The organism is Streptomyces sp. NPDC058877 (assembly GCF_042742855.1).
Classification (GTDB): Bacteria; Actinomycetota; Actinomycetes; order Streptomycetales; family Streptomycetaceae; genus Streptomyces.
In genome coordinates this window covers 1-57,671 of sequence record NZ_JBHYMF010000013.1, presented here as the reverse complement: position 1 = coordinate 57,671, position 57,671 = coordinate 1, and the positions used below count along the sequence as shown (strand labels likewise).

Below are 57,671 nucleotides of genomic sequence, written 5' to 3'. Positions count from 1 at the left end.
CAGCCTGACGAACATGGACACGGTGCTGTCCTTCGGCGCCGAGAAGCGGGAGGCGGCCGAACACCGTTCCCGAGTCTCGGAGTTGCGGCGAATCATGCTGCGCTCCTGGGACTACGGAAACCTGCGGATCGACACGCTGGTCGCACCGATGTCCGTCCTGACGAACGTCCTCGGACTCGTGCTCGCCCTCACCCTCGGCGGGCGGGAGCACGGGGTGGAGGCCGTCGTCGTCGCCTTCACCTACTACACCAACGCCACCCGGATCATGTTCGAGTTCAACCAGGTCTACCGACGCCTGGAGCGCGCCATGACGGAGGCCGCCCAGTTCACCGAACTGCTCCTCGAACCGCCGACCGTCCTCGACCCCGAGGTCCCGGAGCCCCTCGGCCCGGAGAACGCCGAGGTGCGCTTCGAGCGGGTGACCTTCGCGCACGCGGGCGCGAAGCCGCTCTTCGAGGAACTCGACCTGGCCGTGCCCAGTGGCGCCAAGGTCGGATTCGTCGGTCGGTCCGGCGGAGGCAAGTCCACGCTCACCCGGTTGCTGCTCCGGATGACGGACGTCGGCGGCGGACGGATCACGATCGGAGGCCAGGACATCAGCCGGCTCCGGCAGGCCGAACTGCGGGGGATGATCGCCTACGTGCCGCAGGACCCCGCGATGTTCCACCGCACCCTGCGGGAGAACATCGCCTTCGCCCGTCCCGACGCCACCGGTGCCGAGATCCGCCGTGCCGCGGAAGCGGCACACGTCACCGAGTTCGCGGACGGGCTTCCCCACGGCTTCGACACGATGGTCGGCGAGCGCGGGGTGAAGCTTTCGGGCGGTCAACGACAGCGGGTCGCCCTCGCTCGGGCGATCCTGCGGGACGCGCCGATCCTGCTGCTCGACGAGGCGACCAGTGCCCTCGACTCCGAGAGCGAGATCCTCGTCCAGGACGCGCTGTGGCGGCTGATGGACGGGCGGACGGCCCTGGTGGTCGCCCACCGTCTGAGCACGGTGGCCACGATGGACCGGTTGGTCGTCCTCGATCGCGGGCGGGTCGTGGAACAGGGCACCCACCAGGAGCTGCTCGCCGTCGACGGTGCCTACGCGAAGCTGTGGCAGCACCAGTCGGGAGGCTTTCTGGACGGCGCCCCCCTGGGTGCCGACGTGCGACGGTGACCTCGGGCGGGGCGTGCGCCGCGCCCCGCCCGGAAGGGTTTTCCACAGCTTGTCCCGGGTGGGACCGGACTGTCTGCCCGGGCGGCTAGGCTGCACGAATGGTCCATTCCGACGCCCCTGTCGTCCCCGCCGTGCCCGACGCCCCCGCCGAGGTCTCCGACGCCGCTCGGGTGCTCCACCGTGTCTTCGGCTACGGCTCCTTCCGCGGCGAGCAGGAGGCGATCATCGAGCAGGTCGTCGGCGGCGGTGATGCGCTCGTCCTGATGCCGACCGGCGGCGGAAAATCGCTCTGCTATCAGATCCCGGCGCTCGTCAGGGCGGGCACGGGCGTCGTGATCTCGCCGCTCATCGCCCTCATGCAGGACCAGGTCGATGCGCTCAGGGCGCTTGGAGTGCGGGCCGGCTTCCTGAACTCCACGCAGGACCCGTACGAGCGGCAGAGCGTCGAGCAGGCCTTCCTCGCCGACGAGCTGGACCTCCTCTACCTGGCCCCCGAGCGGCTCCGGACCGAGGGCACCCAGCGGCTGCTCGACCGGGGCACGGTGTCCGTCTTCGCGATCGACGAGGCGCACTGCGTCGCCCAGTGGGGCCACGACTTCCGGCCGGATTACCTGGCCCTGTCCATGCTGCACGAGCGGTGGCCGAAGGTGCCCCGGATCGCGCTGACGGCCACGGCCACAGAGGGGACCCACGCCGAGATCGCGGCGCGACTCGGCTTGGAGGAGGCCCGGCACTTCGTCGCCGACTTCGACCGGCCGAACATCCAGTACCGCATCGTGCCGAAGAACAATCCGCTCAAACAGCTCCTTGAGCTGATCAGCACCGAGCACCGAGGAGACGCGGGAGTCGTCTACTGCCTCTCGCGCGCCTCGGTGGAGAAGACGGCGGCCTTCCTCCGCGAGCAGGGCGTCGACGCCCTGCCGTACCACGCGGGCATGGACGCCCGCACGCGCGCGGAGCACCAGGCCCGCTTCCTGCGCGAGGACGGGGTGGTCGTCGTGGCGACCATCGCCTTCGGCATGGGCATCGACAAGCCGGACGTCCGTTTCGTCGCCCATCTCGACCTGCCCAAATCGGTCGAGGGCTACTACCAGGAGACCGGTCGCGCCGGCCGCGACGGGGAGCCCGCCACGGCATGGCTGGCCTACGGCCTCCAGGACGTGGTCCAGCAGCGCAAGCTCATCGACGGCTCCGAGGGCGACGAGACGCACCGCCGTTCCCTCGCCCGACACCTCGATGCCATGCTCGCCCTCTGCGAGACGGTGGACTGCCGTCGCGTGCGGCTCCTGGAGTACTTCGGACAATCGGCCGGGCCGTGCGGCAACTGCGACGCCTGCCTGACGCCGGGCGAGTCCTGGGACGGCACCGTGCCCGCCCAGAAGCTGCTGTCCACGGTGTGGCGGCTGGCGAAGGAGCGGCGCCAGAAGTTCGGCGCCGGCCAGATCATCGACATCCTCCAGGGCAAGAGGACCGCCAAGGTCATCCAGTTCGACCACGACGCCCTCTCGGTGTTCGGCGTCGGGTCCGACCTCGGCACCGCCGAGTGGCGCGGGGTCGTCCGCCAGCTCCTCGCGCAACGGCTGCTCGCGGTGGAAGGCGACTACGGGACCCTCGTGCTCACGGAGGAGAGCGGCGAGGTCCTGGGAGGCCGCCGCCAGGTACCGATGCGGAAGGAGAAGGCCGCCACCCCCTCCCGCAAGGAGTCCGGGGCCCGCTCCGGCAAGGGCGCCCGCGTCCCCGTCGACCTGCCTGAGCAGGCCGTGCCGGTCTTCGAGGCGCTCCGCGCCTGGCGGGCCGCGACGGCGCGCGAGCAGGGCGTGCCGGCCTACGTCGTCTTCCACGACGCGACCCTGCGCGAGATCGCGACCCGGCTGCCCGGCACCGTGGAGGAGCTGGGCACCGTCGGCGGCGTCGGCGAGGCCAAACTGGCCAAGTACGCCGAAGGCGTCCTCGAAGCACTGTCCCGGGCCACCGGCGATCCGGGCGCCGAGGACGCCGGCCCCGCCGTTCCTGCCTCCGGCGCGCCGGGACCGGACGGCCCGCCGGCGCACGAGGAAGAGCCGCCGTACGACCCGTACGAGTTCGAACCGCCCTGGGACGAGGACCAGTAGGCCGTGACGGGCGCGACGGAGCGGTCGGGGCCGCGCCGCCGCACGGCCCGGGCGGGGGGAGGGGCGGTCACTCGGGCTGTGGGGTGAGGCGGCGCAGCCCCCTGCGGTCGTAGTAGTGGGTCATGGCGAATCCGAACACCAGGGCCAGCACCACACCGAGCGCGATCATGAACCAGCCGCGGGCGAGGCCGGCATCGGCACGGGCGTCGAAGTACAGGATGGACCTGACCCCCTCGCTGAGCTGGCGCATCGGCTCGAAGACGCCGAGGAAGCGGTAGAAGCCCGGGGTGGCCTGGAGCGGGACGGTCGCCCCGGAGGAGGGGAGCGCCAGTGCGATGAAGACGAACATCGAGACGAGCTGACCGATTCCGCCGAAGGCCGCGTTGATGGCCTGGACGCCCAGGCCGACGGCGACCGTCGCGCAGAAGGAGAAGAGCCACAGCATCGGTAGGTGGGCGGCGTCCATGCCGAGGACCGCGATCGTGGCGACCATGACGAGCATGGTGGTCAGGGCCGAGATGCCGGCGGTCATCGCCATCTTCAGGACGAGCGTCTGGGTGCGGCTGATGGGGACGGTCCGGTGGCGCGTGTGCCAGGGGCCGATCTCGCTGTCCGCGTATCCGAGGGCGGTGTCGACACCGCTGTGCACGATGTTCCCGCCGATGAAGCCGCTCAGGACGAGCAGCAGCGTGTAGTAGAAGGCGGTCAGGCCGAGGCCGCTGTGTCGGCCGATCGGATGGCCGACGCGGGTGGTGACCGCCACCGGATCGGTCAGCAGCAGGCGCGTGGTCGGCAGGGCGGCGGTGGGCGAGAGCTGCTCGCCGATCTCCAACGAGGCCCGGTGCGCCGCGTTCTGGTTGATCTGGGACGCCAAGGAGGAACCGAGGCTGCCGAGGCCGGGGTTGGTCAGCACGGTGAGCGTGGGACGGACCGTCGCCCCTTCGGTGGTGAGCGCCGCGACGGAAGCGGTGAAGTCCGCGGGCACCACCAGTGCGCCGAAGACCTTGCCGGAGGCGAGCGCGTCCTGGGCGCCGGCACGGTCGAGGCGCCGCCAGTCGACGGGGGTCCCGGCGGGGCCGCCCGCGGCGATCGAGTCGGTGATCTGCTTCCCCAGGTTCTCCTGCTGCCCCGGTAGCGGGCGGCCCCGGTCCTCGTTGACGAGGGCGATGGGCAGCCGGCTCAGCTGGTCGCTCGGATTGAGGATGCCACCCATGTAGAGGAGCGACAGGAACAGCGCGACCAGGGAGCTGAGGAGGCCGGGGGCGAGCCACAGTGCGGGACGCCGCAGGAGCGGGGCGGCACGAACCTGTGGGGCGTCCGTACGGCCCCGGGGTTCGGAAGCCGGGTCGTTCGGAGGGGGCGCGGAGGTCATGGAGCCATCGTCTGCGGTCGGGAACCGAACCGGGCGTTTCGGTCCGCCGTACGGGGGTCCGTGTGCCGACGCACCGCGGCGCCGCTCCGATTGCGGAGCCGCGGGCGCCGGGTTTGAGTGGGGAAGTCCCCTCCGTCGTGCTTTCAGGAGCAGCCATGTCGATGGCGTTCGGTTCGTCCTTCGGTTCGTCGGATCCGTTCAGCGACCTCTTCAACCGTTTCTTCGGGATGTCGCCGACGTCGTCGCCCCCGGCCGTGCAGCGCGTTCCCATCGGACGGCTGCTGACCGAGTCCTCCCACGAACTGCTGAACACCGCCGCCCGCAAGGCCGATGAGGACGGCAGTTCCGACCTCGACACCGAGCACCTCCTGTGGGCCGCCACCCAGGTCGAGCCCTCCCGCCGGCTGCTCTCCCAGGGCGGGGTGGACCCCGACGAACTGGCCGGACAGCTCGCCGAGGTGCTGCCCCGGGAGGCCACGGAGCCGTCCGCGGAGCCAGGGCTCACCCCGGCGGCCAAGCGGACCCTGGCCACCGCCCACGCCTACTCGCAGGCGGCGGGCGTCTCCTACATCGGCCCCGAGCACATCCTCGGCGCCCTCCTCGCCGACCCCGATTCCGGGGCCTCCCGCTTCCTGCGCGCGGAGGAAACGGACGTGAAGAGGCTCCGCGGCCTCGCCGACCAGACGGCCCGACCGGAGGCGGGCGGCGGCGCTGCGAAACAGCCGACCACCACCCTCGACGAGTACGGCCGGGACCTCACGGAGGAAGCGAAGGCGGGCAGGCTCGATCCCGTGGTCGGTCGGGCCGAGGAGATTGAGCAGACCATCGAGATCCTCTCCCGACGCTCCAAGAACAATCCGGTGCTCATCGGCGAGCCGGGCGTCGGCAAGACCGCCATCGTGGAGGGCCTCGCCCAACGCATCGTCGCGGACGAGGTCCCCGACGGCCTCAAGGGCAAGCGGGTCGTCTCCCTGGACCTGTCCGGCATGGTGGCCGGTGCACAGTACCGGGGGCAGTTCGAGGAGCGCCTCAAGAAGGTCATCGAGGACGTCCAGGAAGCCAGCGGGGAGATCATCCTCTTCGTCGACGAACTGCACACGGTCGTCGGCGCCGGTGCCACCGGCGAGGGCGCGATGGACGCGGGCAACATGCTCAAGCCCGCGCTCGCCCGCGGTGAACTGCACGTGGTGGGCGCCACCACCATCGACGAGTACCGCAAGCACATCGAGAAGGACGCCGCCCTCGAACGCCGCTTCCAACCCGTCCTCATCCCGGAGCCGACCGTCGAGGAGACCGTGCAGATCCTCGAAGGGCTCCGGGACGCCTACGAGGCCCACCACCGGGTCCGCTTCGCCGACGGAGCGCTCACGGCCGCGGCGGAACTCTCCGACCGGTACATCAGCGACCGGTTCCTCCCCGACAAGGCCATCGACCTGATGGACCAGGCCGGGGCGCGGGTCCGGCTGCGCAGCGGCGGTCGCTCCACCGAGGTCGTCAGCCGCGAGGACAAGCTCGCGAAGCTGCGCCGCGAGAAGGAGCAAGCGGTCGCGGGCGAGGACTTCGAGAAGGCCCAGGAACTCAAGCAGCGGATCGCCGAGGTGGAGGGCGAACTCGCCGGCATCGAGGAGCGCCGCGAGGGCGTCGTCTCGGTGACCGCCTCGGACATCGCCGACATCGTCTCCCGCCGCACCGGCATTCCCGTCTCCCAGCTCACCGCCAGCGAGAAGGAGAAGCTGCTCAAGCTGGAGGAGGAGATGCACGCCCGCATCGTCGGCCAGGACGAGGCGGTCACCGCGGTCTCCGAGGCCGTGCGTCGCAATCGAGCGGGCATGGGCGACCCGAACCGGCCCGTCGGCTCCTTCCTCTTCCTGGGGCCCACGGGCGTCGGCAAGACCGAACTCGCCAAGACCCTGGCCGAGCTGCTCTTCGGCGAGGAGGACCGGATGATCCGGTTCGACATGAGCGAGTTCCAGGAGAAACACACCGTCGCCCGACTCGTCGGTGCGCCCCCCGGGTACGTCGGTTACGAGGAGGCCGGACAGCTCACCGAGAAGGTCCGCCGCAACCCCTACAGCGTCGTCCTCTTCGACGAGGTCGAGAAGGGGCACCCCGACGTCTTCAACACGCTGCTCCAGATCCTCGACGACGGGCGGCTCACGGACGGGCAGGGCCGCACGGTCGACTTCCGCCACTGCGTCGTCATCATGACGTCCAACATCGGTGCCCACCGCATCCTCGCCCACGAGGGCGATGCCGCAGAGCTCAAGGACGAGCTGATGGAGGACCTGCGGGGGCGCTTCCTGCCCGAGTTCCTCAACCGCATCGACGACATCATCGTCTTCCACAGCCTCACCGAGGACGACCTGTCCGAGATCGTCGACCACCTCCTTGACCGGAGCAAGCACCGCGTCCACGCCCAGGGCATGACCCTGGAGGTGACCGAGGCGGCGAAGAAGCTTCTCGTCGCCCACGGCTACCAGCCGGCCTTCGGCGCCCGACCGTTGCGCCGCACGATCCAGACGGAGCTCGACAACCGCGTCGCCTCCCTGCTGCTCGGCGGGGAAGCCGACCCCGGGGACGTGCTCGTCGCCGACGTCGTGGACGACTCCCTCCACTGCACGGTCCGCAAGCCGGAGTCCGCAGCCGGCAGCGAGGCCGCCGCCGCGGCCTGACGGCCCGTCCGTCACGGGCGCCGGGAGCCGAGCCCGGTGCGCCGCCGCCGGGGAGGGCCGGTCGGAGGACAGCGGACGGCGGGTGACCGGTCCTCCCCGATCGAGGGCCACGGCCGGTTGCGACTCCCGGGCGACGGCCAGCAGCACGACCGGCACGGAGCGCGCCGGGTCGGTCGTCGTTCCGTCAGGATCCCCTCCTGACCCACCCGTCCCAAGCCCCCGCCGGCCCGCTCCCTCGCCCCGCGCTCCGCGTCGCCCCGCTTTTCCCCGATGTCCACGAGCAGGGCGCCGCGTGCTGACCGGTCCGTGGCGCCCGGCCGCCCGCTTGCGACGCGCACTCTCCCCGCGCGGGGCCCTCGCCCTGCACCGCGTGGACGGCGCGCTGTCCTTCGCGTTGCGCGCCGCGCTCGCCATGGCCCTGTCCGCACTGCCGATGGCCCTCACCGGCCGGGCCGACCAGGCCGTCTACGCGATGCTGGGATCCTTCACCACCTCCTTCGGCCGCAATCTGCCGTACGCCCGCCGCATCCGCGTGCTGGCCGTCGTCGCGCTCGCGATGACCGCCTGCGTCGGCGGTGGCGTTGCGCTCGCGGCCTGGGCCCGTCCCCGGGACGGGGAAGCGGGCGCCGTCCTGACGGTCGTGGCCACGGCCCTGGTGGCCGGTTCCGCCAAGTTCGCCTGCGACGCGGCCCGACTCGGTGGTCTCGGCGCCGTCCTGCTCCTCGTCTCCTTCGCGGTGGCCGCCAACGGCGCCGCCACCCCTGCGGACGTGCTCCCCCGGACCGCCCTGGCCGCGGGCGGCGCGGCGGTCGCCTGGGCACTCGCCGTCGCGGGCTGGTCGGTGTACCCGGACCGCCCCCAGCGGCTCGCGGTCGCCGCGGCCCTCCACGAACTCGCCGACCTGTGGGACGCGGAGGGGCCGAGCGGTTCCGGGGAGACGACGGACGGGGACGGCCCGCGGGACGTTCGGGGGCCGCGGGCGCCAGCACTCCGGCGGGTGCCGACGATCCGGGGAAGGAGGCCGTGCCGGCACGGCACCGGGCGACCGCCGCCGTGCTCCGGGCCTACCGGACGCTCGGCGTCCTACCGCCCTCCGGCGCCGAATGGCACGGCCGGGGCGACACCTGCGTACGTCTCACCGACCTCGCCTGGTCGCTGCTCGTCGGCTCCGCCCGCCGCCCGCCCGAAGCCCCCGTCGGCCTGGCCCGCACCCTGCGCCGTCAGGCCCGGGCCCTCGTCGGCCGCCGACGCAGGGCCCCGCAGATCCTGCCCGATCTCGCGCTCCCCGTCCTGATCGCCCAGACCGGCACCCTCGCCCGGCCCGATTCCGCCGTGGATCCGGCCCGCGCTTCCGGGCCCGCCCCGGGGGCGGTCGACCCGACCACCCTGCGCGCCACCGAGTCGCGGGCCGCCGAACTGGTGACGGGGCCGGCCCACGGCCGTACCGCCGTCCTCCTGGTGCCCGCCCTACGGATGGTGCTCGGCACCGGGGTCGCGGGCGGCAGCGCCCTCGCCCTGGGCCTCGGGCACGGCTACTGGGCCGCCCTCTCCGCCGCTGCCGTCCTCCACTCGATCAATGTGCGGACGGCGGCACAGCGGGCCGTCCAGCGCACCTTGGGCACGGTCGTGGGCCTGTTGCTCGCCCTGGGGGTGCTCGCCCTGGAACCCCGACCGATGGCCCTCGTCCTCGTCATCGTGCTCCTCGAGTTCTTCCTGGAGTACGTGGTGGCCCGCAACTACGGCCTCGGCGTCGTCTTCCTCACCCCGATGGCGCTCCTGCTGACCGATCTGGCCGCTCCCGCACCTGCCGGGACCCTCGTGCAGGACCGGGCCCTCAGCAGCGTGCTGGGCGTCGCCCTCGCGCTCGGCTGTGCACTGGCGGTGGTCCACGACCGGGCGGCCGTACGGGCCGAACGCGCCCTCGCCGCCTGCGCGGTGGCGTCGGAGCGGGCGGAAGGGGCCCTTGAGGACGGGAACGCCGCCGTGCTTCCCCTCGTCCAGGCGCGGCTCGCGGCGGCTGTGGTGGAGCTGCGGGAGGCCGACGACGCCGCGGCGGGCGAGCTCTGGCCCGCGGAGGTCGACCCCACCGAACTCGCCGCCGCCGAGCGGCGCGCCTACCTCCTGTTGGACCGGCTCGTCCGCCGGGGGTGAGCACCCCGTGCCGTTGGCGGCGCGTCCGTCGGAGCCGTTTTGCCGCGCCGCCCGTCGTCAGGCGGCGGGCTCGATCGTCACCTTCACGTGCTTCATGATCGGCTGGTCGCTCTGGGTGCTGTGGTCGCTCAGGGCGCACAGCACGTTCATCTCCGGCATGTAGCCGGCGGCGCAGCCGCGGGGGATGTCGTACGGGACGGCGAGGTAGCCGTTCAGGTGGCGTTGGCTGCCGTCCTTCGCGGTGCTGGTGATGTCGACCGGGCCGAGGTCGGCGATCCCGCGTTCGCGCATGTCCGCGCGGTTCATGAAGACCAGGGTGCGGAGGTTCTTGATGCCCCGGTAGCGGTCGTCGTCGGAGTAGATCGTGGTGTTCCACTGGTCGTGGGAGCGCATGGTGCCGAGCGCCAGGGTGCCGGGGGCGGGCACCACGTCGGGGAGGGGGGCGCTGGAGAACTCGGCGCGTCCCGACGGGGTGAGGAAGACCAGTTCGCGGGCGGGCTGCTTGATGCGGAAGTCCAGCGGCAGGCGCACCCGCCGGTTGAAGTCCTCGAAGCCGTCGAGCGCCCGGGCCATGGTGTCCCGGATGCGGTCGTAGTCCTCGACGTACCACTCCCAGGGTGTGGCGCTGTCGGGCAGCGCCGCACGCGCCATGCCGGCGATGATGGCAGGCTCGGAGAGCAGGTGCGGCGAGGCGGGACGCTTCATGCCGACCGACAGGTGCACCATGCTCATCGAGTCCTCGACCGAAGTGCTCTGGACGCCCTTGCGCTGGTGGTCCTTCTCGGTCCGCCCCAGGCAGGGCAGGATGAGCGCCCGTCGACCGTGCACGAGGTGACTGCGGTTCAGCTTGGTGCTGACCTGGACCGTGAGCTCGCAGGTGCGCAGCGCCGCATGGGTGTACGGGGTGTCGGGCGCCGCGAGCGCGAAGTTGCCCCCCATGCCGATGAAGACCTTGATCTCGCCGCTGTGCATGGCCCTGATGCTCGCGACGGTGTCCTTGCCGTGGGCGCGCGGGGGGTCGATCGCACAGGCCTCGGCGAGCCGGTCGAGGAACGCCTCGCTCGGACGGTGGTCGATGCCGCAGGTCCGGTTCCCCTGGACGTTGCTGTGCCCGCGTACGGGGGAGGGGCCCGCGCCCTCCCGACCGAGGTTGCCGCGGAGCAGCAGCAGGTTGACGATCTCCCGGACGGTGTCGACGCCGTGCTCGTGCTGGGTGACGCCGAGGCACCAGCTGACGATGGAGCGGTCCGCCTCGCCGTACACGCGCGCGGCCTTGAGGATGTCGGCACGGCTCAGCCCCGACTGGCGTTCGAGCTCTTCCCAGGGAGTGGCCCCGCACAGCGCCCGGTACTCCTCGAAGCCGCTGGTGTGCCGTTCGATGAACTCGCCGTCCAGGGCCTTCGGGTCGGTCGACGACTGCTCCAGGACCGCCTTGGCCATGCCGCGGACGAGGGCCATGTCGCCGCCGATGCGCGGCTGGAGGTTGAGGGTGCTGGTCTTCGTCGGCTTGAAGAGGGCCATGTCCGTGAAGTCGTGCGGGACGATGGTGCGGGTGGCCGCCGCTTCCACGAGCGGGTTGACGTGCACGATCTGGGCGCCGCGGTGGTGCGCTTCGGCGAGGGCGGTGAGCATGCGGGGCGCGTTCGACGCGGCGTTGACGCCGAAGATGAAGAGGGCGTCGGCGGTCTGCCAGTCCTGGAGGTCGACGGTGCCCTTGCCGGTCCCCAAGGAGGCCTGGAGGGCCCGACCGCTCGCCTCGTGGCACATGTTGGAGCAGTCGGGCAGGTTGTTGGTGCCCAGTTCACGGGCCATCAGCTGGTAGAGGAAGGTGGCTTCGTTGCCGAGCCGGCCGGAGGTGTAGTAGGTGGCCTGATGGGGATCGTCGAGGCTGCGCAGGGTGCGGCCGACGAGCTCGAAGGCGTCCTTCCACGCGATGGGGACGTAGTGGTCCGTCTCGGGGTCGTAGACCATCGGCTCGGTGAGCCGTCCCTCGTTCTCCAGGTCGTAGTCGCTCCACCCGGAGAGCTCGGTCACCGAGTGGGCGGCGAAGAACTCGCGGCCGACCCGCTTGTGGGTCATTTCCCAGGTGACGTGCTTGATGCCGTTCTCGCAGATGTCCAGGTGGAGGCCCTTGGTGTCATCGGGCCAAGCGCAGCCGGGGCAGTCGAAGCCGGTGTTCTCGTGGTTCATCCGCATGATGGCGCGCGGGCCGTCGACCAGTGCGCGTTCCTTCAGGAGGAAGCGCGTCACGCTCTTCGCGGCGCCCCAGCCGGCGGCCGGATGGTGGTACGGGCGGAACCCGGCAGGGCCGTCGGGGGCGGGGCCCACCCGGTGCTCCGGGGACGCTCCGTCGTCGCGGGCGGTGCTTTCGTCCTGGTCGCTGCTCAAGGATCTTCACCCTTTCACCCTGCGAACGCACGGGCACGGTGGGACGGCAGGCCCCCTCGGGCAGGCTAAGCCCGCCGGTCCGAGCCTGCCATCCGGTGGCGCCGGGAAGGCGGCCGGCATCGGGACGGTCGTGCCGGGCTGCGCACCGGATCGCGCCCACCTACGCTGACACCGTCCCTTTCGCCCCTTTCATAGGTTTCCGTGTGGGAGCGCCATGGCCGTACCCCAGCCCGTCCTCAGCCCGCCGTCGAGGGCGGCCGTCTTCCTGGTCGTCACGGTCGATCCGGGAGGGGAGACCGCGGTGCGGGAGGCGCTCCGGGAGCTGACCGGCCTGATCAGGTCCGTGGCGTTCCGTTCCCCCGAATCCGAACTCGGTTGTGTCGCCGGCATCGGTTCCGCGGCCTGGGACCGGATCGTCGGCGAGCCCCGCCCGCGTGCCCTGCACCCCTTCCGGTCCCTGCAGGGGCCCCGGCACCGAGCCCCGGCCACCCCCGGTGACCTGCTCTTCCATGTGCGCGCCCGGCGCATGGACCTCTGCTTCGAACTGGCCCGGCTCATCATGGCCGCCCTGGACGGTGTGGTGACGGTGGTCGACGAGGTGCACGGCTTCGCCTACTTCGACGAGCGCGATCTGCTCGGCTTCGTCGACGGCAGCGAGAACCCCTCGGGAGCGACCGCGGCCGAAGCGGTGCACATCGGTGACGAGGACCCCGCCTTCCGGGGCGGCAGCTACGTCGTGGTGCAGAAGTACGTGCACGACATGGAGGCATGGGACGCCCTCTCCGTCGAGCAACAGGAGCACGTCATCGGACGCGGCAAGGCGTCCAACATCGAGCTGCCCGACGAGGTCAAACCCGCGGACTCGCACGTCGCGCTCAACACCGTCACCGACGAGAACGGCGTCCCCCAACAGATCCTGCGCGCGAACATGCCGTTCGGGCGGGTCGGCAACGGGGAGTTCGGCACGTACTTCATCGGTTACGCGCGGACCCCCGAGGTGACCGAGCGGATGCTCCGCAACATGTTCCTCGGTGACCCGCCCGGAAACACGGACCGCGTGCTCGACTTCTCCCGGGCCGTCACCGGAGGCCTGTTCTTCGTCCCCAGCGCCGACCTCCTCGACGACCTTCCCGCAGCGCAGTCCGCCGCCGGTGCCGTGCAGTCCCTCGGCATCGGCAGCCTGAAAGGAACCCGAGCCCCATGACGTCCTCCCGGGCCACCAGCAACCTGCACCGCGAACTCGCTCCGATCACCGCAGCCGCCTGGGCCGAGATCGACGAGGAGGCGCGTCGCACCTTCCGCCGCAACGTCGCGGGGCGCCGGGTCGTGGACGTCCCGGACCCGGTCGGACCCGGGCTCTCCGCCGTGGGCACCGGCCACCTCACCGCCTTGGCGGCACCCGCGCCCGGAGTCACGGCACGACTGCGCGTGGCCCGCCCCCTCGTCGAGCTCAAGGTGCCCTTCACCGTCGACAGGGCCGCGGTGGACGCCGTCGAGCGCGGTTCGAAGGACTCCGACTGGCAACCCGTCAAGGACGCGGCCCGCACCTTGGCGTTCATCGAGGACCGCATCGTCTTCGACGGGTACGGGGAGGCGGACGTCGAGGGTCTGCGCGCCCGCAGCTCCAATCCGGCGCTGCGGCTGCCCGCCGAGCCACGTGACTACCCCGACGCGGTCAGCAGGGCCCTGACCTCGCTGCGGCTCGCCGGTGTCGACGGCCCGTACGCCCTGCTGCTCGGCGCCGACCAGTACCGGGCGGTCAGCGAGACGTCCGACCACGGTTACCCGATCGCGGCGCACCTCGCCCGGATGCTGGACGGCTCCCCGATCTGGGCCCCCGCCCTCGACGGCGGGTTCGTCCTCTCCACCCGTGGCGGCGACTTCGAACTGTGCCTCGGTCAGGACGTCGCCATCGGCTACACCGCGCACGACGCGACCAACGTCGAGCTCTATCTGTACGAGTCGCTGACCTCCTTCGCGTACACCGAGGAGGCCGTGGTGGTGCTGGAGCCCTGAAGGCCCTTCCCCCGGCCGCGGGGCCTGTGCCGCGGTGCTGTGTGGCCCGGGGCGCCCGCAGGAGGAGGGGCGTCAGCTCCGCCACCACGGCTCCCGCACATAGCGGCTCTCGTCGCTCGTGCAGCCGAGGCCGTTGGAGACCTGCTCGGTGTCCAGGTTCCAGCCGACGACGCCGTTGCCCTTGCGTCCCAGCTCGATCAGCCGGTCGCTCTCGGTCCGTGCGCCGTCCGTGACCTGGCACTCCACGATCGAGGTCCAGGACTGCCCGTCGAGCGCCGAGACGAAGGCCAGGGCCGGCAGGACGACGACCGTGAGGCCCAGCGCCACCCACTGCTCGACACCGGCGGCCCGACGCAGCCAGGCGGGCGGCCGGTAGCCGGGGTCGTGGTGTCCGGTGCGACCCTGATCGCGCCGGTGGTGCGGCCGACGCCGTCCCGTGCGGTACTCCACGACCACGCCCTGCCGCAGGACGAAGGCGGCGAGTCCGGTGGCGAGGCCCCACCACGGGCCGAAGAAGCAGGCGTCGATCACTCCCATGGCGATCGGGTTGACGACGGTGAGGGCGGCCCGCTGGGCGACCCGTGCCGCACCGCCCCCGAGGGGCACTGCCCCGCGTGCGGCGAAGAGGGCGAAGACCACGCGGGAGACGACGACGGCGAGGACGGATCCCAGGAGCGGGTCCGTGATCACCATGCCGACCAGGATGTCGGGCCAGTTCGTCGGCTCCATGCCGACGAGCACGTCACGGATCGCGTTGCCGCCGCCGACCGTGTAGGCGAGCTTCGTGACGGGCACGGCAATGGCGAGGGCCACCAGGACGGTGTGTCCGGGGCCGCCCTTGCGGTCCGTCTCCTTGAGCTGTTGCCGGCTGGTTCCGGAGCCGCCGCCACCCGATGCCGGCTCCGGGTGCTCGGCTTCCGTACGCGCTTCCCGCACGGTTGCGTCAACCGAGGGCGAGCACGACCGCGGTCGTCCGTCCCTCGGGCGTGTCGTAGCTGACGGTGTCTCCGGCGCGACGGCCGAGCAGGGCGCGGCCGAGTGGGCTGTCGGCGGTGACCAGGGTCGCGTCGAGGGCGCTCGCGAGCTCCCCGATCCGCACGGTCGATTCGGTGCCGTCCGCGAACCGTACGGTCACGTTGCTGCCCACCCCCACCGAACGGGTGGTCGGAGACCCTGCGGCGGAGCCCTCCCGGAGCCGCTCCTCGATCTCGGTGATGCGGGTGCCGAGGCGGTCGAGCTCGTCGGCGCGCTGCAACTCGTCGGCCTGGTCGGCCCGGTCGCCCACCTCGCCGTCCCCACCGCCCCGGAGGGTGGCGGCAACGGCCTCGCGCTCGGTGCGCAGATCGGTGAGCTCGCGTTCCAGTGCCTCGCGGGCGACGGCGCTGATGGGTTCGGGTCCACCGGACATTGCTGCTCCCGACTCTGGGGCGGCACACGGGCGTGCCGAGGGAAATAAGGGGCATTTTGCAGGTTATCAGGCAAATGCTGGCCAGGGAGGGAGACATGGCGCTCGGTCAGGGGCCTGCGGGCCGAGCCGATCCGGTCTGTTAGGTTGCGGATCTCCGAGCCCGGCTCGACGTCCACCGGGTCCGGCCGGCGGACCCTCCGGGCCCCGGCCGAGAGGGAGAACGCACCATGGCCGTCATCCACCACACCACGATGCACCCCACCAAGCTGGAGCTACTGAGCGAGTGGCTGCCCACCCGAGCCTGGTACACCGACGGAACCGACCGGCCGCGCCCGGCCAAAGCGGGAGGCTTCCGCCTCGATGACCCCGCGGGGGAGGTGGGCATCGAGTTCATGGCGGTCACCGAAGGCACCGGCCCGGACGCGGTCGCCCACTTGGTCCCGATGACCTACCGGGGCGCCCCGCTGGAAGGCGCGGAGCAGGCGCTCATCGGCACCTCCGAGCACGGTGTCCTCGGCACGCGCTGGATCTACGACGGCACCCACGACCCGGTGTTCGCCGCCCAGTTGTACGCCCTGCTCACCGGCCAGGTCGTGGCACAGCACCAGTCCCTGGACGACACGCCCGATGACGCCGTCACCGTCACGCCCGCCGCGCCCGGCACCGGCGCCGAAGTCGAACTGGTGCACGTCGTGGACGGCCCCGACCACACCGACGTGGTGGTGCGCGAGGCCGGCGCACCCGCACCGGTGACCCTGCGGGTGTGCCGGGTCCTGCGCCCCGGTTCGGACGCCGGGGCGGACCCCGGGCTCGTCGCGACCGAATGGCGACTTCCCGACGGGTCCACCGTCCGCGGCGCGTGCACCGTGCTCCTCGCCGACACCGACCGGTAGCGCACCCCGTCGGCAGGCGGGCGCCCGGGGAGGTACGGGTGCCCGGACCGTCCCTGCCCGTCGGTGTTCCCGGCGGGGGTGCCCCCACCGTTCGACCGCTGGAGCTGCCGGCTCGGAGGCGGATCCCGCGACGGCCTCGCCCTCGGGTCCGTCCCGCACCGATGGGCGCCCGTCAATTCGACTTGTGAACCCCCGGGTCAACCGCGGCAAGATGTTTCCATGAACAGGGAAGCGGATCGAGAAGACGAAGACGGCGTGGCCGAGGCCATCGAGCGGGAGTTGCAGCTGCTGAGCCCGGCCGTGCGGTCGTCCAGGGAGCTGGCGGACCGATTCTTCGATCCGGAATTCACGGAAGTGGGGGCCTCGGGGCGCAGATGGGACCGGGAGTCGATGCTCGCGGCGCTGCCGGCCATGCAGGGGGCGGTCGAGGGCGGCCCGCAGCACGTGACCACCGGGATGACCGGCACCCTCCTGGCGCCGGGCATCGTGCACCTGACGTTCGAGACGGTACTGGACGACAGACGGGTCCGGAGGAGTTCGATCTGGCGGAAGTCGGACGGCGCCTCCGAGTGGCGGATCTACTACCACCACGCCACGCCCGTGCCGGAGGCATGAGCGGGGATCCGTTTCGTCGCTCTTCCCCGGGGTCCGGAGGAGCGGGACCCCGGGCCGGAGGCACGGCCGCCCCGGCCGCACGGAGAAGTCCTCCCCGGCGGCAACGGGCCGTGGAAAACGGCCCGTTCGGATGTCGTTCCGCTCGACCGGCCGGCGCCGCGCGGGCGTGGTCGGCACCGCCGGTTCGGGGCGTCCGCCGTCAAGGGTGCAGCACCGCATCGGCGTACGACCCCAGGCGCCGCCAGCGCTCCTCCGGCGCCCGCGACGGCGGCATGACGTCCACGTCCGGCAGCGGTCCGAGCTCCAGCTCGGTGATCTCCGCGACGTCGGCGACCGGCACCTGGTACGTGCGGAACGGACCGAGCGGCGGTGGCGCACCGGCGATCGCCCCCGCCAGCGCGCGCTCCGCGTCCCGACTCAGATCGGGGCTCTGGTCGAGGACGTAAGCGGCGGAGGCGAGGGCTCCGTCCTGGAGGAACGCGGCCACCTTCCAGAAGCGCAGCGGCACCTGGAGGCCGCGGTAGGGCGGGTCGGAGTCCTGGAGCACCGGGCCGGCAAGGACCGCCAGCTTCCGGTCGGCCGCGGCGGCATGGTCGAGGAGGTGGTTCTCCAGGCCCTGCCAGAGCTGTCGCCCCTGGTTGAAGACGTCCGACCGGGGTGCGGCGTTGGTGAAGTGGAAGGTGTCGGCATCGGCCCGGTGCGCGACTGCGGGACCGCCCCAGACCGGGTCGAGCCGACGGACCAGATGGCCCCGCTCCAGAGCGTTGTTCCGGTAGACCTCGTGACCGGCCTGCTGCTCCTCCGGGATCCGGGGGTCGAAGACCCAGGTGCCGTCATGGGGCACCTCCTCCAGGAGCTCCCGGCCGTCGATGCAGACCGCGGTCGAGGCCGCGAGCCGCCGGTCGGGCCGGAAGACCACGGTGAAGTGGGTGTACGGCAGGACCACCGTTTCGACGGAGGCACGGGCCGGGAGTGCAAGGGGGACGGTGGGGCCGAGGAAGGCCTCGTCGTAGCCGGTGCGGTCGGCGAGCGCGCCGCGGTGGGCATCGACGGAGGGGAGCCCGGGAGGGAAGGGCCGATCGGAAGGACGCATGCGGTGTACCTACCGCGCGGAGGAGACGGGGTGCGGTGACGGACCGCGGGTCACCCGATCAGCCGTTCTCGGCGATCCGTCCGGAGCCGGGCCCCGATCGGTGGTCGGCCACGAGGTTTTCGGGCCGGGGCCCGGTGACCTGAGGGGTTCGGCTGGAAGGGCGGCGGAGCACGGAGGAAAGCCCTCTCCCCGCCGCTCTCAAGCTATAGCGCACCGGGGGGCTTGCGGCAAGGCCCCCGGTGCACCGCAGAATCTCTGCTCCGAGCCAGGAACCACGCGAACGGAACACAGGGATGACGGATGTGATCGTGGTCGGCGGTGGGCCGACCGGCCTGATGCTGGCGAGCGAACTGCGGCTGCACGGCGTACGGGTGGTCGTGGTCGAGCGGCTGACCGAGCCGACCGGGGAGTCCCGGGGGCAGGGCCTGCACGTGCGCAGCGTCGAGTTGCTGGACCAACGCGGCCTCCTGGAACGGTTCCGCGCGGTCAGCGAGCCGTTCCGGGTCGGCGGCCTCTTCGGCGGAGTGGTCAAGCCGTGGCCGGAGCGGCTCGACACGGCCCACCCGTACGGCCTCGCCACCCCCCAGCCGGTCACCGAGCGACTGCTCAACGAGCGCGCGCTCGAACTCGGCACCGAGATCCGGCGCGGTGGCGAACTCGTCGGACTCCAACAGGACGAGGAGGGCGTGACCGCCGTCCTCGCGGACGGCACCGAGCTGCGCGGGCGTTACCTCGTCGGCTGCGACGGCGGGCGCAGCACGGTGCGGAAACTGCTCGGCGTCGGCTTCCCCGGAGAACCCGCCACCGTCGAGACGCTCCTCGGGGTCATGGAGGTGACTGCCGACCCGGCGACCATCACCGCCGTGGTCGAGGAGGTCCGCACCACCCAACTGCGCTTCGGCATCACGCCCCTCGCGGAGGGAGGGCACCGGATCGTCGTCCCCGCCGAAGGGGTCGCCGAGGACCGTACGACGCCCCCGACCCTCGATGACTTCAAGACGCAGTTGCGGGCCTTCGCCGGCACCGATTTCGGCGTGCACTCGCCCCGCTGGCTGTCCCGCTTCGGTGACGCCACCCGGCAGGCCGAGCGGTACCGGGTCGACCGGGTGTTCCTCGCCGGTGACGCGGCGCACATCCACCCGCCCACCGGTGGCCAGGGCCTCAACCTCGGCATCCAGGACGCGTTCAACCTCGGCTGGAAGCTGGCCGCCGCCGTCCGGGGCTGGGCACCCGAAGGCCTGCTCGACACCTACGAGGCCGAACGCCATCCGGTCGGTGCCCGCGTCGTGCAGAACACCCGCGCCCAGATGGCGCTGCTCGGCACGGACCCGGGGGCGACGGCCCTCCGGGAACTCCTCTCGACGCTGATGGACTTCGAAGAGGTCAACCGGTACGTCACCGGAATGATCACCGCGGTCGACATCCGCTACGACCTCGGCACGGGCCACGAACTGCTCGGTCGACGGCTGCGGGACCTGAGGCTGGAGCACGGACGACTCTACGAGCTGATGCACCGGGGGCGCGGACTGCTCCTCGACCGGACCGGCCGGCTCTCGACGGAGGGCTGGGCGGACCGGGTCGACCACGTCGTCGGCGTCAGTGAGGAGTTGGACGCACCTGCCGTGCTGGTCCGCCCCGACGGCCACGTCGTCTGGGTCGGCGAACGGCGGGAGGAACTCCGGGACGCCCTCGCCGAGTGGTTCGGCGTCGCCACCGACTGATGCGCGTCCGGAGTCCCACGGGGCGCGACGGCACCCCGCCACGGGACCGGGGCACCGGCAGCGCTCCGCAGGGGGTGTCCCTCCCGGCGTGGAGCGAGGGGCGGCCACCGGCGGTGCGGGGCGGGGCCCGGTTGCCCGGCCGTTCACGGGCGGAGCGCCGTCGCCAGTTGCGAGCGGGAGCGGACGTCGAGCTTCTGATAGATGCGGGTGAGCCGTGCCTCCACGGTCTTCACGCTCAAGTACAGCTTTGCCGCGGCCTCCTGGTTGCTCGCGCCCTGACCCACCAAGCGGGCCAGGCGCAGCTCCGCCTCCGTCAGCGAGGAGAGCACCGAGACCGGTTCTTCGCCGCCCGGACCGGGGCCGGGGGCCTCACCCGTGGCGCCGGCCGGGGCCTCGCTCGCGAGGGCCAGCCACGGAACCGCACCGGCCCGCTCGAAGACCGAGGCCGCCTCGTGCAGGGCGGCCTGCGCCGCCGACCGGCGGCGACGCCTGCGTTCGACCCGGGCCAACGCGATCAGCGCCCGACCCCGTTCCAGCGGCAGCCCGGACCGCCCGAAGCTCTCGGCGGTCCGGGTGAGGAGCTCGGCCGCTTCGTCGGTCCGGCCCTCCGCCGCCAGGACCAGGGCATGGGCCCGGTCACAGCCCAGCAGGACCGTGGACCGCCCCAACCGCTCTGCGACCGGCCGCACCTCCGCCAGGAGCGCCAGGGCCTCGTCGCCCGCGTCGTGCGCGAGCAACGCCTCCGCCAGTTCCTCGTGCCAGCGCAGCATTGACGGATCCACCGTCGACTGGGCGCGCTCGTCGGCCTGGACCCGCCGCAGGGTCTCCAGGGCGGCGGCGACGTCACCGTTGATCAGCTGGATGCGGCCGAGCGCGTATCGGCTGCGGGAGAGGAAGACCCGGTCACCCTCCTCCTCGGACGCCTGCACGCTGCGCCGGGCGTAGCTCGCGGCCCGTGCGAAACTGCCGCCGGCCGTCTCCGCGAGCGCCAGCGTGTACCAGGCGGGACCGGGGGAGAGCCCTGCCTCCAGGGTGAGCGCGAGGGCCTGCCCCGCATGCGCGAGCGCGGCGGCGCAGGCCCCTCGGCGGGACTCGATCGCGGCCAGGGTGGAGAACAGTTCGATCGTGTCCTCGACCGAGCCGCGTCGCTGGACCAGTGGCAGGAGTGCGTTCAGCTCGTCCCGGGCGTCCGTCAGCCGGTCGTCGAAGAGCGCATGGCGGATCGTCAGGATCTGTGCGGCGTTGCGAATTCCCAGCGGCCGTTCGGCCAGTTCCAGGGCCCGCGCCTGAGCGAGCACCGCCTCCGCGTCGGGTGAGCCCAGGGCCCGTTCCATCCGCGCCTGCACCGTCAACGCCTGGGCCGCGAGCCGTGGATCGCCCATCGAGGCGGCCAGCGCCGCCGACTCGACCGCCGCTGCTCGGGAGCGCTCCGGGTCGCCGTCCGCCAACACGTACTTGACGGCCAGTCGTAGCTGGACGGCTGCCCGCAGCGCGGTGTTCCCCTCGGAGTCCTCCATGGCGTGGACGTACATCTCGTCGAGCCCGGTGAGCCCCTGGCCCGCCGTGTCGAGCACGGCGAGCCGCGCCCTGACCCGGTCGTACGGTGCCGCGTCCCGGGCGAGCAGATCGGTGGCGGCCCGCATCGCGAGGTCGGCGCGGGCCGCGCGGGCGGCTTCCTCGGCGGCGTCGACGAGCCGCGCGATCCGCCGCTTCCCGTGCCGGCCGGGCGTCGACTCGGCGGCGAGCAGGGCGAGTTCGGCGGCGAGCGCACTGTTCCCGCGCCGGCGCGCCAGTTCGACGGCAGCAGCGACCTCGGCGGCCAGCTCCTCGTCCGGTTGCTCGGTGGCGAGGGCCCGGTGCCGTACTGCTTCGACGGGGTCGTCCACGACCTCCGCGAGCGCCGCGTGTCCGGCGCTCCGCTCGGCCCAACCGGCGTCGTGCACCAAGGTGGAGGGCAGCAGCCCCGCGGTGAAGGCGACCGAGCCGTCCTCGGAGAGCGACACCAGGTCGGCCCGCTCGGCCGCCGCGAGGTCGGCCTCCGCGGTCGGCCGCCCGGCCCTTCGGACCAGGGTCGCCGAGGGGCGCAGTGCGAGCGCGGCGAGCAGCAGGGTTTCCCGCACGGCGGGCGGTGCGGCACCGAGGAGCTGTCGGGCGAGGTCGCGGGCGCGTCCGGAGAGCGTCAGCGCTTCCGCGTGGTGCACGGGGGTGCGCGCGTCGGCGAGGGAACGGCCCACGGCGAGCGCGAGCCGCGGATTGCCGCCGCTCGCGCGGTGGATGCGGCCGGCCATCCGGGAGGGCAGCCGGTGGTGGATGAGGAGTTCTGCGATCTCGTCCGCCTGCAGGGGCGGGACGCGGAGCACGTCCGCCTCCGACGGGACCCAGAGGTGTGCGGCGTGCGGGTCCTCGGCACGGTGGACCTCGCGGTACGACTCGTGGACCTCGGCGTAGGGCTCGGGGGTCTCCACGGCCACGACCCGCAGCATCGGCGGCGCCAGGTGGAGGGCGAACCGCAGCAGGTCCGCGCTGTCCGCGTCGATGTGCTGCACGCCGTCCACGACGAGCAGGACGGGGCCGCGGCAGGTCAGGGCGCGCAGGATCCGCGCGATGCCGAGGCGCAGCGCGATCGGGTCCCAGCCTCCCGCGTCGAGCGGAGCCTCACGGCAGAGCATGGCGACGGCGGTCCGCTGCGGCCCGGGCAACTGGTCGAAGACCCCGGAGGAGAGCACGCCCGGGTCGAGCGCACCGGAGTCGAGCGATTCGGTCGGGGGTGCGCCGGTGCCGGACGGGTCGGAGGGGAGTCCCCCGGCCGTGAACGGCTCGGACGGAGGGCGGCCGGTGCCCAGGCCGGGCCAGGTCACCGTGGCCGCGACCGAGGCCACCAGCGCTGCGGCGGCGGCCCCGGGGATCTCGCGGTCGGAGGGCAGGGTGGCGAGCCAGAGCACGGTCTCGCCGCGCGCCTCGGCGCGGGCGGCTTCGGCGAGGGCGACCTCGGTCTTGCCGACGCCGGCCGGCCCGGTGAGCAGTGCCCGGCCCCGGGTGTGCAGGGCGCGTTCGAGTCGAGTCAGGAGCTCTTCCCGGCCCACCGGGGCAGGGCTCTGCGGAGCTGTCGTCACTGTCCATCACCTCCGGCCCCTGGGGGCCCGGCCCATGGACCCCGTGCGCAGAGGATACGGAGCCCGCCGGTGGAGTCCAGGCCCCGTGTCCGACATACGGACAGCGGGCTCTGGACGGATGCGCTCCCACAACGACAGGACGCGCCAGTGGTGTAGACCACTGACGCGTCGCTGACCAGCAATGATGCTGATGTGGGGGGTGGTTCAGAGGGGAAGCGGTGGTGCCTTAGAAGGTGAGGCTCCACGAGTCGATGTAGCCGGTGTCACCCGAGGCCACATCGCGGACCCGAAGCTGCCAGGTGCCGTTGGCGACCTCGCTGGACGCGTCGACCGTGTACGTGGTGATCACGTTGTCGGCGCTGTCCCGGGAAGAGGACGTCTTCAGGTTGCGCACCGTGCCGTCGGGGGCGATCAGGTCGATGACCAGGTCCCCGCGCCAGGTGTGCTTGATGTCCACGCCGACCTTGAGGTCGGAGGGGGCGTTGCCGGCGAGGCCGGTGACGGCGATCGAGGAGTACGAGGTGCTGTTGTCCCAGATCGACACGTTCGTCGAGTTCGTGAAGACGCTGCCCGCCGGCGGGGCGGAGGTGACGGCCTCGACGGTCTTCGCCGCATCGGCGATGCCGGCGCCGCAGCCGCCGGAGCAGGTGCCGGGCAGCGGGCGGGCGTTGGCCTTGATCGCGGACTCGATCTCGGCCGGGGTGAGGCTGCTCTTGGCCGACTTCAGCAGCGCGGCGAGGCCGGCGATGTGCGGCGCGGCCATCGAGGTGCCCTGGTAGGGCTTGTAGTTCTCGGTCGACTGGGTCGTCGCACCCGAGTTCAGCGTGGAGTAGATGCCGTTCTCGGGGGTGGTGACGGTTCCCGGGGTGTCGGTCGAGCGGCGGGTCTCGCCACCGGGCGCGGACACGTCCACGAGGGAGCCGTAGTTGGAGTAGAAGGACCGGTTGCCCTCACGGCTGGTCGACGCCACGGTGATGACGTTGGAGCAGTTCGCGGGGGTGAAGCCGGAGGTGTTCGCGTTGCTGTTGCCCGCGGCGACGACGACCGTGGTGCCGCGCGAGACGGCGCCGTTGATCGCGTTCTGGTAGATGCTCGGGCAGCTGGAGCTGGCGCCGCCCAGGCTGAGGTTGATGACCTTCGCCGGGGTCGGGTTGGCCGGGACGCCCGGGACGCTGCCGCCGGAGGCCCAGGTGATGGCGTCGGCGATGTCGGAGGACGAGCCGCCGCACTTGCCGAGCACGCGCACGGGCTGGATCTTCGCGTTGTACGCGATGCCCGCGATGCCCTTGGTGTTGTTCGTGGTCGCGGCGATGGTGCCGGCCACGTGGGTGCCGTGCCAGGACGAGTTGGAGGCCTTGGAGCCGGTGCCGCACTCGCCGTCGGTGGCGTTCCAGTCGCCCTCGTCCTTCGGGTCCGCGTCGCGGCCGTTGCCGTCGCGGGCGTCGGCGGACGTGGAGATGAAGTCGTAACCGGCGACGATGTTGGACGCCAGGTCCGAGTGGGCGGCGTAGCCGGTGTCGATCACGGCGACGGTGACGCCGGAGCCGGTCGTCTTGTCCCAAGCCGAAGGAACGTTCATGCCACCCGTGGCCTCGAACAGGTCCCACTGCTTGGCGTAGTCGGTGTCGTTCGGGGTGACCGCCATCGCGTAAGCGCGGATGTCGGGCTCCACCGAGGCGACGGACGGGTCGGCGCGGAACGCGTCCATGACCTTCGTCACGTCCTGCTTGGTCGCCTTGTCGCCGAGGTCGACCAGGGCGCCGCCGCCGGCGAGACGGCGCTCGAAGGAGAGCTTCTCGCCCGTCTTCGCGGCCTTCTCGGCGGTGTCGCTCTTGGCCGCGGCGTTCGAACCGGCCTCGGCGGCCTGGTTCTTGTAGGTGACGATCACCTTCTCGACGGGGGCGCTCGGGAGCGTCCGCATCGTCTGTGAAGCCGGAGCCGGCTTCGGGGTGGCAGCGCCCGGGGCGGCGGCGAACGCCCCGGAGGTCGTGGCAGCGGCACCGAGGATCGCGGCGCTCGCGACCACGGATATGACTCTCCGCCTGGAACCGTTCAAGGTGTGGCCCTTTCGAGTACGACGTAACTGCGGAGCAGTGGCGACGGCGCGGGACGTACGGGGCGAAGTGGGGTCGCGGTCCGTCGGTCCCTGGGCTTGGGGGGCCCGTGCGCCGCCACCGGCGCGACGGCCCGGGTCAAGGCCGCCACTGGCGGACGCCACCCTCCACATGCACCTGTCAGAGTGCGGTCGGGGGATGATATCTGCCGGTGCGGAGGACAGTAGGGAACGGGGGGGTGAACCCGATACGGGGAAAACCCTTGTCACCCCTCACCGGGCGGCGGGGGTTCGGGGAGGGGGAGTGAGCGGCGTGCTGCGGAGGGGAACGTTCGACGGCCCTCCGGCCTTGCCCCGGCCTGGACTTGAGCGGGTGGCGCACGAGTGGCCCACGGCTGCACGCGGCCCCTTCCCCGGGCATCGCGACGGTCCGGGAGGGCTTTCGGTCGGCGCGACCGCACCCGAAGGGCGAGGGGTGATTCAAGCGCACATCGTGCTAGTTGTCATGAAAATGGGGTGAATGGTCGATCTGATCGTGCGGAGTTCGCCCGGAGCGTTGCGGCGGACAAGGCGCGTTCGGCTGCGGAAGCCCCTCCGGGCGGGACTCGGGGGCGCCGGGTGCCGTTGTTCCGGGAAGGCGGCGGGGGCGCCGGTCGTGCCGCCGGCCCCGTGGACGGACGTGAACGGCCGGGGAGCGGCGCGGGGCGCCGGGGCCCGGTCCCGTCAACCGAGTTCGAGCGTGGTGACGCCGAAGACGCGCTCCTGCGCGATCGGGCGGACCGGACCCGTGTACATCCTGGCCGTCTCGAACGTCGGCTCCAGGCCGCGTTCCCGCGCCAGCAGGGCCGCGGCCGGATTCGCCTCGGGCATGTCGACCGCGATCCGGGCCGCGCCGAAGTCCCTTGCCGCGGCGGCGAGCCCGTCGAGGAGGGCGCCCGCGTCCGCCGGGGTGTCCGCGAAGAGGGGGCCGATCCTGGCCTCGGCCTCCGCGGGACGCACCACTCCGTACCCGGTCATGCGCCCGTCGACCACCCGCGCCAGTGCGCGGTGTCCCGGAGTGGCGAGCCAGGCGGAGAGGAACCGCGGCCGATCGGCATGGTGGCAGTCGGCGTCGTACGCGGCGAGGGCGGCCGGATCCACCGAACCGGCCGCCATCAGACCGGCCGCCGGCCGCTCGGGCGGGGGCGCCTCGCCCACGTACCGTGCGGTGCGGTACGCCGTGGCGAAGCCGGAGCGCCGGTAGTTGTCCTGCTGTTCCGGCACCCCGTCGAGCCCGACGGTCCGACCGCCCGCGCGGGAGAGTGCGGTCCGCCAGGTCGTCAGCCCGTGTCCGAGGCCGCGGAGTTCGGGGCGGACGAGATAGAAGCCGAGGAACGCGTAGGAGTCGTCGTAGGTGACGACGGAGACGGCGGAGACCGGTTCCCCGTCGATGCGCCCGAGGAAGAAGCCCTGGGGGTCCTGGGCGAAGAACGCGGGAATGTCCGCACGCCCGGGATTCCACCCCTCTGCTGCGGCCCAGGAACGCACGAGCGCCCATTCCCGGGGCGTGGCGGGCGAGACGGACAGCGGGCCGGAGGAGGGGGGCACGGGGGGACGTCCTTTGGTGACGCGGAGGGGAGACGGGCGGTCGAAACCGGTCAAATCGCCCCGAGCATAGCGCTCTGGTGGAGCGGGTCACCCCGCACCGATCGATTCCGACCGCATGCCGAGCGATCGTCCCCGTCGAGGACGCCTTCGGTGCGGCCGGACGCGCACGGGGTGCGGGCACCGACGGAGCGGGTCCCGGGATCCGTTCAGTGGACCAGGTGCAGGCGGCTCGCCGCCGCGGACAGCCGGATGGTCTGGCCCCACGTCAGTTCCAGCGCGTCCGACTCGATGCCGTCGCCGAACGCGACCAGACGGTCCGACTCGACCGTGAGGCGCAGTCCCCGCCCCGCATCCAGGAGGCCCTCGACCCGGGTGGTGCCGGTCGTCGGCGACGGCCAGGCCTCCCGGACGAACCAGGCGAGCCGGGCGTCCGACGGAGCGGGCAGGGCCGGCCTGCCGGAACGCTGCTCCCACAGCGAGCGGAGCCATCCCGTGGCCCCCGTACCGGTGCCGACCAGCACGCCGGAGGAGGCCTGGGCCTCGGCCGGCGCGTCCGTGCCGTCGAGGTCGAGCGTGTAGCGGGCGGTCTGGTGACCGGGCGTGCCGACGTAGATCTCGTTCAGCGCGAGCAGCCGTTGCGCGTCGTCGGTGACGGCCTCGACCATCGTCAGCTCGTCGATCCCCGCCCGGGCGCCCGCGGCGTGCGGTAGCAGCAGTCGCGCCCGGTCCGGACGGTGCCGCACCAGGACGCCCGGGTTGCGGCCGGGGTCCGCATCGATGCCGACGACGGGTTGTCCGGTCAGGTACTTCGCCGTGTTGGCGACCAGGCCGTCCTGTCCGACCACCACGACGACGTCCTCGGGGCCGAACAGGAACCGGTCCAGATCCGCCCGCTCGACCCGGGTGTGACGCCAGGTCAGTGGAACCGCCCCGGCGACTTCCGCGAGCGCCTGCCGGGTCCGCTCGTGCCTCTCGCGCACGGCGTCGATCGAGCGGCCGCGCGCGGAGAGGAAGAACGCGGCCTGCCCGTGCGTCCCGTGCCGGGCGAGCAGTTCTTCGTACTCCGTGGTGCGGTGCACGAGCACCGCGCGCGGGGCGAGGCTCACGGCCGGTCCCCGCCCTCGCCGAGCTTGGCCAGCAGACCGGTCAGCACGTCGGGGGAGAGCGTGAGGTGCTCGATCCGGGGCAGGTTCTCCGCGGCCCGGGTCGCGGCGAGGGCGTGCAGGGTGGCGGGCGCGGCCTCCGCGTGCGCCCGCAGCCATGCGGACTGGGCCCCGGCGCGTGCCTCGCCGACCTCCCGTGCGGCCTCCGCCTCCGCCCGGGCGAGCCTGACCTTCCGCACGGCCTCGGCCTCGGCCCGCACGGCGTCGGCGGCTGCGTTCTCCTCGGCCTCCCGGCGCGCGTTGGTGCCGCGCTGCTCGACGAGCCGCTCCTCCTGTCGCGCCAGCTCGATCTTGCTGGCGAGCTCGTTCTCGGCGATGGCCCGTTCCCGTTCGACGGCGACCGCGCGGCGCTCGTACGTGGCCCGATCGGCCTCCTGCTGGATCTGTTCGCGGGCGGGGGTGCGCAGGGCCCGCTCCACCTCCGGCTCGGGCCGGATCGCGACCACCCGGACCGCGACCACCTCGATGCCGGTGTCCGGGAGCCGGGGTTCGGCGGCGAGTCCGGCGGCGATGCGTTCCCGCACCGCCGCGACGCCGTCGACGAGCGCGGCGGCGAGCGCGGTGCGGGCGAGGACGTCGAGCGCGTGCTGCTGGGCGGTCTCGGTGAGCAGGGTGGCGATCTGCTCCAGCGGGGTGCCGCGCCAGGCGCCGGTGTCGGGGTCGACGGAGAAGTCGAGGCGGGTGGCCGCCGCGCCCGGATCGCCGATCCGGTACGTGACGGTGGACTGCACGCTCACGTCCTGGAAGTCCGCGGTGCGGGCGTGGAAGGCCATGGCCAACTCGCGGTCGTTCACCGGGACCTCCGAGAGGGCCGCGGCGAGCGGACGGAACCAGAAGCTCAGCCCCGTGCCGTCGTGGACGAGCCGGCCGCGGCGTTGGTGGCGGATGTGTGCGGTGGGTGCGGAACGCAGGTGCCGCCAGCCGGCCCGCCGGGTGATGTCAGCCATGAGAACCCCCTTGTCGTCAGAATGACGATAGTCGGGTTCCCTATTTCTCGTCAAGATGACGAATTTGGGGTTCCGGGGTGCCGTCAGCCCGGGATCGGTGCGGGTGCGGCTTCCCCCTCCCTGGTTGCGAGGTCGGCGCCCCGGGGAGCCGGCACCGACGGCGTCCGCCAGGCCCCTTGAGCGGCTGCCGGGGGCGCGCCCTCCGGTGTCGGGGGCGGTTGTGGCGCTTCCCCCCTCGTCAGCAGGATCACGCCCCGCGCCGCGATCAGCGAGGCGGAGGCGGCGACCGCCCAGCCCCAGGCACCCGCCCGGAACGTCTCGCCGAGCAGGGCCACGCCGATCACGGCGGCAGCCGCCGGGTTGGAGAGGTTCACGACGGCGAGCGGCGCCGCGAGCCCGCCCCGATAGGCGGCCTGCGACAGCAGGAGGCCGCCGCTGGCGAAGGCGGAGATCAGCACCGCGAGCAGCGCGGTCTGCCACCAGGTCGGCCGGCTGCCCGGCAGTTCGAGCGCGAGGGCTGCCGTCAGCGTCTGGGTGAGTGCCGAGGCGACCCCCGAAGCGATCCCGGAAGCGGTGGCGTGCCTGAGTCCGCTGGTGGCCGGCCCGCCGGGCTCCCGCCCGCGCAGTCGCCCCGAGGCCAGGGCGGCGATCAGGAATGCCGTCACGGCCGTGACGGCCAGGGACTCGCGCAGGCTGAGCGCCTCCCCGGGCGCTGCGGGCCCGGTCACGGCGACCAGGGCGATGAGCCCGCCCAGCGTCCAGAGCGCGCCGCGCCATTCGGTGCGGGTCACCCGTCGCCGTGCGCAGTACGCGCCGAGCGGCAGGGCCACCACGAGGGTCAGCGCGCCGAGCGGCTGCACCAGCGTCAGTGGTCCGTAGTGCAGGGCGGCCACATGGGCGAGGGCTCCGGCCGCATTGAGGCCGACGGCCGACCACCACCGGCCGCGGGTGAGCAGCGTGCGCAGCGCTCCCCGCCCGTTCGGGGCGGTCGGAGCGGCGGCGAGCCGGGACTGGGCAACGGCGGCGAGTGCGTATCCCGCGGCGGACACCAGGGAGAGGAGCACCGCGAGCACGATGCCGGCGGCGGGGCTCATCGCAGGGCTCCGACCGGGACGGGCGTCGTGGCGGGGGTGCGGGGGGCCGGGGGCGACGCGGTTCGGCGGTCGGGGGCGCGGACGGCGAACAGGGCGAGGCCGAGGAGGACGGCGGCGGCGATCGCGTCGAGCCAGTAGTGGTTGGCGGTTCCGACGATGACGAAGAGGGTGAGCAGCGGGTGCAGGAGCCAGAGCGCCCGCCAGCGGGATCGGGTGGTGGCGATCAGGCCGATCGCCACCATGAGGGCCCAGCCGAAGTGCAGTGAGGGCATGGCGGCGAACTGGTTCGCCATCGAGTCCGCCTCCGGCGTCGCCCCGTACACGGAGGGGCCGTAGACGCGGGCGGTGTCCATCAGGCCGGAGGCGGTGAGCATTCGGGGTGGGGCGAGCGGCACCAGCAGGTGCAGGGCGAGGGCGGCGGCGGTGACGAGGGCCAGGATCCGGCGGGACCAGAGGTAGTGCGCGGGGCGGCGCCAGTACAGCCAGCCGAGGAAGGCGATCGTGGCCGGGAAGTGCACGGCCGCGTAGTAGGCGTTGGCCGCTCGGATCAACGGCTCGCCGTGCAGGAGCAGCTGCTGGATCGTTCCTTCGCCGGGGAGGTGGATCGCCCGCTCGGCGTCCCAGACCCGGTCGGCGTTCCGGAAGGCGCGGGTCTCGTGACCGTTGGCGAAGAGCCGCCCGAGTTTGTAGACGAGGAAGAGCGTGCCGACGAGCAGTAGCTCGCGCAGGAGCGGGGGTCTGGCCGCCTCGGCTTCCGGGTCCGCTTCCCCGTCGGCCCCGTCGGCCCCGTCGGCCCCGTCGGCCCCGTCGCGGTCGGCGGGAAGGGGGGTGACCCGTCCCGCAGCGCGTCGTCCGCGTATCGCGCGTGTCCCGGCAGCCATCGTGCGGCCCTCTAATCCGTCAAATCGCCAACAAACGGAGCGAGCCTAGATCCGATTCAATCGAGACGCAAGCGTCTCGATACGTTTGCGTCTCGATTGTGCACCCCCTACCCTCGTATGTGCAGAGACAGAGGTGTCCGGGAGGGATCGATGTCCACACAGGCCGCGACCGCCGCAGCCCGTCGCAGCAAGATCACGCCGGAGCGCGAGACCGAGCTCTACGACGCCGTGCTCTGCCTCCTCCGCGAAGGCGGCTACGACTCGGTGACCATGGAAGGCGTCGCCGCCCGCACCAAATGCGGCAAGGCCACCCTCTACCGGCAGTGGGGCACCAAACCCCGACTCGTGACCGCCGCGCTCGCCCGGCGCCGCTGTACGGTCTTCACCGGCATCGACACCGGCACCCTCGCCGGCGACCTGCGCGAAGCCGCTCGGATCGCCGCCTCCCACAGCGAACGGGACACCGAGCTCATGGAGGCCGTGGCCCAGGCCTACGTCCAGCACCCCGACCTGCGGGCCGCGCTCCGCGAGACCGTCATCGCCCCCGAGGTCGCGGCCATCGACGCCGTCGTGGCGCGCGCGGTCGAGCGGGGGGAAGTCGCCCCCGAGAACCCGGCGATCGGGTTCGTCGCCCCCTCCTTCATGGGCATGCTCCGCATCGAGCGGCTCTTCGAGGAACGGTTCGCCGACGCCTCCACCCTGCGCACCTTCGTCGACGCCGTCCTCCTGCCGGCCCTGCGCGTCGAGGGGTGAAGGCCCGCGCGGTCCGGCACCCTGGAGCCATGGCCACGCACACCCCCGACGTCCGCGTCCGCCGCGTCTACGAAGACCCGTCACCGGATGACGGAGTGCGCGTCCTGGTCGACCGGCTCTGGCCGCGCGGCCTCAAGAAGGCGGACGCACACGTCGACGAGTGGCCCAAGGCGCTCACGCCGTCCACCGAGCTCCGCCGCTGGTACCACGGACCCGGGAGCACCCACGAGGAGTTCAAACACCGTTACGAGGCCGAACTCGCCGCCCCCGAGGCGGCTGCGGCGCTCGACCGGCTCAAGGAACTCGCGACCCGCGGGACCGTCACCCTGCTGACGGCCGCGAAGGACCCCTCCACGAGCCACACGTCCGTACTGCTGAGCGCGCTAGCGGGAACCGAGGCGTAGCCGAGGAGCCTCCTCCGCGGCCTCCACGCCCTTGCCCCCGCCCGGTGCCGGGCCGTTCGCCGCCGTGCCGCCAGCCGGCCCTGCTGCGCCCGGGCGCGGATCGCGGCCCTCGGGCGGGGCACCGTTCGGCCGCCGTCCCCCGTGTTCCACCCGCTCGGCCAACTCCCCGGCCCACGAAACGAGTCCGTCGACGTCCACCCCGTACGCCTCGGCGAAGGGCCCGCCGCGCACCAGCCGTTCGGCACCCCGGCGCAGCAGCCGCGCCCCACCGGCCGCGTTGCCGCGGGCCGCGTGCGTCAGCCCGACGGCGAGCTGGGCGAGCCCCTGCCACAAGTCCCGCTCCACCTCCGGCCCGGACTTCCAGGCGTCCTCGAAGACCTCGTGCGCATGGAAGGGCATTCCCGCGTCGAGCAGGCGCTGAGCCTCCCGCAGGGTCTCGACCGGCTCGCGGACGACCCCCTCGGCTTGTCGGGGTACCCCCTCCGCCCCGTACGGCAGCGGCCGGCCGAGCCCGTCGCGCGGCCGGGCGCTCCGGGCACGCCCCTCCGGGTCGCGATCCCTGTCGTGCGCGCCCCCGTGCTCACCGACACGCTCGCCGTCGTCGTCACCCGTTGTCCGGTTCACCCGACCATTGTCCCCCGTCGAACGATCACGACCGCTAGGCTCGACGGTCCGGCGCCGTTCCGGTCCGCGCGGGTGGTGCCGGACGCGCCATGTCGACCAGTACGTGTGGGGAGTGAGTCACCGGTGCCGACGGATCCCGAACAGTCGCCGTCCGCAACGCCGTTCGTGTCAGGCGTCCCCGATGCGGTGCCCGGAGACCTGCTCGAACGCGGCCCGGAGATCGCAGCGGCGGCCCACGCCGTCGACGAACTCGTCTCCGGAGCCGTGTCCGGCGGCCCGCCGCGCGGCGGAATCCTCGTCTACAGCGGTGAGCCGGGCATAGGGAAGACCGCGCTCCTCGCCGAGATACACCGCACCGCCCGCGACCGGTGCACCGTCCTCAGCGCCCGTGGCGGCGAGACCCTCACCTCGGTCCCCTTCCACCTCACCCGGCAGCTGCTCCAACCGGCCCTGGACGGCTTCGACGCCGAGGAGGTGCGGCGCCTCTTCGGTGACCACTTCGACCTCCTGGCGCCGGCCCTGGGAATCGCCCCGCCGTCCTCGGACGCGCCGGCCGATCCGCAGGGCGTGCGGCTCGGTCTCGCCAAGCTCCTCGACCGCCTGGCGAACCGGCTGCGGGACCGGCCCCTGGTGCTGCTGGTGGACGACGCCCATTGGGCCGATGCCGAATCCCTGGCCTGGCTCGACGCCTTCACCCGGCCCCGGGGCGAGCACCGCCTGCCCGCCCTCGTCGTCCTCGCCCACCGCCCGCTCATCCGCGAACCGCAGGGCCCCGGTGTCCCCGCGATGCTCACGGCGCTCGCCGACCGCGCCGTGCTCACGCTGGGCCTGGAAGCCCTCACCTCGGGCGCCACCGCCGCCCTCGCCAGGGACGTGCTCGGCGGACACGCGGACGAACCGTTCTGCCGGGAACTGTGGGCGGTGACCTCCGGCAACCCGTACGAAACCGTCGAGCTGCTGGCCAAGGCCCGCGACCGGATGCTCGAACCCGTCGCGGGCTCCGCCGCCGCCCTCCGGGACCTGGGCGCCGGCGCCCGCGGCGGCGGTCTCGTCGCCCGCCTGGAGGAACTCGGCAGCGGCCCGACCCGTCTCGCGTGGGCCACGGCCGTCCTCGGTACGGACAGCACGCCCGACCTCCTGGTGACCCTCACCGGCATGGGCGCGAAGGAGGTCGCCGAGCACACCGAACGGCTCCGCACCGCCCGCATCATGGCGACCCCGACCGCGGGCCGCAGCAGGCTCGCCCCGGTTCCCGTACCGCCCCTGGAGTTCGCGCACCCGCTCATCGCCTCCGCGGTGTACGGCTCGGTGCCCCCGGGCGTGCGCACCGCCTTCCACGGTCGCGCCGCCTGGGCACTCACCCAGGCGGGCCACGGACCGGCCGCCGTCTCCCGCCACCTCCTCGAAGTGCACCCGGACGACGACGAGGACGTCGTCAGCCGCCTGCGGGCCGCTGCCGTGGAGCACCTCGCCGTCGGAGCCCCCGACGCGGCCAGGCGCTGTCTGGAACGCGCCCTCGTGGAGCCGCCGGGCCCCGACACGTACGCCAGGGTCCTGTACGAACTCGGCTGCGCCTCCCTGCTCACCGCGCCCGCCGCCACCGTCCGTCACCTCCGTTCCGCGCTCGACCTGCCCGGACTCGACGACGAACTCCGCATCGACGCCACCTACCGCCTCGCCCAGGCCCTCGCCCACAACAACCAACTCCAGGACGCCGCCCGCGCCGTCGCCGTCGAGGCGGGGCGGACCCCGCCCGGCACCGGTCGCCGGAGGCTCCAGGCCGCGCACTTCATGTACGAGGGCTTCCAGGCGGCCGAAGTGGACGGCCCCGACCGCTCCCGCCGCCTCGCCGAGCTGACCGCCGACTTCACCGGGGCCGACAACTCCGAACGCGCCCTCATCACCGTCCGCGGCTTCGACGCGATGCTCCGCGGGGAACCCGCCGCCGAGGTGGTGCGGCTCTGCGACCTCGCGCTCGTCGACGGTGCGCCCGCCCGGGGCCTCGGTTGGACCGACCCCACCTGGGGCTTCGAGATCCCGGCCCTCACCGGCATCGCGTACGCCTTCGCCGACCGTCCGGGTCGGGCCGAGGCCCTCTTCACCGAAGCGGTCCGCGCCTTCGAGATCTCCGCCTGGAGCGGTGCCCACCTCGCCTTCGCCCACACCCTCTTGGGCCTGGTCCACCGTCGCCGGGGCAACCTGCCCCGCGCCCAACGCCACCTGGAGGAGGGGCTCCGTCTCGCCGACCGGGTCGGCGACGGCCTCCCCGTCCACTGGGACACCGCCTGCCTCCTCATCGACACCCTCGTCGCCCGGGGCCGTACCGCCGAGGCGCGCGACGTCGCCGACCGGTACTCCTTCGGTCCGCCCTGGCCGGGCGCCATCGTCCTCCCCGACGGCCCCAGTGTCCTCGGCCGGCTGTTGCTCGCCGAAGGCCGCACCGAGGAGGCCGTGTCCACCTTGGAAGCCGCCGCCGAGGCCCTGACGGTCCGTGGCCGTCACCACCTCGTCTGGGCCCCGTGGCCGCTGGACCTGGCCCGCGCCCTCGCGCCCACCGATCCGGACCGTGCGGCCCGGATCGCCGCGGAGGCGTACGGCCATGCGGAACGCCTCGGCACGCACACCGCCCTCGGAGAGGCCCTCCGCTGTCTGGCCCGCTTCGCCGACGCGTCCGAGTCCCGGCGCCTGCTCACCCGGGCCGTCGAGCACCTCGCCGCGTCCCCGTCCCGCTACGAGGAGGCCCGAGCCCGTCTCGACCTGGCACGCGCCACCGGCTCCGCCGAGATGCTCGCGGAAGCCGCCGCCCTGGCCGCCACCTGCGGGGCCGCACCCCTCGCCTCCGACGAGGTGACAGCCCGTGCGTCAACCCACCCTCCGGAGTGAGGTAATGTTTTCCCTGCACGGCGACGCGGAAGCGAAACCGCGAAGACGTGCACCGGGACGTGGCGCAGCTTGGTAGCGCACTTGACTGGGGGTCAAGGGGTCGCAGGTTCAAATCCTGTCGTCCCGACTCGAAAGAGTCGCAGGTCAGGGGCCGTTTCAGAGTGATCTGAAACGGCCCCTGACTCGTTTCGGGGACCATGTGGGGACCAACCCGGCTTGACCGCGTCAGCGGGCCACGACGATCCGGCTCGGCAGGGACCGGGGTGCGCGGAGCGCGGTGGCGTGTGCGGAAAGCACGGCTTTGGCGGCGACCCGAGACCCACGGGTACGGCGGGTGAGGGGCGTCGGCGCACCGCAGGGCCATGGTGGTGAGTTCGGTTGGCCGGGCATCGTCACCGACGCCCGGGACCGGCATTTCTGCCCGCCAGGCGGAGGAGCGGGGTGGCGCCGAGGTCCCGCCGTCGACGAACGTGAAGCGCGTGACTGACGTGTCGAAGGCGGTGCCGCTTTTGGTGATGTGCAGTGGACCGCACTCGGTCTACAAGTGGTCGTCGGTGCCGACCGGCTGGCAGCCCGTCGGCAGGCGGTGCCTGAAGCCCTTGAGCCGCATCGAGCCGGTGACCGCGCCCGTCGTGCGGTGGGTGTGGTTCGCGCACATGTTGCCGGAGTCGCGCGACGTGGTGGTCGAGGACCCCGACTGGAGCACGAAGAGCTGTCCGCCGACCGCTCTGTTGCGTTGGCGACCCCGGTCCGGAGGAGAGGAAACGTATCGCTCATGGACCTGGTCCAGGGCGCCACGCTTCGGCCGGCCGAGCTGGAGCCGCTCACCTACCGGCTGCCCACCCGGTACTTGCAGGTGTTCCCCCAAAGCGCACCGCTCGTGTCACCCGGTTCTCTCCAGGCGGTGATCGTCGGCTTGATCAACACTCACTCGGAGTCCTGGCGGCGGGAGAGGCGGGCCACCCCCTCCAAGATCACGTTTGGGTCACAGCTCCGGATCGCGTGCAGCGATTGGAGGGTCGCCTCCGTCAGGTCGGATGTGGAAGCCACGGGGCTTCGAAACGGGGGATCAGGAATGGTGTGTGGCGCACATGGAGTGGGGGCTGCTGATGCGAGAAGCTGACGTCCCCGCCTTCACGGCTTTCGTCGAGGCCCGCTCGCCGACGTTGTTCCGGACGGCGCTGTTGCTCACCGGCGAGCGTCATCTGGCCGACGATCTGGTGCAGTCCACGCTGGAACGCCTGTGCCGCCACTGGCGCCGGGTGCAGGCCGCCGATTCGCCGGAGGCGTATGCGCGCCGGATCCTGGTGAACCTCGCCCATGACCGCTGGCGAAAGCTGCGCGGACCTCTGGAGGTGCCCCTGGACGACGGCATCGGTGGCGGAAGCGTCGACCCGTACAAGGAACTTGACGTCCGCGACGAGTTGATGCGGACGCTGCATGCGCTGCCGGTCAGAATGCGGACCGTACTGGTCCTGCGTTACTTCGAGGATCTCGACGACGCGGAGATCGGCGCCTTGATGGACATATCGCCCAGCTCTGTGAGGTCGCAGGTGACGAGAGGGCTGGCGAAGCTGCGCTCGGCCGTCGGCCGGCAGGCGCTCGGCGCACACTCTGGAGGGGCGGCATGAAGGAATTCCACCTTGAGGAAGAACTGGCCACGGCCATGCGCGACCGCGCGGTGCAGCACCGCCCTGGTACGTACGACGCGGTGGGACTCGTGAGGAGGGTGCGACGACGCCGCAGGCGCCTGCAGGCGGGGATGGCGACCGGGATGGTGGCGGCGATGGGTCTGGCCGCCGGCTTCGCGGTACAGGAGGGGCGCGAGCGCGGCGCGGCATCGGTCCAGCCCCTGACCTCGCCGACCGTGGGGACCAGCGCCAGCACCCCTCCCCAACCGGTGCCTTCCAAGCCGCCGTCCGGCCCCGCGGAGACGGCAGGCGCTCTGTTCCTGGCCGCCGTGCGCTATCAGGACCCGGCGACCCGCGACGAGGTGAACCTCGCCGAGGTGGCGGGTCTGTTCGCGGACGAGAAGGCGTACCGGCGGATTTGGGGAACCGACTCACGCGGTGTGACGTGCGGCGCCGAGGTCGACGGGGCACTGGTGCAGGGCGGGGTCCTTCTGTACCGGGGGACCGAGCAGGTGGCACGGACCGCCATGCCGGAGTTTGACGCGTCCTCGGGGAAGGTGACCGATCTGACCTGCGCTGCTGCCCAGCCCGGGGGCAAGGGTTCGGATCCCGCCGTGTCGGGCTTCTACGGCGGACTGGTGGCGGCCACCAAGGCGGGCGACTCCACAGCACGAGCCGGGCTCGCGGAACGGTTCTTGAGCCAGGGACTGCGGGCTGCCCAGAAAGAGACCGCCGGCACCTGCTCCTCGCACACCCCCACCTCCTGGGTTGCTGCCAACCCCGCCTCTGGAACTCTCACTCACGGGTGGACCATCACCCTCAGCGACGGCTTCTCCTTTCCCGTTGAGATCGACGAGAACGGGAAGATCGACAAGTCCTGCGACGGATAGGCCGGTACTTGACCGGCCCGGTAGCCCGGTAGCCGGGTCGCCCCGTCGCACCATCACGCACCACCTCACGTGTCCATCGGTTGATTCGGTCGTGAATTCCCCCACGCACACCCCCGGGATTCCTTCCGCATGCCCAAAAACAAAGGTCTGCCATTGAACAGGAAGACAGCCCTGGCCCTACCCCTGCTCCTGGGCGTGACGGCGATGGCCTACACCATCCTGCCCGCCTCGGGCGTCACTGATGTCGCATTTCCGCGCACCTGGCCGCGCCATGCATCCCCGTCCGTCCCCACGTCTAAGACCACCCCCACGGTGCCCCTGCGGTCGCCCCCGGCACACGTGCAGGGCCCAGAGCATGCTGCGCGAGCAGCGCTCGACGGGCTTGAGCCGTTCGAAGGCCGGTACGCGCTCGCCGTCGCGGATCTGAATTCGGGGCGCACCTTCACACACGGCGCGTCCGCGGAGACCTTCGCTTCGGCCAGCATCATCAAAGTCGACATCCTGGCCGCGTTGTTGCTGCAGAAGCAGGATCGCGGAGTGCCGCTCACCGAGGCTCAGAGGCAGCTCGCCTCCCGCATGATCCGCTTCAGCGACAACGACGCGGCGCAGGAACTCTGGGTGTGCATAGGAAGGCGCCAGGGACTGGACGCGGCCAACGCGCGACTCGGACTCAGCGCGGCCCGTGCCGGACAGGGCGGCCCGTGGGGGCTCACACGAACCACGGTTCATGACCAGGTGGCCCTTCTGAAGGCCGTTTTCGAGGATGACTCACCGTTGTCCGCCACCTCCCGGGCGTACCTGCGCTCCCTCATGAGCGACATCGCCGCCGACCAGGACTGGGGCGTGAGCGCTGCGGGTTCACCCACCTCCGTACCCGTCCTCAAAAACGGCTGGCTACCTCGCGAGCCGACGGGCCTGTGGGTCGTCAACAGCATCGGCATCGTCGAATACGAGGGACGCTCCATGCTCGTGGTCGTCCTCACCGACGGTCAGCCCACCCGGGAAGCGGGCATCGCGCTCGTCGAGCGGACGGCGATCACCGCGGTTCACGCCCTCGTCGAGCCCGTCTGACGGGCGAGCGGTTACGTCGGGAACGCGTGGTCCACCCACTGCCGGGCCGTGGTCCTGTCACACGGGGGCACGTCTGAAGGAATGTGCAGGTTCACGATGTGACGGCCTGGCCCCGGGCTCGGCCTCGGGTCCTTGGGCCGGGCCGGCACGTAGGGTCCGACGGAACGCGAGCGTGGCCTCGTGTCGGCGCTCCGCCTCGTCTTCGGGCACACCAGCTGGACGAGGCTTCTCCTGGAGGGTCAGCGGCTGTTCCGAGCCACCACCGGACGGCTTGTTGCCGGGGGCGCGATTCGCCATTCGCACGGCTCCCCCCAAGGCGTCCAGGAGACCGCAGCCGATCACCGACCGGGTTTCGAACCGCAACGGCCTGTTGCGACCACGAGGAGAGGAGTAACACCGTGTCGAGTGGGTGACCGGTTCGCGTCGTTCCGCAGCTGAGCTCGGCGGGGGCCAGCGAAGGGTGCACGCACCTTTGTGAGTGCCTCAGTCGCATCGACGTCTCGATCGCCGGCGACCTCGACGGTAGGGGTGCCGAGGACCTCGGGTGCGGTGCGGGAGCGTGCCTCGCCGAGGGCGTGTGCGGCTTGGGGACCACACGGTGTGCGCGACGCCGAACGGCACGTGCGTGGATGCACGTCCCACGCCCTGATCTTGTCCTCTATGTCCAGAAAATATCCTTGACTCCCAGTCCTGGTCGGCAAGCGGCCTCAGGTTCACATCCTGTCGCCGTTTGGCCGCTTGGGGGGCCGACCTGTTTCGACCGGTAGGGGTGCGACTGGGCACGTGCTCGGCGGAGCATGCTGGAAAGTGCGGTTCGACGGCGTGGAGACCTTGCGCTCGACGAGCGGTTGCACGCGTGGGGGCCGTGCCCGTGCACGCCTCTGGGCCGATGCCGTGCGCAACGGGGAAACCGGCCGCTCCGGGCGGCCCGTTCATGGACCTCGGCAGTGCCGCGGCCGGGCGTCCGCCGGCTCGAGGACTACGCCGTCCCGTTCGCCGTGGTCGCCTCCCTGATCGCGGGGGAGGCGGCGAACAGGGCGAACACGGAGGCACGGACCTGTTGGGCGACGGCCTCGGGAGTGGAGGCGTCGAGCTTGCCGTCGAGGTGCAGGAACGCCAGGCCGTGGGCGAGGGCCCAGACGGTGGTCGACAGTGCCCCGGTGTCTTCGACGCGGGGGAAGGCGTCACGGACGATGCCCTGGACGTACTGGGAGATGGCTTCCGTCGCGGCGACGCGTTCCGCGCTGGTCGGGTCGCAGGGCTCGGCGAACATCGCGCGGAACAGCGCGGGGTGGTCGAGGGCGAACCTGACGTAGGCGACGGCGACGGCGGCCAGGTCGTCCGGGGCCGACGGGGCGGGGTGGGCCGCCGCCAGGTGCTCGGCGAGTTCGCGGTAGCCCTCGGCGGCGACCGCGGAGACGAGCGCTTCACGGTCCGCGTAGTGGCGATAGGGGGCGGTCGCCGACACCCCGGCCCGGCGCGCGACCGCGCGCAGCGACAGGCCGGCACTGCCGTCCTCCTCCAGGAGTTCCCGCGCTGCCCGCAGACAGGCGGCACGCAGATCACCGTGATGGTACCCACCGGTCTGTGGCATGGCTCACGCTCGCTCTCCGCCGCTCTCCGCATGTTTGCGACGTGCACACCGCAACCCTGATGTGAACGGCGCATACATCCTAAACGGGCAGGAGGGCAGGAGGGCAGGAGGATCGGGACGGCCTGTGTCCGGCCGTGACCGGATCGCCCGGGGGAGGACCCTTCTTGGTTCCGTGCAGGCTTCGACCGGTTCGTCGGTGGTTGGGCGGTGCCGCGAGGACCGGTCGAATCGTTGCTCGCTGCTACCCGTTCCGGCTCTTGACCGAGGTGGGCACCGGCATGTGGAGGGCGGCCTGGCCCTCGGTCATCACATCGAACTGGACGGTCCGCTTCGGCCGGAGCGAGCGCAGGTCGTCGGACATGCGGCCCTCACCGAGCTGGAGGATGATCCCGCCGGTGCTGCGCGTCGTGCCGGCGTTCAGCACGTTGGTCTGGTGGAGCACGCAAGTGCCCCGTCCTGTGGCCTCGTCGGCCGCGGCTGGTCCCCCGCCTCGGGCGTCAACGCCCGAGGCCATCGTTTGCGCCCCGCCCGTCGCCCGCAACCCGGCCGCGAGCGCCAAGGCGTCCAGTGCCCCGTGGCGCTGGTCGGGCGTCTCCTGCTCCGACCGTCCGGACCGTGAGGGAGGACGGCACCGTGCGGCGGGTCATGGACCGAGCCTTCGGGTGCGGCTTCAGCGACCGCCGTCCGCTCGGCCGGCCGCCCGGCCGCCAGTGCCCTTCCCGGGGCTGCGGACCGCCAGGAGCGCCGCGCCGATGTCCGCCGCCGTCCGCGGATCGGAGAGGGACCGGCCCGTCACTTCCTCGATGCGCCGGAGGCGATAGCGGACGGTGTTGGGATGGACGAACAGATCCCGGGCTGCGGCTGCGGCCGAGCCTCCGGAAGCGAACCAGTGCTCCAGGGTCCGCAGGAGCCGGGACCGTTCCGCGGCCGGCAGGTCGAGCACGGGCTGGAGGGTCACCTCCACGAGGTGGGCGGCCTCGGCCGGCGCCGCGGCGACGACCATGGCCAAGGGATCGTCGTCGAACCGCGCCACACCAGGCCCGGCACCCGGCAGGCCGGCCAGGGCCAGACGGGCGAAACGCAGGGCCTGTGGAGCGTTCTGCAGCGACCCGAAGCACGGGCTGAACCCCACCCGGGCGCGACCGCGCCGCAGGATGCGCAGGCAGGTGTTCTCCGCAGCGGCACGGGGCAGTGCGATCAGGGCGAGCTGCTGATCGGGCAGCAGTCGCCAGGCGGAAGGGAGTTCCGCCCGGCGCAAGGCCGCCTCCGCGCCCGCGAGCGGCTCCTCGCCCGGGGCGCCGACCTCCGCGACGGCAACGGCGTACGGACCGTGTTCGGGCAGCCCCAGTTCACGGGCGGCCTCCCACATGGTGCGGTCGGTGATGACGCCGGTGAACAACGCCTCCACCAAGGCCGAGCGCCTGGCCTGTCCCCGTGAGGTCAGTTCGGCCGCCGTCTCCCGGTAGGCCACTGCCACCGCCTCGGCGTACAGGCCGAACAGCGCCCAGAACTTCGCGGACTCCGAGACCAGCAGGTCGTTCGAGACCTCGGGGTGCGTACGCGCCTCCGCGAGGATCTCCGTCCACAACAGCTCCGAGCCGATGCGGTAGGCACGCAGCGTGTCGGCCAGTGGGACTCCCTGCTCCGCGCGGGCCCGCCCGGTCTCGCGGGCCGCCTCCGCCTCCGGGGCGCCTTCACCGTGGAGGTGCGTCAGCAAGCGGCCCGCGTTGGCGAGGCAGGAGCGCCGCAGCGAGTCCAGGGAGACGAGCGACTCGTCCCCGTACGCGTCGACCTCGGAGCGGATGCGCAGCGCCATCTTCTCAGCCAGCTCGGGAAGCCTTGCACGGAGCGCCGATGTCACACCCGAAATGCTCATGACCGCACCGTATCCCCATATTTTTGTCGCCAGGAACAAAACGGGGACGTGAACGCTGTCACCTCGGCCATAGGTCGGGTCCGCGTACGACTGCAAGATGTCGGCGATGTAAACGTTCGGCGGTTTCGTGTGACGGAGGCGGTCATGGTCAATCTGGCGGGATTCCTCGTGGAGACGGCACAGAGGCAGCCGGAGCGCCCCGCGCTGCGGCTGGGGGAGCGGGTCATCACCTACGCCGAGCTGGACGAAGGTTCCGCCCGAGCGGCAGCCCTGCTCCGGTCCGAGGGCGTGCGGCCGGGCGACCGGGTGGCCCTGATGCTGCCGAACGTTCCCGAGTTCGTCTTCCTGTACTACGGAATCCTCCGCGCCGGAGCGGTCGTGGTTCCGATGAACCCGCTCTTGAAGTCCCGGGAGACCGAGTACCACCTCGCCGACTCCGGCGCGGCACGGCTCTTCGAGTGGCATCAGGCGCCGGGTGAAGGCGCGCAGGGGGCCGCCGCCGCGGGAGTGCCGCACACCACCGTCGAACCCGCCGGGTTCGCCGCGATGCTGGCCGCGTGCGAGCCGCTGCCCGAGGTCGCCGACACGGGCGGCGAGGACATGGCCGTCCTGCTGTACACCTCCGGCACCACCGGCCGGCCCAAGGGCGCCGTCCTCACCCACGCCGGTCTGCGGCACAACACCGAGGTCAACAGCGTCGAGATCCAGCGGATGACGCCGGACGACGTGGTGGTGGGCTGTCTGCCGCTGTTCCACATCTTCGGACAGATCTGCACCATGAGCGCGGCCGTCCGTAGCGGCGCCTCGCTCGTGATGATCCCGCGGTTCGATCCGGGGGCCGTCCTGGACGCCATCGCCCGCGAGCGGGCGACCGTCTTCGAGGGCGTGCCGACGATGTACGCGGCGCTGCTGCAGCACCCGTCGGACGCGGACCTGTCGACGCTGCGGATGTGCATCTCCGGCGGCGCCTCACTGCCGGTGGAGATCCTGCACGGCTTCGAGCGGCGCTTCGGCTGCCCCGTCCTCGAAGGCTTCGGCATGTCCGAGACCAGCCCGGTGGTCACCTTCAACCATCCCGACAAGCCGCGCAAGGCCGGCTCCATCGGCACCCCCATCCGGGACGTGGCGGTGCGCCTCCTGGACGAGGAGGGCCGGGACGTGGCCCTCGGAGAGATCGGCGAGCTGGCCGTCCGGGGCCCCAACGTGATGAAGGGCTACTGGAACCGCCCGGAGGAGACGGCGGCCACCATCCCCGACGGCTGGCTCCGCACCGGCGACCTCGCCCGCGCCGACGAGGAGGGCTACCTGTACGTCGTCGACCGCAAGAAGGACATGATCATTCGCGGTGGCTACAACGTCTACCCGCGCGAGATCGAGGAGGTGCTGCACGAGCACCCGGCCGTTGCCCTGGCCGCCGTCGTCGGCGTCCCGCACCCCGAACTGGGCGAGCAGGTCGCGGCCGTGGTCGTGCTCCGCCCCGCCGCACGGGCCTCGGCCGACGAACTGCGGGAGTACGTCAAGGAGCGGGTGGCGGCCTACAAGTACCCGCGTCACGTGTTGCTCGTGGACCAGCTGCCGCTGGGGCCGAGCGGCAAGATCCTGAAGAGGGAGATCGTCCTCCCGGCGGTGTGAGGGTCGCGTCCGAGCACCGGCCCGATCCGCGACCTGCTTCCGGTCGCACCGCTCCGTCTGATCGACCGGAGAGGCGCCCCGGGGCGGGCCGGACCTCCGGGGCCGGTGGAGAGCGGGTGTTCGCCGCTCTCCACCGGTGCGCCGGAACCGGTCATCGCTGCGGGCGAGGGTGATCCGTTGCGCACGGGACGGGATCTCGGAGCGCGACGGACGGTCCGTCGTGCGGGCGCCCGTCGCGGGACGGCGTCGTCCCGGAGCGGCACGGGCCCGTACCGCTCCGCCAAGCCCCGTCGAATCAGGTCGTGTACTGGGAGTTGAGACGGACGTACCCTTCGGTCAGGTCGCATCCGTACACGGTGAAGCGACTTTCCCCGGTACCGAGACGGATGCCGATCACGACCTCGTCGCTGCCCTTCAGATAGGCGGCCACGGACTCGCGGCGCTCGTCCTCGTCCGCCCCGGGCGGATAGACCTCGACGTCTCCGAAGCGGACGGTGACGTGCTCCGGGGTGATGTCCAGGTCCTCCCGGCACTTTCCGATGGCCATCACGACCCGGCCCCAGTTCGGGTCCGCCCCGTGCACGGCCGTTTTGACCAGCGGGGAGTTGACCACCGCCTTGCCGACCCGCTTCGCCTGTGCCGTGTCGCGGGCGCCTTCGACCTCGACCTGGATCAGCGTGGAGGCCCCCTCGCCGTCGGAGGCGATCATCTTCACCAGCCCCAACGCGACTGTGTGCAGGGCTTGTTCGAACGCCTCGGAGTCGACCGGACCGGCGAGGCCGTTCGCGAAGAGGGCGGCGGAGTCGGAGGTGGAGGTATCGGTGTCGATGGACACGGCGTTGAAGGTGACGTCCATGACCCGCTTGAAGACCGTCGTCAGCGTCTCGTCGTCCAGCTCGGCATCGGTGACGAAGAACGTCAGCAGGGTCGCCATGTCGGGTTCCAACATGCCGACGCCCTTGGCGATCCCGGTCAGGGTCGCATCGCCGATCCGCACGGTCAGGCACTTCGGACGGGTGTCCGTGGTCATGATCGCCCGCGCGGCTGCCCCCATGTCCCGCGGTTCGGCCGGCGGCCAGGCGAGGCCGCCCAGGTGGTCGCCGATCCGTTGCATGGGGTACTGGCGGCCGATGACCCCGGTGGAGGCGATCAGCAACTCGTCGGGGGCGATGCCCAGGGCGCGTGCGGTGGAGTCCCGTACCGCCGCGGCGTTCTGCGCCCCTTCCGCGCCCGTGGCGACATTGGCGTTGCGGGCGATGACGACCACCCCCCGAGCACGGCCGTCGGCCGCCGCGGCACGCGAGAGGGCCACGGACGGTCCGGCGAACCTGGACCGGGTGAAGACCGCCGCGGTGCGGGCCGGGACCTCCGAGGCGATGACGCACAGGTCATCGCGCCCGTCGTCCTCGACGCCGACGGGCGCGGTGTGAACGATGAATCCTCGGGGTACCGCGTCGTGCATGGCGGGATCCGCCTTTCGCTGTGGGGTTCGGGCATGCGCATGGGGGTGGACGAGGGGCGCGACAGGAGGATCCACGGCCCGTCGCCGCAGGGCTCTGGCATCGGACGGTGCGGGCGGTGCACCCCCCTGGACGCGTGCACCGCGCCATCGTGGTTCGCCCTGCCGGTGCACGGCCCCACCCGGGTGGGGCCACGGGGTGCCCCGCTCCCGGACGGGAGGGGGCGTCAGCGCCCGCGGGGTCCCGGGTTCACCGGGTGTTCGTGTCCTCCTCCGCGGCCCGCGCTTCCCCGTCCACGACCGACAGCACCGCATAGTCGTACATCCCGTAGGCCGGGGACATCCTGATGTTCGCGGCCCGCGGCCCCCTGAACACCACCGACTTGACGTACATGTAGGGGCACATGACGGCCTCGTCCATGGCGGCACGGTCCACGGTGGCCCATATCCGGGCGCGCTCCTTGTCGTCGCGCGTCGCCGCTCCGGCGTCGAGGAGCGCGTCGATCCGGGGCGAGGCCAGCTCTCCGAGATTCTGGTTGCCCGTCTCCTTGATCGCACGCGAGTCGGCGATCTGCTGGAGGAAGCCGTAGCCGTCGGGGAAGTCGGCGGCCCAGCCGAACATCACGATTCCGATCTGGTGTTCCCGGACATACGCGGGAACGCCGACCGCCTTGGTGAAGTAGTCGCCGGAGGTGAAGGGAACCACCTCGGCGCGGATGTCGACGCGCGCCAGCGCACGGGACAGCGCGAGCGCGGCGTTCCACTCCTTGGTGCGGTCCTTCCGGGCGGCGATCCTGGTGGTGAAACCGTCCGGGAGGCCCGCACGCGCCAGCTCCCGTCGAGCCGCCTCCAGGTCCCCGGTGCCTTCGGGACCGACCGGATACCGGTCGAAGTGGTCGTACCCCACGACGGACGCGGGCAGCAGGGTGGTGGCGATCTCCCCGGCGGCGTCGCCCCCGTAGGCGGCGAGCATCGCCGCCTTGTCGGTGGCGTACTGCACGGCACGCCGGGCGTGCACGTTCTTCAAGGGGCCGATGTTCTGGTTGAGGCAGTAGAGCCAGACGAAACCCGTGCGTGGATTGTCCACCTGCCGTTCCAGCTCCGGATCGGCCAGGACCAGCGCCTGGGTCTCGGGCTGCACCCCGACGCCGGCGAGGTCGACGTCCGCCTCCCCGTCGAGCAGAATGCGGTCGACCTCCGGACCGCTCGCCCCGAGCCGCACCGTGATCCGGTCGGGCAGGGCCGTCCGGACGGGATCGGTCGCGGTTTCCCAGTGCGGGTTGCGGTCGAGCGTGAGCCGTTCGCCCGGCACGTAGGTGGAGATGCGGTACGGGCCGGAGGACACCGGACGCCGGTGGTACTCCGGATAGGTGTCGTGCTCGCGCGGCACCGCGATGGTGGTGGGCAGCGCGGCGAGGTAGTCGAAGGCCGCGAAGGGCTCGCGCAACCGGAAGACGAGGGTGCGGTCGTCGGGTGTCTCGATCCCGTCCGGACCCGTGAGGTACTGGCGGAAGTACGCGGGCCCGCCGCGCGTGACCGGTGTGCCGTAGACCTGCTCGGGGTAGGCGGCCCGCAGTACCGCGTACTTCACGTCATGGGACGTGACGGGCGTGCCGTCCTCGAACCGCACCCCCTCGCGCAGCCGGTAGGTCCAGGTGCGGGAGTCCTCGGACGCCTGGCCGAGTGCTTCCGCCAGGTCCGGTACGAGCCGCGGACCGCCCTCTGCATCGGTTGCGTAGCCGACGAGCGCGCGCCCGATGAGACGGATGAAGTTCCAGGTGTACGCGTAGTAGGTGTCGGCGGGGTCGAGCGAGTCGAAGTCATCGGTGCGGACGTACCTGAGCGTTCCGCCCCGTTGGCCGGACGGGTTCACGGTGCCGCATGCTCTCGCGTTCAGTGCCACGGGTGGTCCCAGCGCCTCTCTCGTCGTGCAGGTGGTGTGGAAGGCTCGTGCGTTCGGTGCCGAAGGGCGCGTGGTCGCTCGCGTCGAGGGGCGGGGTGTCCGGGCGGGCGGCCCCTCGTCCCGCGTCCGCGCCCGGCGATCGGCGGACGCCCAGTTCCCACATGCTCCGCGTGCCGGTGCGGACGAACCCGAAACCGGCGTTGATGCGGAGCATGTGCGCGTTCTCCGAAGCGTTCCAGGTGTCCACGTGGGTGAGCCGCGGTTCGGCGGCCCGGCACGCGGCCAGGTTGTGCGCCTTGACCAGGAGTCCCAACCCCCGTCCCCGGTAGGCGGGGTCGACCACGGTGACGGCCTGGAGCGCGTTGTCCGGGTCGGTCCGCGTCATGGACAGTGCGGTCCAAGCGGCCATCCGCCCGGTGCGGCCGTCGATGACGCCGCACTGGTAGGCGCGCCGGCCGCGCGCGATGCGCATCCGCTCGAAGTCGCGGATCCGCGACACCGCGTTCGGCTGCGGCTCCCAGTCCATCTGTCCGGTCGGGGCCTCGGCGGAGAGGGTGGCCTCCAGACGGGCGGCCTGCGCGACCAGTTCTTCGGGAACGGTCGATCCCCAGAAGCGCAGGCGCAGCGGTTCTGGAGGCGGGGGCGGGAGCGGCGCGGCGTCGACGTGGAGCCGGAGGTGCGGGAAGGCCGCTAGGGGGCGGGCCCCCAGCCTTGCGGCGAAGTGGTGCCCGGGGGTCGTTGCGGGGTCTTCCGGTCCGGCGTCGGTGACCAGCAGGATCCGTGAGCGACGGTGGGCGGCGGCGCGGTCCCGGGCGAGTTCCGCGATCCGCGTTCCGACGCCCCGCCTGCGGAAGGCCGGGTGGACGACGAGGACGCTCGCGGTGACGGCTTCGGTGTTCTCCTCCAGTGGGAACTCCAGGCGTACGGACGCGACGCAGCGGCCGTGCACGTCGTAGGCCGCCCATTCCTCGATTTCGGTCGCCGGCGGGGCGACGGAGAGGGAGCCTTCGAGGTCGGCGGGGCAAGGCCGGGGGAGATGGGGGAGGTCGGCGGCGTGTGCGGCCAGGCGAAGGCCGTGCACGTCGCCGACCACGCGCCGGTCGGCGGGGTCGACGGCCGTGAGGAACACCGTCACGGGACCAGCCCCATGGCCTGGACGTCGTACAGCCCGAACGCGGGGTGCACATAGACGTTTGTGACGTCGGGGTGCCGGTAGTGCAGCGTGCGGTCATGGGCTATCGGAAGGATGACGGCCCGCTCCATGACCACCTCCTCGACGCGCTGCCAGAGCCGGTGCCTGGCCGTGGGGTCGGGGAGGGACTGCGCCTCGTCGACGAGCTCCTGGATCAGCGGGTCGTCGAGTTCGGCGAAGTTGAAGTTGCCGCCGCCGCGCTTGATCTGCCGTCCGTCCACCAGGGGGGCCAGGAAGCCGTACTCGGTGGGGTAGTCGGCGCCCCAGTCGGTGACGCCCAGGCCGAGGCCGAGGGCGCGCACGGTGTCCGGGTGCCCCAGGCCGGAGCGGTAGTACGAGGCGGTGTCCAGGACTTCGACGCGGGCCCGGATGCCCACCCGGGCGACGGCGTCGGCGAGGGTCCGGGCGACGAGTTCGAACTTGCCGGGCTGGGTGGCGATCCTGGTCTCGAAGCCGTCGGGGAGTCCGGCGGCGACCAGCTCGGCCCGGGCCGCCTCCAGGTCGCCGGTGAGGTCCGCGCCGCAGGGGTAGCGGTCGTGGCGGGTGTGGGAGGGCAGGGTGGGCGGGATCAAGCTGGTGGCGAGCGATCCGCCCACTCCGTCCCCGCCGCGTGCCTCGAGGAGCGCGGCCTTGTCGGCCGCGTGGAACACGGCGCGTCTCGCGTGGACGTCGTCGAACGGGGGGACGCACGTCTGCACGGTGACGTACTGGAGGAAACCGGTGGCGGGGTTGTCGGCCCTGGCGCGCAGAGCGGGATCGGCGAGGATCACGTCCCGCGCGGCGTGCTGGATGCCGCGGCCCTCGACGTCGATGTGGAACTCACCGGCGATGAGACGGCGGTCCAGGTCGTTGACGTCCACCCCGAAGGTGACGGTCATGTCGTCCGGCAGGGCGGGGCGAAGCGGATCGGTGTCGCGGTCCCACATCGGGTTGCGGACGAGGTGGAGGGAGTGCCCGGCGCGGTAGTGCCCGATGCGGTAGGGCCCGGAGCACACCGGCGCCTTCTCGTAGTCCTCGCGGGTGTCGAGGTGGACGGGGACCGGCGCCGTGTTGGGCTGCGCCATCACGAAGTCGAAGTCGGCGAACGGACGCTTGAGGCGGAAGCGGAGGGTGCGGTCGTCCGGGCACTCGACGGCCCGACAACGCTGCCCGCCGTAGGGGCCCCGGTAGCCGCCGTGGTCGAGCAGGTCGAGGAGGTAGGTGGGCCCGCCGGGGAGGACGTCCTGAGCGAAGGTCCGTTCCACGGCGTGGGCGACGTCCCGGGCGCGGATCACCTCGCCGGTCTCGAACCGGACGCCGTCGCGCAGCCGGTACGTCCACGTCAGGCCGGAGTCGGACACCTCGCCGGGGCCGCTCGCCAGGTCCGGCACGACCGCGGGGGTGACCGGGTCGGTGCCGAAGGCCATCAGGGTGCGGTGCATGGTCCGCTGCAGCAGCCACGACCACACGTAGTAGGTGCGGGCGGGATCGAGTGAGTCGACATCGGCCGAGGCCACCATGGACAGCCGTCCTCCGGGCCTGCCACCGGGGTTCGCCACGGCCTTGACGGCGCCGTTCCAGCCGGACATCAGCCGAGCTCCTTCACGTACAGGTATTGAGCGGACAGGGAACATCCCCGGGAGACCTTGGCCTCGGTGGAACCGATGCCGTAGTGGACCGTCTTCACCCCGTGCCGCGGAGCATGGTCGGCGAGGACGTAGTAGAGCAGTTCGTAGTACAGGGGAAGCTTTCCGACCGCTCCGTAGTCGAAGCCGGCGCGGTGGGCGAACCAGGCGTCGCCGTGGGAGAGGACCAGGCCGAAACCCACGATGCTTCCGTCCAGCACTGCCCTGGACACGAGCGCGCGGTCACCGAGGCGCTCCGCAGCGGCCTCCAGGACCGCTTCGGACCGCTTCGGATCCCAGCTCGTCATGCCGTACTTGGCGAACAGTTCGGTCTCCAGGGCTCCGAGCCGGGGGATGTCGGCGGGATCCAGGGGCGCGAGGGTGATCTCCACACCCGAGGCCTCGATGTGGCGCCGCTCGGCGCGGACGCGGCGCGAGCGCCGGGAGGGCAGCGCCAGGGCGTAGTCCATGAAGCCCTCGCCGGGCAGGGCCAGGGAGGCGAACTGCCCCGACAGGTGGGAGAGGTAGCCGCGTTCGCCGAGCACCTCGCGCTGGATCCGGTCGGAGGCGTCCACATAGGGGAGGCAGATCGACCGGCACCCTTCGCGGGAGGCGATGCGCTCGGCCCGTTCGAGGATCCGGTGCGCCGTCGCCGCGTCGGCGCCCGGCCGCAGCAGCAGACGGGTCCGGCCGAGGTGCCGTCCGCCGCACATCATCGACGGCATGAGGCGCTCGACGTCGCCGAATCCGGCGAGGACCTCCGCGGCCCCGTCCATGCCCTCTTCGGTGCAGTGGCGGATCAGCATGTCGGTGCGGCCCAAGGACCACGGGGAATCACGGGTGGCCCGCACCATCGGCAGTGCCGCCAGCACGCGGCTGTCCGCCTGTGCGCGGCTGTCCGCCTGTGCGGTGAGGTAGCCCATCCATGCTCCGGCGGAGTCCTGGAGGACACGCATCCAGTCGGGGCAGAGGAAGAAGTCCTCCGGTCCGACGAGCGCGTCCCAGCCGGCCTCGCGCGCGTCCTCGGGCGTCTGCCATTGGTCGATCACCACTCCACTGCTCACACGGCCGATCTTCGGGCGCGGCGGTCTCCGCCCACTCTCGACGCGGTCCCTGATAGCCGCCGGAGAGAACGGCGAGAGAGCACCGCCGCAGGGTGTGTCCTGATCTCTCGTCACCCCGCGAACAGGAGTCCCGTTTCATGTCCCGTGTATCCACCGGCCCCAGCGAGCAGCCGACCACCGCACACGCTCTGCTCAAGCGCCTGCGCGAGCACGGGGTCGAGAAGGTGTTTGGTGTCGTCGGCCGTGAAGCCGCGTCGATCCTGTTCGACGAGCAGGAGGGCATCGAGTTCGTCTTGACCCGGCACGAGTTCACCGCCGGCGTCGCCGCCGACGTGCTGGCCCGGATCACCGGCCGTCCGCAGGCGTGCTGGGCCACGCTGGGCCCCGGCATGACCAACCTGGCCACCGGCATGGCGACCAGCGCCCTCGACCGTTCCCCGGTCATCGCGATGGCGGCCCAGTCGGAGTCGCACGACATCTTCCCCAACGACACGCACCAGTGCCTCGATCTGGTGAAGATCGCCGAGCCGGTGTCGAAGTACGCCGTCGAGCTCCAGCGCCCCCGCGAGATCACCGACCTGGTCGACACGGCCGTCACGAACGCGATGACGGAGCCGGTCGGACCCTCCTTCATCAGCCTTCCGGTGGACCTGCTGGGCTCCTCCGAGGGCATCGACCTCGACGAGGACCACGGCCCCGCACGCACCCCCGACAAGCCGATCATGGCGGTGCAGCCCGGTTGGGAGCAGGCCGCGGACCGGGCCGTCGCCCTCGTGCGCGAGGCCGCCAACCCGGTGTTCGTCGTTGGTGCCGCCGCGATCCGCGCCGGGGCGGTCCCCGCGATCCGGGCGCTCGCGGAGCGCCTGGACATCCCCGTGATCACGACGTACATCGCCAAGGGCGTGCTGCCGCACGAGCACGAGCTGAACTACGGAGCCGTCACCGGCTACATGGACGGGATCCTGTCGTTCCCCGCACTGGAGTCCCTCTTCGGCCCGGCCGACGTCATCCTCACCCTGGGCTACGACTACGCCGAGGACCTGCGTCCCTCGATGTGGGAGCGGGGCGGCGCGAAGCAGACCGTCCGGGTCTCCCCGACCGCCAACCCCGTGCCGCGGATCTACCGGCCGACGGTGGACGTGGTCACGGACGTGCTCGCCTTCGTCGAGCACCTGGACGCCGGCACCGCGGACGTACGGGCGAAGGAGCGGCACGAGATCACGGCCGTGCGCGAGCGGATCAGCGAGCTGCTGTCCGACCCGGAGACGTACGACGACGGCATGCGCGTCCACCAGGTGATCGACTGCATGAACACCGTCATGGGCGAGACCGCCGAGGAGGCCGAGGGGACGATCGTCTCGGACATCGGCTTCTTCCGCCACTACGGGGTGCTCTTCGCCCGTGCCGACCAGCCGTACGGCTTCCTGACCTCGGCCGGCTGTTCCAGCTTCGGCTACGGCATCCCCGCCGCCATCGGTGCGCAGATGGCCCGGCCGGGGCAGCCGACGTTCCTGATCGCCGGAGACGGCGGTTTCCACTCCAACAGCGCCGACCTGGAGACCATCGCCCGGCTCGGCCTGCCGATCGTCACGGTCGTGGTGAACAACGACACGAACGGCCTGATCGAGCTGTACCAGAACATCGGGCACCACCGCAGCCACGACCCGGCCGTCAAGTTCACCGGCGTGGACTTCGTGCAGCTGGCCCAGGCCAACGGCGTCGACGGCGCCAGGGCGACGACGCGCGAGGAACTGCTCGCCGCGCTGCGCAAGGGAGTCGAGCTGGGCCGCCCCTACCTGATCGAGGTCCCGGTGAACTACGAGTTCACCGCGGGCGGCTTCGGAGCGCTGAAGATCTGACATGACCCAGACCGTCCTTCCCGCAGCCTTCGGCTTCCTGGCCTCCGCCCACAGCGGCGGGGGCCCGATCCCCACGGCGGCGTTCGCCACGCGCGGCCGGCACACCCGGCTGTCCGAGCGGTTGCACGGGCAGACCGTGGACGCCGTACTGGTCCACCCCGGCGCCGGCCCGTGCGCGGCACACGCCACCGACGGGGACGTCCTGGTGTTGTTCGCCGGGGAGATCTACAACCGCGACGAGATCCACGGCACCGTGGGTTCTCCCGCGAGCGCCTCGGACGCCGAGCTGGTCTCGGGCCTGTTCGAGAAGTACGGCCCCCATGCGTTCCGGTTGGTCAACGGCCGGTACGCCGCGCTGCTCGTGACGGGCACGCGCGTGCTGGCGGCCACGGACCACGCGGGATCCGTCCCGCTGTACGTGCGTCCCGAACCGGGGCACGTGCTGGCCGCCACCGAGGTGAAGGTGCTCGCGGAGGCCGGGGCGGCGGAGGGCGGCGCCCCGGTCCCGGGGCCGCGCCGCCTCCGGGGGCTTCCCGGGGTTCACCGGGTTCCCGCCGGGACGGTGCTCGACGTCCGGGTGGACACCGGTGAGGTGACGGCGCACCGCACCTGGGTGCCCCCGGTGCACCGGCTCCTCATGGAAGAGGACGAAGCGGTCAACAGCGTCCGCGCGGCGCTGGAGAAGGCCGTGATCCGGCGGCTTCCCGGAGCCGGAAGGCCACTCGTGGTCCTGTCCGGCGGGATCGACTCCTCCGCCGTGGCGGCGCTGTCCGTCGGCGCTGCCACGGCGGGGGTCGACACCCTGTCGATGGGCACGGACGTCTCGAACGAGTTCCCCCAGGCCCGGGTGGTGGCGGACCACCTCCGCTCGGAGCACCGGGAGATCACCGTCGGTTCCGAGGACCTGCTGGCCCTGCTTCCGCACACCGTTCACGCCGCCGAGTCGGTGGATCCGGAGGTCATCGAGTACCTCCTGCCGCTGACCGCGCTCTACCGTCGCATCGACGGGCCGCCGCGCAGGGTGCTCACCGGGTACGGGGCCGACATCCCCCTGGGCGGCATGCACCGGGAGGACCGGCTGCCGAACCTGGACACCGCAGTGGCGTTCGACATGGACACCTTCGACGGCTTGAACGAGATGAGCCCGGTGCTGTCCGCCGTGTCCGGCCACTGGTCGACCCATCCCTACTGGGACCGCGAGGTCTTGGAACTGCTGACCTCCCTGGAGGCCGGCCTGAAGCGCCGGTACGGGCGGGACAAGTGGGTGCTGCGCGCCGCCATGGCCGACCTCCTGCCCGCCGAGACCGTCACCCGACCCAAGCTCGGTGTGCACGAGGGCTCGGGGACGACCGCGTCCTTCTCACTGCTGGTCCGCCGGGCCGGCGCGGCGGAGGACGAGGTCGCGGCCGTCAAGGCCCGGGTCGTCCAGCGGTTGTTCGACCTGACCGTGGTCGGCGGGGTCCATCCGGACGCCGTCGTGGTCGAAGAGGTCATCGGGAAGATCCTGGCCGAGGGGGGACGATGACCGGATACGAGGGGTTCCAGGGCAAACGGCTCGCCGTCGTGGAGTCGATGCTGCACGACGCCTTCTACTCCGGCATCCACCTCGCGCGGGACCTCGGCTGCGAGGTGTGGCTGCTGGTGCAGGGCGAGGAGTGGTACACCGGGGGCGGCCGGCCGTTGGCCGAGCATCCGCTGGGCCGGGTCGACCGCGTGCTGCACGTCGACACCCACGACTGGCGCGCCGTGGTCGGCGTTCTCACCGACGAAGAGGGCAAACCCCTGGTGGACGGGGTGCTGTCGTTCTCCGATTACCACACGGAGGTCACTGCTCGCGCTGCCGAGCACCTCGGCCTGCCCTCGCAGGGGTTGGACGCGGTGCGTGCGGCGAACCACAAGCACCTGCTGCGGGCCGCGCTGGACGGGGACCCGGCGAACGTGCGGTGGCGGCTGGTCACCTGCCTCGAGGAACTGGACGAGGCGATCGCCCACGTCGGGTTGCCGCTGATCGCGAAACCTCCGTCCGAGGCCATCTCCTACGGCGTCCGCAAGTGCACGACCCGCGAGGAGGCGGTCGGGGCGTGGCGGGAGCTGTCGGACATCCGGCAGTCCCTGAGGGGACAGCCGCGCCCCGGACACGTGCTCGTCGAGGAGTACGTGCGGGGCACCGAGGTCAGCGTCGAGTCGATGACGGTGGACGGAGCCACCCACTTCTTCGGCGCCACGTCCAAGTACCTCCACAAGCAGACCATGCTGGAGGAGGCCCATTCCTTCCCGCTCGCCCTCGAACCCGAGGTCTGGGACGGGCTCCGGTCCTGCGTGGACCGGGCCCTGCGGGCCATCTCCTACCGCCAGGGACCGGCCCACACCGAAGTGATGATCACCGAGGACGGGCCGCGCGTCATCGAGGTGAACCCCCGGCTGCCGGCCCACATGATCTCCACCATGGTCACCGACGTCTGCGGGACCAACCCGCACCTGGACGCGAAGCTGCTTGCCCTCGGCCTGGAACACGTACCGGCGGGAAGGCCCGGTCGGGGCGTCGCGGGAGGCGCTGCGGTGGTGGTGCTCTTCCCCGACGAGAGCGGCGAGTTCACCCACATCGACGGCCTGGACGAGGCCGAAGGGCCTGGTGTGTCGGTTCGCCTGCACCACGAACCGGGCGACCTGGTCGCCGAGAGGTTGGACAACTCGGCTTCCGTCGGCTTCGTCTACGCACACGGCCGCACCGCCGAGGACGCACTCGACAAGGCCCGGCAGGCGGCGGCCCGCATCCACATCCACACCCGGAGGACGACCCCGTGAGCGGTCAGATCAACTCGAGCGTCTCACCACGGTACGCGCAGATTCCCACGTTCATGCGGCTTCCACACGACCCGGCCCCCCGGGGTGCGGACGTCGTGGTGATCGGAGCTCCCTACGACGGCGGCACCAGCTACCGTCCGGGCGCGCGCTTCGGACCCCAGCAGATCCGCTGTGAGTCCGGCCTCATCCACGGCGTGGGCATCGACCGCGGCCCCGGCGTCTTCGACCTGATCAAGGTGGTCGACGGCGGAGACATCAACCTGACGCCCTTCAACCAGCACATCGCCATCAAGACGGCGCAGGACCACTTGTCGGCCCTGCTCGAGGACAACTCGGCCTTCCTCATGCTCGGCGGTGACCACTCGCTCACCCTGTCCGCGTTGCGTGCCGTCCACGGCCGGCACGGTCCGGTGGCCGTTCTCCACCTCGACGCCCACTCCGACACCAACCCGGCGATGATCGGAGGGGAGTTCCACCACGGGACCCCCTTCCGGCACGGCATCGACGAGGGGCTCGTCCAAGCGGACGCCATGATCCAGCTCGGCATCCGCGGACACAACCCCAAGCCCGACAGCCTGGACTACGCACGCGGCCACGGCGTGCGCATCGTCACCGCGGACGAGTTCGCCGACCTGGGCGTGAGGGCCACGGCCGACCTGATCAAGGAACGGCTCGGAGACCGCCCGGTGTACGTCTCGGTGGACATCGACGTCTTCGACCCCGCGTTCGCGCCCGGCACGGGCACCCCGGCCCCGGGCGGCCCCACCAGTCGCGAGGTGCTCGCCCTGTTGCGCACGGTTGGTGAGCTCAATCCGGTCGGATTCGACGTGATGGAGGTGTCGCCCATGTACGACCACGCCGGAATCACCAGCGTACTGGCCACCGAGGTCGGTGCGGAGTTGCTCTTTCAGTACGCCCGCGCGCATCAGACGAAGAAGAAGGAAGAGGAGAGGTAGAAATGGCGATCTTGGACGCCACCGAGCACCGGGAACACCTGCTGTCGCTCGTGTCGAAGCTTCCGTCCGTGCCCCGTCAGGACCTGTACGGCTTCCTCGACGCCGCGCACAAGCTCGCGCAGGAGCTGCCGTACGAGATCAGTGACGTGCTCGACGCCTTCAACCAGGTCGGCAACGAGGACGGGTTCCTGCTGATCCGCGGGCTTCCGGTCGAGGCGGAGGAGGAGTTGCCCCCGACGCCGACGAGCACTCCGGCGCCGATTGAGCGGAAGCGCCTCAACATGGAGGGCTTCCTCGCGATCGTCGGTCGGCGTCTCGGCCTCCACACCGGATACGCGGAGCTGCGGGCGGGAACGGTGTACCACGACGTGTACCCCTCGCCGGGCGCGCACCACCTGTCGTCGGAGACCAGCGAGACGCTCCTGGAGTTCCACACCGAGATGGCGTACCACACGCTGCAGCCCAACTACGTGCTGCTGGCGTGCACCAGGGCCGATCACGAGCGCAGGGCGCAGACGCTCGTGGGGTCGATACGCAAGGCCATCCGGCTCCTGGACGAGGAGACCGTCGACCGGCTCCACGACAACAAGCAGCCCTGCGAAGTGGACGTGGCGTTCCGCGGCGGGGTCGAGGACCCCGGAGCCATCGCCAAGGTGAAGCCGCTGTACGGTCCCCAGGACGACCCGCTCCTGGGCTACGACCGCGAGCTGCTCAAGCCCGAGAGCGGGCCGGACGCAGAGGCCGTGGCGAAGCTCTCCCAGGCCCTCGACGATGTCACCGAAGGCGTCTTCCTCACCCCCGGAGACGTGCTCATCATCGACAACTTCCGTACCACACACGCCCGTACGCCCTTCTCGCCGCGCTGGGACGGCAAGGACCGCTGGCTGCACCGGGTGTACATCCGCACCAACTCCCACGGCCAGTTGCCCACGGGGGGCGAGCGCGCCGGTGACGTGATCACCTTCACCCCGCGCCGGTAGGCCCGCGGCGAGGACGCCCCGTCCGGGGCGGACGGCCCTGCCCGCCGGGGG

The 57,671-nt window shown here is 72.0% G+C and carries 42 protein-coding genes, 1 tRNA gene and 1 pseudogene (1 of these 44 running past the window's edge); 22 read left to right on the top strand and 22 right to left on the bottom strand.

Annotated features, from left to right (window positions below; all coding sequences use genetic code 11):
• Together ACFW2Y_RS05395 and recQ are read left to right on the top strand one after the other, a co-directional pair.
• Positions 1 to 1,162, top strand: the 3' portion of a protein-coding gene (locus ACFW2Y_RS05395; protein WP_384873874.1) for an ABC transporter ATP-binding protein. Its footprint begins 581 nt before the window's first position; the window shows 1,162 of its 1,743 coding nt (coding positions 582-1,743); the start codon falls outside the window, past its left edge; it ends in the stop codon at positions 1,160 to 1,162.
• Between the two features lie 98 nt (positions 1,163 to 1,260).
• Positions 1,261 to 3,273, top strand: a complete 2,013-nt coding sequence (gene recQ, locus ACFW2Y_RS05390) for a DNA helicase RecQ (protein WP_384873871.1) — start codon at positions 1,261 to 1,263, stop codon at positions 3,271 to 3,273.
• A 67-nt stretch (positions 3,274 to 3,340) separates the two neighbouring features.
• Here recQ and ACFW2Y_RS05385 read toward each other — a convergent pair whose 3' ends face one another.
• Complete coding sequence (locus tag ACFW2Y_RS05385) at positions 3,341 to 4,645, bottom strand: YhgE/Pip domain-containing protein (protein ID WP_384873869.1); 1,305 nt, start codon at positions 4,643 to 4,645, stop codon at positions 3,341 to 3,343.
• 155 nt (positions 4,646 to 4,800) lie between these two features.
• Here ACFW2Y_RS05385 and ACFW2Y_RS05380 point away from each other — a divergent pair, with 155 nt between their 5' ends.
• Positions 4,801 to 7,317 carry an ATP-dependent Clp protease ATP-binding subunit gene (locus tag ACFW2Y_RS05380; protein WP_384873866.1) on the top strand — a complete coding sequence of 839 codons (2,517 nt, stop codon included), beginning with the start codon at positions 4,801 to 4,803 and terminating at the stop codon, positions 7,315 to 7,317.
• Positions 7,318 to 8,340: 1,023 nt separating this feature from the next.
• The gene (locus ACFW2Y_RS05375) at positions 8,341 to 9,468 is read left to right on the top strand and encodes an FUSC family protein (RefSeq protein ID WP_384873915.1); all 1,128 of its coding nucleotides are present in this window, start codon (positions 8,341 to 8,343) and stop codon (positions 9,466 to 9,468) included.
• A 57-nt stretch (positions 9,469 to 9,525) separates the two neighbouring features.
• Here the strand turns inward: ACFW2Y_RS05375 and ACFW2Y_RS05370 are convergent, their stop codons facing one another.
• Positions 9,526 to 11,856: an FdhF/YdeP family oxidoreductase gene (locus ACFW2Y_RS05370; RefSeq protein WP_384873863.1), complete on the bottom strand. Its 2,331-nt coding sequence runs from the start codon at positions 11,854 to 11,856 to the stop codon at positions 9,526 to 9,528.
• Between the two features lie 214 nt (positions 11,857 to 12,070).
• Between ACFW2Y_RS05370 and ACFW2Y_RS05365 the strand changes: the two genes are divergently transcribed.
• Together ACFW2Y_RS05365 and ACFW2Y_RS05360 are read left to right on the top strand one after the other, a co-directional pair.
• The gene (locus ACFW2Y_RS05365; protein WP_384873860.1) at positions 12,071 to 13,060 is read left to right on the top strand and encodes a Dyp-type peroxidase; all 990 of its coding nucleotides are present in this window, start codon (positions 12,071 to 12,073) and stop codon (positions 13,058 to 13,060) included.
• Positions 13,057 to 13,872: a family 1 encapsulin nanocompartment shell protein gene (locus ACFW2Y_RS05360; RefSeq protein WP_384873857.1), complete on the top strand. Its 816-nt coding sequence runs from the start codon at positions 13,057 to 13,059 to the stop codon at positions 13,870 to 13,872. The genes ACFW2Y_RS05365 and ACFW2Y_RS05360 overlap by 4 nt, the downstream gene beginning before the upstream one ends.
• A 72-nt stretch (positions 13,873 to 13,944) precedes the next feature.
• On the opposite strand, the gene ACFW2Y_RS05355 is transcribed toward ACFW2Y_RS05360, so the two are convergent.
• A complete protein-coding gene (locus ACFW2Y_RS05355; protein WP_384873855.1) occupies positions 13,945 to 14,808 on the bottom strand; it encodes a hypothetical protein in 864 nt (287 codons plus the stop codon).
• A gap of 7 nt (positions 14,809 to 14,815) precedes the next feature.
• Positions 14,816 to 15,280, bottom strand: coding sequence for a GreA/GreB family elongation factor (locus ACFW2Y_RS05350; protein ID WP_384873852.1), 465 nt, complete (start codon positions 15,278 to 15,280; stop codon positions 14,816 to 14,818).
• A gap of 227 nt (positions 15,281 to 15,507) precedes the next feature.
• Between ACFW2Y_RS05350 and ACFW2Y_RS05345 the strand changes: the two genes are divergently transcribed.
• Both ACFW2Y_RS05345 and ACFW2Y_RS05340 read left to right on the top strand, forming a co-directional pair.
• Positions 15,508 to 16,173: a 1,4-alpha-glucan branching protein gene (locus tag ACFW2Y_RS05345; RefSeq protein ID WP_384873850.1), complete on the top strand. Its 666-nt coding sequence runs from the start codon at positions 15,508 to 15,510 to the stop codon at positions 16,171 to 16,173.
• Positions 16,174 to 16,392: 219 nt separating this feature from the next.
• Positions 16,393 to 16,788, top strand: a complete 396-nt coding sequence (locus ACFW2Y_RS05340) for a DUF4440 domain-containing protein (protein ID WP_384873847.1) — start codon at positions 16,393 to 16,395, stop codon at positions 16,786 to 16,788.
• 199 nt (positions 16,789 to 16,987) lie between these two features.
• On the opposite strand, the gene ACFW2Y_RS05335 is transcribed toward ACFW2Y_RS05340, so the two are convergent.
• Positions 16,988 to 17,881, bottom strand: a complete 894-nt coding sequence (locus tag ACFW2Y_RS05335) for a DNA/RNA non-specific endonuclease (RefSeq protein ID WP_384873844.1) — start codon at positions 17,879 to 17,881, stop codon at positions 16,988 to 16,990.
• Between the two features lie 293 nt (positions 17,882 to 18,174).
• Here ACFW2Y_RS05335 and rox point away from each other — a divergent pair, with 293 nt between their 5' ends.
• Positions 18,175 to 19,602 carry a rifampin monooxygenase gene (rox, locus tag ACFW2Y_RS05330; protein WP_384873842.1) on the top strand — a complete coding sequence of 476 codons (1,428 nt, stop codon included), beginning with the start codon at positions 18,175 to 18,177 and terminating at the stop codon, positions 19,600 to 19,602.
• A 143-nt stretch (positions 19,603 to 19,745) separates the two neighbouring features.
• Here rox and ACFW2Y_RS05325 read toward each other — a convergent pair whose 3' ends face one another.
• From ACFW2Y_RS05325 to ACFW2Y_RS05295, 7 genes are all read right to left on the bottom strand, one after another.
• Complete coding sequence (locus ACFW2Y_RS05325; protein ID WP_384873839.1) at positions 19,746 to 22,715, bottom strand: AAA family ATPase; 2,970 nt, start codon at positions 22,713 to 22,715, stop codon at positions 19,746 to 19,748.
• 226 nt (positions 22,716 to 22,941) lie between these two features.
• Positions 22,942 to 24,636, bottom strand: a complete 1,695-nt coding sequence (locus ACFW2Y_RS05320; protein WP_384873912.1) for a S8 family serine peptidase — start codon at positions 24,634 to 24,636, stop codon at positions 22,942 to 22,944.
• A gap of 855 nt (positions 24,637 to 25,491) precedes the next feature.
• Positions 25,492 to 26,355 carry a GNAT family N-acetyltransferase gene (locus ACFW2Y_RS05315; RefSeq protein ID WP_384873836.1) on the bottom strand — a complete coding sequence of 288 codons (864 nt, stop codon included), beginning with the start codon at positions 26,353 to 26,355 and terminating at the stop codon, positions 25,492 to 25,494.
• 206 nt (positions 26,356 to 26,561) lie between these two features.
• Positions 26,562 to 27,461 (bottom strand): hypothetical protein, encoded by a 900-nt coding sequence (locus ACFW2Y_RS05310; protein ID WP_384873834.1) that lies wholly within the window; start codon positions 27,459 to 27,461, stop codon positions 26,562 to 26,564.
• A complete protein-coding gene (locus ACFW2Y_RS05305) occupies positions 27,458 to 28,465 on the bottom strand; it encodes an SPFH domain-containing protein (protein ID WP_384873831.1) in 1,008 nt (335 codons plus the stop codon). The genes ACFW2Y_RS05310 and ACFW2Y_RS05305 overlap by 4 nt, the downstream gene beginning before the upstream one ends.
• Positions 28,466 to 28,548: 83 nt before the next feature.
• The gene (locus ACFW2Y_RS05300; RefSeq protein ID WP_384873828.1) at positions 28,549 to 29,559 is read right to left on the bottom strand and encodes a DMT family transporter; all 1,011 of its coding nucleotides are present in this window, start codon (positions 29,557 to 29,559) and stop codon (positions 28,549 to 28,551) included.
• On the bottom strand, positions 29,556 to 30,440 hold the full coding sequence (locus ACFW2Y_RS05295) for a phosphatase PAP2 family protein (protein WP_384873825.1): 885 nt from the start codon (positions 30,438 to 30,440) through the stop codon (positions 29,556 to 29,558). Before ACFW2Y_RS05295 ends, ACFW2Y_RS05300 begins: the two co-directional genes overlap by 4 nt.
• Before the next feature lie 150 nt (positions 30,441 to 30,590).
• Here ACFW2Y_RS05295 and ACFW2Y_RS05290 point away from each other — a divergent pair, with 150 nt between their 5' ends.
• Both ACFW2Y_RS05290 and ACFW2Y_RS05285 read left to right on the top strand, forming a co-directional pair.
• The gene (locus tag ACFW2Y_RS05290) at positions 30,591 to 31,193 is read left to right on the top strand and encodes a TetR/AcrR family transcriptional regulator C-terminal ligand-binding domain-containing protein (protein WP_384873822.1); all 603 of its coding nucleotides are present in this window, start codon (positions 30,591 to 30,593) and stop codon (positions 31,191 to 31,193) included.
• 29 nt (positions 31,194 to 31,222) lie between these two features.
• The gene (locus tag ACFW2Y_RS05285; protein WP_384873819.1) at positions 31,223 to 31,597 is read left to right on the top strand and encodes a DUF488 domain-containing protein; all 375 of its coding nucleotides are present in this window, start codon (positions 31,223 to 31,225) and stop codon (positions 31,595 to 31,597) included.
• Here ACFW2Y_RS05285 and ACFW2Y_RS05280 read toward each other — a convergent pair.
• On the bottom strand, positions 31,577 to 32,221 hold the full coding sequence (locus ACFW2Y_RS05280; RefSeq protein WP_384873816.1) for a DUF309 domain-containing protein: 645 nt from the start codon (positions 32,219 to 32,221) through the stop codon (positions 31,577 to 31,579). The two genes, ACFW2Y_RS05285 and ACFW2Y_RS05280, sit on opposite strands and share 21 nt — an antisense overlap.
• Before the next feature lie 186 nt (positions 32,222 to 32,407).
• Here ACFW2Y_RS05280 and ACFW2Y_RS05275 point away from each other — a divergent pair, with 186 nt between their 5' ends.
• Both ACFW2Y_RS05275 and ACFW2Y_RS05270 read left to right on the top strand, forming a co-directional pair.
• Positions 32,408 to 35,104, top strand: a complete 2,697-nt coding sequence (locus ACFW2Y_RS05275) for an ATP-binding protein (protein ID WP_384873909.1) — start codon at positions 32,408 to 32,410, stop codon at positions 35,102 to 35,104.
• 53 nt (positions 35,105 to 35,157) lie between these two features.
• Positions 35,158 to 35,231 (top strand) — tRNA-Pro (locus tag ACFW2Y_RS05270).
• 411 nt (positions 35,232 to 35,642) lie between these two features.
• Here the strand turns inward: ACFW2Y_RS05270 and ACFW2Y_RS05265 are convergent.
• Positions 35,643 to 35,810 carry a hypothetical protein gene (locus ACFW2Y_RS05265; RefSeq protein ID WP_384873813.1) on the bottom strand — a complete coding sequence of 56 codons (168 nt, stop codon included), beginning with the start codon at positions 35,808 to 35,810 and terminating at the stop codon, positions 35,643 to 35,645.
• A gap of 385 nt (positions 35,811 to 36,195) precedes the next feature.
• On the opposite strand from ACFW2Y_RS05265, the gene ACFW2Y_RS05260 reads away from it, so the two are divergent.
• The 3 genes from ACFW2Y_RS05260 to ACFW2Y_RS05250 all read left to right on the top strand — a co-directional run bounded on the left by ACFW2Y_RS05260 (position 36,196) and on the right by ACFW2Y_RS05250 (position 38,696).
• The gene (locus tag ACFW2Y_RS05260) at positions 36,196 to 36,735 is read left to right on the top strand and encodes a SigE family RNA polymerase sigma factor (RefSeq protein ID WP_384873906.1); all 540 of its coding nucleotides are present in this window, start codon (positions 36,196 to 36,198) and stop codon (positions 36,733 to 36,735) included.
• Positions 36,732 to 37,625, top strand: a complete 894-nt coding sequence (locus ACFW2Y_RS05255; RefSeq protein WP_384873811.1) for a hypothetical protein — start codon at positions 36,732 to 36,734, stop codon at positions 37,623 to 37,625. The genes ACFW2Y_RS05260 and ACFW2Y_RS05255 overlap by 4 nt, the downstream gene beginning before the upstream one ends.
• A gap of 204 nt (positions 37,626 to 37,829) precedes the next feature.
• Positions 37,830 to 38,696 (top strand): serine hydrolase, encoded by an 867-nt coding sequence (locus tag ACFW2Y_RS05250; protein WP_384873808.1) that lies wholly within the window; start codon positions 37,830 to 37,832, stop codon positions 38,694 to 38,696.
• A gap of 979 nt (positions 38,697 to 39,675) precedes the next feature.
• Here the strand turns inward: ACFW2Y_RS05250 and ACFW2Y_RS05245 are convergent.
• From ACFW2Y_RS05245 to ACFW2Y_RS05235, 3 genes and pseudogenes are all read right to left on the bottom strand, one after another.
• Complete coding sequence (locus ACFW2Y_RS05245; protein ID WP_384873805.1) at positions 39,676 to 40,290, bottom strand: TetR/AcrR family transcriptional regulator; 615 nt, start codon at positions 40,288 to 40,290, stop codon at positions 39,676 to 39,678.
• A 241-nt stretch (positions 40,291 to 40,531) separates the two neighbouring features.
• Positions 40,532 to 40,729, bottom strand: a pseudogene (locus ACFW2Y_RS05240) (acetoacetate decarboxylase); the annotation flags it as partial.
• A 231-nt stretch (positions 40,730 to 40,960) separates the two neighbouring features.
• Positions 40,961 to 42,166, bottom strand: coding sequence for a PucR family transcriptional regulator (locus ACFW2Y_RS05235; RefSeq protein ID WP_384873802.1), 1,206 nt, complete (start codon positions 42,164 to 42,166; stop codon positions 40,961 to 40,963).
• Between the two features lie 144 nt (positions 42,167 to 42,310).
• Between ACFW2Y_RS05235 and ACFW2Y_RS05230 the strand changes: the two genes are divergently transcribed.
• A complete protein-coding gene (locus tag ACFW2Y_RS05230) occupies positions 42,311 to 43,798 on the top strand; it encodes a long-chain fatty acid--CoA ligase (protein ID WP_384873800.1) in 1,488 nt (495 codons plus the stop codon).
• A 295-nt stretch (positions 43,799 to 44,093) separates the two neighbouring features.
• Here ACFW2Y_RS05230 and argJ read toward each other — a convergent pair whose 3' ends face one another.
• The 5 genes from argJ to ACFW2Y_RS05205 form a co-directional block, all read right to left on the bottom strand.
• Positions 44,094 to 45,260 (bottom strand): bifunctional glutamate N-acetyltransferase/amino-acid acetyltransferase ArgJ, encoded by a 1,167-nt coding sequence (gene argJ / locus ACFW2Y_RS05225; RefSeq protein WP_384873797.1) that lies wholly within the window; start codon positions 45,258 to 45,260, stop codon positions 44,094 to 44,096.
• A 247-nt stretch (positions 45,261 to 45,507) separates the two neighbouring features.
• Positions 45,508 to 47,130: an ABC transporter substrate-binding protein gene (locus ACFW2Y_RS05220; RefSeq protein ID WP_384873795.1), complete on the bottom strand. Its 1,623-nt coding sequence runs from the start codon at positions 47,128 to 47,130 to the stop codon at positions 45,508 to 45,510.
• Complete coding sequence (locus ACFW2Y_RS05215; protein WP_384873792.1) at positions 47,078 to 48,295, bottom strand: GNAT family N-acetyltransferase; 1,218 nt, start codon at positions 48,293 to 48,295, stop codon at positions 47,078 to 47,080. The genes ACFW2Y_RS05220 and ACFW2Y_RS05215 overlap by 53 nt, the downstream gene beginning before the upstream one ends.
• A complete protein-coding gene (locus tag ACFW2Y_RS05210; RefSeq protein ID WP_384873790.1) occupies positions 48,292 to 49,920 on the bottom strand; it encodes an ABC transporter substrate-binding protein in 1,629 nt (542 codons plus the stop codon). The genes ACFW2Y_RS05215 and ACFW2Y_RS05210 overlap by 4 nt, the downstream gene beginning before the upstream one ends.
• Positions 49,920 to 51,020 carry a GNAT family N-acetyltransferase gene (locus ACFW2Y_RS05205; RefSeq protein ID WP_384873787.1) on the bottom strand — a complete coding sequence of 367 codons (1,101 nt, stop codon included), beginning with the start codon at positions 51,018 to 51,020 and terminating at the stop codon, positions 49,920 to 49,922. The genes ACFW2Y_RS05210 and ACFW2Y_RS05205 overlap by 1 nt, the downstream gene beginning before the upstream one ends.
• A 137-nt stretch (positions 51,021 to 51,157) precedes the next feature.
• On the opposite strand from ACFW2Y_RS05205, the gene ACFW2Y_RS05200 reads away from it, so the two are divergent.
• From ACFW2Y_RS05200 to cs1, 5 genes are read left to right on the top strand one after another with little or no spacing between them, the layout of a single operon-like run.
• Entirely contained in the window at positions 51,158 to 52,879 is a 1,722-nt protein-coding gene (locus ACFW2Y_RS05200; protein ID WP_384873785.1) for a thiamine pyrophosphate-binding protein, read from the top strand.
• A gap of 1 nt (position 52,880) precedes the next feature.
• Entirely contained in the window at positions 52,881 to 54,404 is a 1,524-nt protein-coding gene (locus tag ACFW2Y_RS05195; RefSeq protein WP_384873782.1) for an asparagine synthase-related protein, read from the top strand.
• Positions 54,401 to 55,684, top strand: coding sequence for an ATP-grasp domain-containing protein (locus ACFW2Y_RS05190; protein WP_384873779.1), 1,284 nt, complete (start codon positions 54,401 to 54,403; stop codon positions 55,682 to 55,684). Before ACFW2Y_RS05195 ends, ACFW2Y_RS05190 begins: the two co-directional genes overlap by 4 nt.
• 53 nt (positions 55,685 to 55,737) lie before the next feature.
• The gene (speB, locus tag ACFW2Y_RS05185) at positions 55,738 to 56,640 is read left to right on the top strand and encodes an agmatinase (protein ID WP_384873903.1); all 903 of its coding nucleotides are present in this window, start codon (positions 55,738 to 55,740) and stop codon (positions 56,638 to 56,640) included.
• A 2-nt stretch (positions 56,641 to 56,642) separates the two neighbouring features.
• Positions 56,643 to 57,620 carry a clavaminate synthase Cs1 gene (gene cs1 / locus ACFW2Y_RS05180; RefSeq protein WP_384873776.1) on the top strand — a complete coding sequence of 326 codons (978 nt, stop codon included), beginning with the start codon at positions 56,643 to 56,645 and terminating at the stop codon, positions 57,618 to 57,620.
• Positions 57,621 to 57,671 lie beyond the last annotated feature (51 nt).

Bases quoted from the DNA above. Each gene is read 5' to 3' on its own strand.
- ACFW2Y_RS05380 (WP_384873866.1), top strand. From the start codon at position 4,801: ATGTCGATGGCGTTCGGTTCGTCCTTCGGTTCGTCGGATCCGTTCAGC.
- ACFW2Y_RS05365 (WP_384873860.1), top strand. From the start codon at position 12,071: ATGGCCGTACCCCAGCCCGTCCTCAGCCCGCCGTCGAGGGCGGCCGTC.
- ACFW2Y_RS05320 (WP_384873912.1), bottom strand. From the start codon at position 24,636: ATGCGGACGCTCCCGAGCGCCCCCGTCGAGAAGGTGATCGTCACCTAC.
- rox (WP_384873842.1), top strand. From the start codon at position 18,175: ATGACGGATGTGATCGTGGTCGGCGGTGGGCCGACCGGCCTGATGCTG.
- ACFW2Y_RS05250 (WP_384873808.1), top strand. From the start codon at position 37,830: ATGGCCTACACCATCCTGCCCGCCTCGGGCGTCACTGATGTCGCATTT.
- ACFW2Y_RS05385 (WP_384873869.1), bottom strand. From the start codon at position 4,645: ATGACCTCCGCGCCCCCTCCGAACGACCCGGCTTCCGAACCCCGGGGC.
- ACFW2Y_RS05235 (WP_384873802.1), bottom strand. From the start codon at position 42,166: ATGAGCATTTCGGGTGTGACATCGGCGCTCCGTGCAAGGCTTCCCGAG.
- ACFW2Y_RS05190 (WP_384873779.1), top strand. From the start codon at position 54,401: ATGACCGGATACGAGGGGTTCCAGGGCAAACGGCTCGCCGTCGTGGAG.
- ACFW2Y_RS05305 (WP_384873831.1), bottom strand. From the start codon at position 28,465: ATGGCTGACATCACCCGGCGGGCCGGCTGGCGGCACCTGCGTTCCGCA.
- ACFW2Y_RS05295 (WP_384873825.1), bottom strand. From the start codon at position 30,440: ATGGCTGCCGGGACACGCGCGATACGCGGACGACGCGCTGCGGGACGG.
- ACFW2Y_RS05210 (WP_384873790.1), bottom strand. From the start codon at position 49,920: ATGTCCGGCTGGAACGGCGCCGTCAAGGCCGTGGCGAACCCCGGTGGC.
- ACFW2Y_RS05340 (WP_384873847.1), top strand. From the start codon at position 16,393: ATGAACAGGGAAGCGGATCGAGAAGACGAAGACGGCGTGGCCGAGGCC.
- ACFW2Y_RS05290 (WP_384873822.1), top strand. From the start codon at position 30,591: ATGTCCACACAGGCCGCGACCGCCGCAGCCCGTCGCAGCAAGATCACG.
- ACFW2Y_RS05285 (WP_384873819.1), top strand. From the start codon at position 31,223: ATGGCCACGCACACCCCCGACGTCCGCGTCCGCCGCGTCTACGAAGAC.
- recQ (WP_384873871.1), top strand. From the start codon at position 1,261: ATGGTCCATTCCGACGCCCCTGTCGTCCCCGCCGTGCCCGACGCCCCC.
- cs1 (WP_384873776.1), top strand. From the start codon at position 56,643: ATGGCGATCTTGGACGCCACCGAGCACCGGGAACACCTGCTGTCGCTC.
- ACFW2Y_RS05195 (WP_384873782.1), top strand. From the start codon at position 52,881: ATGACCCAGACCGTCCTTCCCGCAGCCTTCGGCTTCCTGGCCTCCGCC.
- ACFW2Y_RS05245 (WP_384873805.1), bottom strand. From the start codon at position 40,290: ATGCCACAGACCGGTGGGTACCATCACGGTGATCTGCGTGCCGCCTGT.
- ACFW2Y_RS05230 (WP_384873800.1), top strand. From the start codon at position 42,311: ATGGTCAATCTGGCGGGATTCCTCGTGGAGACGGCACAGAGGCAGCCG.
- speB (WP_384873903.1), top strand. From the start codon at position 55,738: ATGCGGCTTCCACACGACCCGGCCCCCCGGGGTGCGGACGTCGTGGTG.
- ACFW2Y_RS05255 (WP_384873811.1), top strand. From the start codon at position 36,732: ATGAAGGAATTCCACCTTGAGGAAGAACTGGCCACGGCCATGCGCGAC.
- ACFW2Y_RS05200 (WP_384873785.1), top strand. From the start codon at position 51,158: ATGTCCCGTGTATCCACCGGCCCCAGCGAGCAGCCGACCACCGCACAC.
- ACFW2Y_RS05345 (WP_384873850.1), top strand. From the start codon at position 15,508: ATGGCCGTCATCCACCACACCACGATGCACCCCACCAAGCTGGAGCTA.
- ACFW2Y_RS05360 (WP_384873857.1), top strand. From the start codon at position 13,057: ATGACGTCCTCCCGGGCCACCAGCAACCTGCACCGCGAACTCGCTCCG.
- ACFW2Y_RS05350 (WP_384873852.1), bottom strand. From the start codon at position 15,280: ATGTCCGGTGGACCCGAACCCATCAGCGCCGTCGCCCGCGAGGCACTG.
- ACFW2Y_RS05260 (WP_384873906.1), top strand. From the start codon at position 36,196: ATGGAGTGGGGGCTGCTGATGCGAGAAGCTGACGTCCCCGCCTTCACG.
- argJ (WP_384873797.1), bottom strand. From the start codon at position 45,260: ATGCACGACGCGGTACCCCGAGGATTCATCGTTCACACCGCGCCCGTC.
- ACFW2Y_RS05335 (WP_384873844.1), bottom strand. From the start codon at position 17,881: ATGCGTCCTTCCGATCGGCCCTTCCCTCCCGGGCTCCCCTCCGTCGAT.
- ACFW2Y_RS05300 (WP_384873828.1), bottom strand. From the start codon at position 29,559: ATGAGCCCCGCCGCCGGCATCGTGCTCGCGGTGCTCCTCTCCCTGGTG.